The organism is Pseudomonas fluorescens (genome assembly GCF_902497875.1).
Classification (GTDB): Bacteria; Pseudomonadota; Gammaproteobacteria; order Pseudomonadales; family Pseudomonadaceae; genus Aquipseudomonas; species Aquipseudomonas fluorescens_BR.
In genome coordinates this window covers 1-51,514 of the sequence record NZ_CABVHY010000040.1, presented here as the reverse complement: position 1 = coordinate 51,514, position 51,514 = coordinate 1, and the positions used below count along the sequence as shown (strand labels likewise).

Annotated in this window: 46 protein-coding genes and 3 pseudogenes; 23 read left to right on the top strand and 26 right to left on the bottom strand. The window is 59.3% G+C overall.

Going from position 1 to position 51,514, the window contains the following annotated elements:
- Nucleotides 1-484 (top strand): transposase (locus tag F8N85_RS29650; protein ID WP_150807011.1); only part of this gene is annotated, 484 nt, incomplete at its 5' end.
- 171 nt (nucleotides 485-655) lie between these two features.
- On the opposite strand, the pseudogene F8N85_RS29645 reads toward F8N85_RS29650, so the two are convergent.
- Nucleotides 656-1,099: pseudogene (locus tag F8N85_RS29645) on the bottom strand (MFS transporter); the annotation flags it as partial.
- Nucleotides 1,100-1,204: 105 nt separating this feature from the next.
- On the opposite strand from F8N85_RS29645, the gene F8N85_RS29640 reads away from it, so the two are divergent.
- Entirely contained in the window at nucleotides 1,205-1,846 is a 642-nt protein-coding gene (locus F8N85_RS29640; protein WP_150807010.1) for a TetR/AcrR family transcriptional regulator, read from the top strand.
- A gap of 391 nt (nucleotides 1,847-2,237) precedes the next feature.
- Here the strand turns inward: F8N85_RS29640 and F8N85_RS29635 are convergent, their stop codons facing one another.
- The 6 genes from F8N85_RS29635 to F8N85_RS29610 all read right to left on the bottom strand — a co-directional run bounded on the left by F8N85_RS29635 (nucleotide 2,238) and on the right by F8N85_RS29610 (nucleotide 9,476).
- On the bottom strand, nucleotides 2,238-4,670 hold the full coding sequence (locus tag F8N85_RS29635) for an SAM-dependent methyltransferase (RefSeq protein ID WP_150807009.1): 2,433 nt from the start codon (nucleotides 4,668-4,670) through the stop codon (nucleotides 2,238-2,240).
- 2 nt (nucleotides 4,671-4,672) lie between these two features.
- Entirely contained in the window at nucleotides 4,673-5,416 is a 744-nt protein-coding gene (locus tag F8N85_RS29630; protein ID WP_224795774.1) for a protein-L-isoaspartate(D-aspartate) O-methyltransferase, read from the bottom strand.
- Nucleotides 5,417-5,956: 540 nt separating this feature from the next.
- Nucleotides 5,957-6,928, bottom strand: coding sequence for a threo-3-hydroxy-L-aspartate ammonia-lyase (locus F8N85_RS29625; protein ID WP_150807008.1), 972 nt, complete (start codon nucleotides 6,926-6,928; stop codon nucleotides 5,957-5,959).
- A 55-nt stretch (nucleotides 6,929-6,983) separates the two neighbouring features.
- Nucleotides 6,984-7,382, bottom strand: coding sequence for a RidA family protein (locus tag F8N85_RS29620; RefSeq protein WP_150807007.1), 399 nt, complete (start codon nucleotides 7,380-7,382; stop codon nucleotides 6,984-6,986).
- 89 nt (nucleotides 7,383-7,471) lie between these two features.
- Nucleotides 7,472-8,098, bottom strand: a complete 627-nt coding sequence (locus tag F8N85_RS29615; protein WP_150807006.1) for a transcriptional regulator — start codon at nucleotides 8,096-8,098, stop codon at nucleotides 7,472-7,474.
- Between the two features lie 46 nt (nucleotides 8,099-8,144).
- A complete protein-coding gene (locus F8N85_RS29610; protein WP_150807005.1) occupies nucleotides 8,145-9,476 on the bottom strand; it encodes a cation:dicarboxylate symporter family transporter in 1,332 nt (443 codons plus the stop codon).
- Between the two features lie 409 nt (nucleotides 9,477-9,885).
- On the opposite strand from F8N85_RS29610, the gene F8N85_RS29605 reads away from it, so the two are divergent.
- On the top strand, nucleotides 9,886-10,368 hold the full coding sequence (locus F8N85_RS29605) for an HIT family protein (protein ID WP_150807004.1): 483 nt from the start codon (nucleotides 9,886-9,888) through the stop codon (nucleotides 10,366-10,368).
- 30 nt (nucleotides 10,369-10,398) lie between these two features.
- On the opposite strand, the pseudogene F8N85_RS35260 reads toward F8N85_RS29605, so the two are convergent.
- Nucleotides 10,399-10,533 (bottom strand): annotated as a pseudogene (locus F8N85_RS35260) (hypothetical protein); the annotation flags it as partial.
- 270 nt (nucleotides 10,534-10,803) lie between these two features.
- Here F8N85_RS35260 and F8N85_RS29595 point away from each other — a divergent pair.
- The 8 genes from F8N85_RS29595 (at nucleotide 10,804) to proC (ending at nucleotide 20,421) form a co-directional block, all read left to right on the top strand.
- On the top strand, nucleotides 10,804-12,228 hold the full coding sequence (locus tag F8N85_RS29595) for an FAD-binding oxidoreductase (RefSeq protein WP_150807002.1): 1,425 nt from the start codon (nucleotides 10,804-10,806) through the stop codon (nucleotides 12,226-12,228).
- A 67-nt stretch (nucleotides 12,229-12,295) separates the two neighbouring features.
- Nucleotides 12,296-13,378 carry an ABC transporter substrate-binding protein gene (locus F8N85_RS29590; protein ID WP_150807001.1) on the top strand — a complete coding sequence of 361 codons (1,083 nt, stop codon included), beginning with the start codon at nucleotides 12,296-12,298 and terminating at the stop codon, nucleotides 13,376-13,378.
- Between the two features lie 120 nt (nucleotides 13,379-13,498).
- Nucleotides 13,499-14,554 (top strand): ABC transporter ATP-binding protein, encoded by a 1,056-nt coding sequence (locus F8N85_RS29585; RefSeq protein ID WP_224795773.1) that lies wholly within the window; start codon nucleotides 13,499-13,501, stop codon nucleotides 14,552-14,554.
- Nucleotides 14,551-16,320, top strand: a complete 1,770-nt coding sequence (locus F8N85_RS29580; RefSeq protein ID WP_150806999.1) for an ABC transporter permease subunit — start codon at nucleotides 14,551-14,553, stop codon at nucleotides 16,318-16,320. Before F8N85_RS29585 ends, F8N85_RS29580 begins: the two co-directional genes overlap by 4 nt.
- A gap of 11 nt (nucleotides 16,321-16,331) precedes the next feature.
- Nucleotides 16,332-17,270: a 4-hydroxy-tetrahydrodipicolinate synthase gene (gene dapA, locus F8N85_RS29575; protein WP_224795772.1), complete on the top strand. Its 939-nt coding sequence runs from the start codon at nucleotides 16,332-16,334 to the stop codon at nucleotides 17,268-17,270.
- A gap of 99 nt (nucleotides 17,271-17,369) precedes the next feature.
- Nucleotides 17,370-18,200, top strand: coding sequence for an IclR family transcriptional regulator (locus F8N85_RS29570; RefSeq protein ID WP_150806998.1), 831 nt, complete (start codon nucleotides 17,370-17,372; stop codon nucleotides 18,198-18,200).
- Nucleotides 18,201-18,304: 104 nt separating this feature from the next.
- Entirely contained in the window at nucleotides 18,305-19,465 is a 1,161-nt protein-coding gene (locus tag F8N85_RS29565; protein WP_150806997.1) for an alpha-hydroxy acid oxidase, read from the top strand.
- A 152-nt stretch (nucleotides 19,466-19,617) separates the two neighbouring features.
- Nucleotides 19,618-20,421, top strand: coding sequence for a pyrroline-5-carboxylate reductase (gene proC / locus F8N85_RS29560; RefSeq protein WP_150806996.1), 804 nt, complete (start codon nucleotides 19,618-19,620; stop codon nucleotides 20,419-20,421).
- Nucleotides 20,422-20,499: 78 nt separating this feature from the next.
- On the opposite strand, the gene F8N85_RS29555 is transcribed toward proC, so the two are convergent.
- The 6 genes from F8N85_RS29555 to F8N85_RS29530 all read right to left on the bottom strand — a co-directional run bounded on the left by F8N85_RS29555 (nucleotide 20,500) and on the right by F8N85_RS29530 (nucleotide 27,757).
- Nucleotides 20,500-21,303 (bottom strand): IclR family transcriptional regulator, encoded by an 804-nt coding sequence (locus F8N85_RS29555; protein WP_263596393.1) that lies wholly within the window; start codon nucleotides 21,301-21,303, stop codon nucleotides 20,500-20,502.
- 131 nt (nucleotides 21,304-21,434) lie between these two features.
- Nucleotides 21,435-22,988, bottom strand: a complete 1,554-nt coding sequence (locus tag F8N85_RS29550; protein WP_150806994.1) for an AMP-binding protein — start codon at nucleotides 22,986-22,988, stop codon at nucleotides 21,435-21,437.
- Between the two features lie 3 nt (nucleotides 22,989-22,991).
- On the bottom strand, nucleotides 22,992-24,695 hold the full coding sequence (locus tag F8N85_RS29545) for an ABC transporter permease subunit (RefSeq protein ID WP_150806993.1): 1,704 nt from the start codon (nucleotides 24,693-24,695) through the stop codon (nucleotides 22,992-22,994).
- On the bottom strand, nucleotides 24,692-25,762 hold the full coding sequence (locus F8N85_RS29540) for an ABC transporter ATP-binding protein (RefSeq protein ID WP_150806992.1): 1,071 nt from the start codon (nucleotides 25,760-25,762) through the stop codon (nucleotides 24,692-24,694). Before F8N85_RS29540 ends, F8N85_RS29545 begins: the two co-directional genes overlap by 4 nt.
- A 12-nt stretch (nucleotides 25,763-25,774) precedes the next feature.
- On the bottom strand, nucleotides 25,775-26,836 hold the full coding sequence (locus F8N85_RS29535; protein WP_150806991.1) for an ABC transporter substrate-binding protein: 1,062 nt from the start codon (nucleotides 26,834-26,836) through the stop codon (nucleotides 25,775-25,777).
- Between the two features lie 156 nt (nucleotides 26,837-26,992).
- Nucleotides 26,993-27,757 carry an enoyl-CoA hydratase/isomerase family protein gene (locus tag F8N85_RS29530; RefSeq protein WP_150806990.1) on the bottom strand — a complete coding sequence of 255 codons (765 nt, stop codon included), beginning with the start codon at nucleotides 27,755-27,757 and terminating at the stop codon, nucleotides 26,993-26,995.
- 630 nt (nucleotides 27,758-28,387) lie between these two features.
- Here F8N85_RS29530 and F8N85_RS29525 point away from each other — a divergent pair.
- Nucleotides 28,388-28,525: pseudogene (locus F8N85_RS29525) on the top strand (LysR family transcriptional regulator); the annotation flags it as partial.
- A gap of 42 nt (nucleotides 28,526-28,567) precedes the next feature.
- Here F8N85_RS29525 and F8N85_RS29520 read toward each other — a convergent pair.
- Complete coding sequence (locus F8N85_RS29520; RefSeq protein ID WP_150806989.1) at nucleotides 28,568-29,101, bottom strand: DUF3087 domain-containing protein; 534 nt, start codon at nucleotides 29,099-29,101, stop codon at nucleotides 28,568-28,570.
- Nucleotides 29,102-29,562: 461 nt separating this feature from the next.
- Between F8N85_RS29520 and ppnN the strand changes: the two genes are divergently transcribed.
- Both ppnN and F8N85_RS29510 read left to right on the top strand, forming a co-directional pair.
- Entirely contained in the window at nucleotides 29,563-30,936 is a 1,374-nt protein-coding gene (ppnN, locus tag F8N85_RS29515) for a nucleotide 5'-monophosphate nucleosidase PpnN (RefSeq protein WP_150806988.1), read from the top strand.
- Between the two features lie 531 nt (nucleotides 30,937-31,467).
- A complete protein-coding gene (locus tag F8N85_RS29510) occupies nucleotides 31,468-32,514 on the top strand; it encodes a class I SAM-dependent methyltransferase (RefSeq protein WP_150806987.1) in 1,047 nt (348 codons plus the stop codon).
- 74 nt (nucleotides 32,515-32,588) lie between these two features.
- On the opposite strand, the gene F8N85_RS29505 is transcribed toward F8N85_RS29510, so the two are convergent.
- From F8N85_RS29505 to F8N85_RS29475, 7 genes are all read right to left on the bottom strand, one after another.
- Nucleotides 32,589-33,500 (bottom strand): transporter, encoded by a 912-nt coding sequence (locus F8N85_RS29505; protein ID WP_150806986.1) that lies wholly within the window; start codon nucleotides 33,498-33,500, stop codon nucleotides 32,589-32,591.
- Between the two features lie 82 nt (nucleotides 33,501-33,582).
- Complete coding sequence (locus F8N85_RS29500; protein ID WP_150806985.1) at nucleotides 33,583-34,641, bottom strand: NADH:ubiquinone reductase (Na(+)-transporting) subunit F; 1,059 nt, start codon at nucleotides 34,639-34,641, stop codon at nucleotides 33,583-33,585.
- Nucleotides 34,642-34,651: 10 nt separating this feature from the next.
- A complete protein-coding gene (locus F8N85_RS29495; RefSeq protein WP_150806984.1) occupies nucleotides 34,652-35,011 on the bottom strand; it encodes a phenol hydroxylase subunit P4 in 360 nt (119 codons plus the stop codon).
- 84 nt (nucleotides 35,012-35,095) lie between these two features.
- Entirely contained in the window at nucleotides 35,096-36,652 is a 1,557-nt protein-coding gene (locus tag F8N85_RS29490) for an aromatic/alkene/methane monooxygenase hydroxylase/oxygenase subunit alpha (RefSeq protein ID WP_150806983.1), read from the bottom strand.
- A gap of 43 nt (nucleotides 36,653-36,695) precedes the next feature.
- On the bottom strand, nucleotides 36,696-36,968 hold the full coding sequence (locus F8N85_RS29485) for an MmoB/DmpM family protein (RefSeq protein ID WP_150806982.1): 273 nt from the start codon (nucleotides 36,966-36,968) through the stop codon (nucleotides 36,696-36,698).
- Entirely contained in the window at nucleotides 36,965-37,960 is a 996-nt protein-coding gene (locus F8N85_RS29480) for an aromatic/alkene monooxygenase hydroxylase subunit beta (protein ID WP_150806981.1), read from the bottom strand. The genes F8N85_RS29485 and F8N85_RS29480 overlap by 4 nt, the downstream gene beginning before the upstream one ends.
- A 48-nt stretch (nucleotides 37,961-38,008) precedes the next feature.
- The gene (locus F8N85_RS29475; protein WP_150806980.1) at nucleotides 38,009-38,284 is read right to left on the bottom strand and encodes a phenol hydroxylase subunit; all 276 of its coding nucleotides are present in this window, start codon (nucleotides 38,282-38,284) and stop codon (nucleotides 38,009-38,011) included.
- 407 nt (nucleotides 38,285-38,691) lie between these two features.
- On the opposite strand from F8N85_RS29475, the gene F8N85_RS29470 reads away from it, so the two are divergent.
- From F8N85_RS29470 to F8N85_RS29460, 3 genes are all read left to right on the top strand, one after another.
- Nucleotides 38,692-40,407 carry a sigma-54-dependent Fis family transcriptional regulator gene (locus F8N85_RS29470; protein WP_150806979.1) on the top strand — a complete coding sequence of 572 codons (1,716 nt, stop codon included), beginning with the start codon at nucleotides 38,692-38,694 and terminating at the stop codon, nucleotides 40,405-40,407.
- Between the two features lie 183 nt (nucleotides 40,408-40,590).
- Nucleotides 40,591-41,031: a CBS domain-containing protein gene (locus tag F8N85_RS29465; RefSeq protein WP_150806978.1), complete on the top strand. Its 441-nt coding sequence runs from the start codon at nucleotides 40,591-40,593 to the stop codon at nucleotides 41,029-41,031.
- Nucleotides 41,032-41,077: 46 nt separating this feature from the next.
- Nucleotides 41,078-41,917, top strand: coding sequence for an NAD-dependent protein deacetylase (locus F8N85_RS29460; RefSeq protein ID WP_150806977.1), 840 nt, complete (start codon nucleotides 41,078-41,080; stop codon nucleotides 41,915-41,917).
- Nucleotides 41,918-41,923: 6 nt separating this feature from the next.
- Here F8N85_RS29460 and F8N85_RS29455 read toward each other — a convergent pair whose 3' ends face one another.
- Nucleotides 41,924-42,826: a LysR family transcriptional regulator gene (locus tag F8N85_RS29455; RefSeq protein WP_150806976.1), complete on the bottom strand. Its 903-nt coding sequence runs from the start codon at nucleotides 42,824-42,826 to the stop codon at nucleotides 41,924-41,926.
- Nucleotides 42,827-42,969: 143 nt separating this feature from the next.
- Here F8N85_RS29455 and F8N85_RS29450 point away from each other — a divergent pair, with 143 nt between their 5' ends.
- Genes F8N85_RS29450 through F8N85_RS29440 form a run of 3 tightly spaced genes read left to right on the top strand, consistent with a single transcriptional unit; the run spans nucleotide 42,970 to nucleotide 45,578 of the window.
- On the top strand, nucleotides 42,970-43,668 hold the full coding sequence (locus tag F8N85_RS29450) for a CoA transferase subunit A (protein ID WP_150806975.1): 699 nt from the start codon (nucleotides 42,970-42,972) through the stop codon (nucleotides 43,666-43,668).
- 51 nt (nucleotides 43,669-43,719) lie between these two features.
- Complete coding sequence (locus F8N85_RS29445; RefSeq protein WP_150806974.1) at nucleotides 43,720-44,382, top strand: CoA transferase subunit B; 663 nt, start codon at nucleotides 43,720-43,722, stop codon at nucleotides 44,380-44,382.
- Between the two features lie 14 nt (nucleotides 44,383-44,396).
- On the top strand, nucleotides 44,397-45,578 hold the full coding sequence (locus F8N85_RS29440) for an acetyl-CoA C-acetyltransferase (RefSeq protein ID WP_150806973.1): 1,182 nt from the start codon (nucleotides 44,397-44,399) through the stop codon (nucleotides 45,576-45,578).
- Nucleotides 45,579-45,685: 107 nt separating this feature from the next.
- Here the strand turns inward: F8N85_RS29440 and F8N85_RS29435 are convergent, their stop codons facing one another.
- Complete coding sequence (locus tag F8N85_RS29435; RefSeq protein WP_150806972.1) at nucleotides 45,686-46,621, bottom strand: LysR family transcriptional regulator; 936 nt, start codon at nucleotides 46,619-46,621, stop codon at nucleotides 45,686-45,688.
- A 152-nt stretch (nucleotides 46,622-46,773) separates the two neighbouring features.
- Here F8N85_RS29435 and F8N85_RS29430 point away from each other — a divergent pair, with 152 nt between their 5' ends.
- Complete coding sequence (locus F8N85_RS29430) at nucleotides 46,774-47,670, top strand: DMT family transporter (RefSeq protein ID WP_150806971.1); 897 nt, start codon at nucleotides 46,774-46,776, stop codon at nucleotides 47,668-47,670.
- Nucleotides 47,671-47,781: 111 nt separating this feature from the next.
- A complete protein-coding gene (locus F8N85_RS29425) occupies nucleotides 47,782-48,558 on the top strand; it encodes an APH(3') family aminoglycoside O-phosphotransferase (protein WP_150806970.1) in 777 nt (258 codons plus the stop codon).
- A 172-nt stretch (nucleotides 48,559-48,730) separates the two neighbouring features.
- On the opposite strand, the gene F8N85_RS29415 is transcribed toward F8N85_RS29425, so the two are convergent.
- A complete protein-coding gene (locus F8N85_RS29415; RefSeq protein ID WP_150806969.1) occupies nucleotides 48,731-49,156 on the bottom strand; it encodes a PaaI family thioesterase in 426 nt (141 codons plus the stop codon).
- A 488-nt stretch (nucleotides 49,157-49,644) separates the two neighbouring features.
- On the opposite strand from F8N85_RS29415, the gene F8N85_RS29410 reads away from it, so the two are divergent.
- A complete protein-coding gene (locus tag F8N85_RS29410) occupies nucleotides 49,645-50,127 on the top strand; it encodes a phage infection protein (RefSeq protein ID WP_150806968.1) in 483 nt (160 codons plus the stop codon).
- 77 nt (nucleotides 50,128-50,204) lie between these two features.
- Here the strand turns inward: F8N85_RS29410 and F8N85_RS29405 are convergent, their stop codons facing one another.
- Nucleotides 50,205-51,299, bottom strand: a complete 1,095-nt coding sequence (locus F8N85_RS29405; RefSeq protein ID WP_150804438.1) for a DUF1615 domain-containing protein — start codon at nucleotides 51,297-51,299, stop codon at nucleotides 50,205-50,207.
- Nucleotides 51,300-51,514 lie beyond the last annotated feature (215 nt).

Below are 51,514 nucleotides of genomic sequence, written 5' to 3'. Positions count from 1 at the left end.
GTTACGCACCTTGCAGGCAGGGCAAACGGGTGAATGGCCAGCGGTGATGCAAGGTTCGAAAGGGGATATTGCGGTACGCGTGTGTGCATACCGCAAGACGGATGAACAAAGGATGGAAAGCGAGCGCAAGTTACAGAGAACTGCACAAAAAAAGCAAAAACAGAAGCAGCTTCAATCACAGACAGTGGAGGCAGCAGGCTACGTTGTGGTGGTCACGACCTTGGACTGCCTGAGTGCGCAAGAGGTCTTGGCCCTTTATCGGCACCGCTGGCAGGTGGAGTTGGCGTTCAAGCGGATGAAGTCATTGCTAGGGTTATCGCGCTTGAGAAAGAAAAACCCGGAAGGCGCGAAAGCCTGGCTGCAAGGGAAATTATTAGTGGCTTGCCTTATTGAGCGGTTGATCGCCACAGGCGAGAATTTTTCCCCTGTCGAGAGCGAGGGGCATTCAAGAAAACGTGGCTCAGAGGCGTTGTCGCTGGCGTGAAATGGCCTTTATCCATTGGTTGCTTTGTAGCGTGATCAGTCCCCGCTTGTCGTTGTTTACGTGTCTTGAGAAATGGGATTACTTCAGTCGTGCACTGCGCGAATCCCCGCGAAAAAAGCGGGGATACCAGCAAGATGAGCTATGGAGCGAGAGATTTGGTTAGCGCCTATGGGGCGTACCCACCATCGCCACCGCCAATGCGCGCCCCTGCATATGCGGGGTGACCATGCGCCGTGCATAGCCCGCGATAAGGCTCCAGGCCAGCCCCGCTGAAACCCCAGCGAAAAACCGTGCAATCAGCGTCAGCCAGTAATCGGAAGACAGCGCCGTGAGGGAGTTGAATGCCAGGAAGCCGACAATGGTCACCAGCAGTACCGTTCTGCGGCGCCAGCTTTGCGTGGCAATGGTCAGCGGGATTGCCGCCAGCAACGACCCCAACGCATAGACTGTCACCATCTGTCCGGCCAGAGACGCAGAGACACCCAGGCCACTGCCAATTTCGGGCAGCAAGCCCGCTGGCAAGGTCTCGGTGACAATGCAAATGAAACCCGTCATGGCCAGTGCAAGTAATGCCCCAAGCGGAAGCTTTCCGCTCTGTCGCTCATCTGTAGTCATTTGTCACCTCACATATATACCGATCGGTATAATATGGAGGTGTGCCGCCATCTAGTCAACGACTTATATATCGATTAGTATTTAATTGATCGAGAGGAGGTTCACATGGCACAGATGGGACGTCCACGCACCTTTGACCGTGGCGTGGCGATTACTCAGGCGATGCATTTGTTCTGGGAGCACGGCTATGACGCAACATCACTCAGCCAGCTCAAGGCAAATATCGGCGGCGGCATCACCGCACCCAGCTTCTACGCTGCATTCGGCTCAAAGCAGGCGCTGTTCAATGAGGTGATGGAACGTTATCTGAACACCCACGGCCGGGTGACCGATAGCCTGTTTGACACCACGCTCTCCCCGAGAGAGTCGATCGAACTCACGCTGCGGCGCTCCGCGAAAATGCAGTGTGAGCCCGACCACCCCGCAGGGTGCTTGGTGGCGCTGGGTCTGTTGAGTGCCTGCACGGATGAGAGCAAAGCCATCTCGCAGCCGCTGGCTGACGCCAGATCCTTGAACCGTGCCAGGATGGTGGAGTGTGTCGAACGCGCTATCGCATCCGGGGAGCTGCCAACCACGGTCGTGCCCGAGGCATTGGCCACGGTGTTTGACAGCTTTCTGTTGGGGATTTCGGTACTGGCCCGAGACGGTGTGCCCCTCAAACAGATAGATGACGCGGTGACGCAAATCATGACGTTATGGGATGCGTCGTGTATCGGTCGTCCGGCTATTGGTTCAGGCAAATCTTAAACGGCAGTAAACAGCGAAACCTCGTTCCCAGCAAACGCATCGGTATCGAGCCAATCAGACTGAAAGGCGCTCTTGGGCTGTTGATGAGCGTGTTGTACCTGAAGAATGTCCGCTTTGGGTCGGTTTCTGCCGGTCACCACCGGCAGCTATGGGTTGAAAACCACCTCTGACGACTCGACTGCGTCGGCCAAAACCAATTGCTTGCGGCGCGCAACCTCTCATCTTTGGCATGACGCACCCGTCCACATTTTCAAATATCAAGCTTCGAAGCAGGAAACGCGTCACCCTCGCTGATCGACACGGCGAGACGTGTGAACTGCGGTAAGCGGCGTTGCAACAGGCCACTCGTCTCACCAGGGTCTGTTGACGTTTTCGCTCCGAACCACCGCGATCAGGGAAACGCGACCGCCGCCGCGAGATACAGCAGTAACGCCAGCAGCAACACCACGGTGAAGCCCAGGTGGATCGCCAGCAGGGTCGCCAGCACGGCCGCCACCACCGATACGCTGGCATTGACGCCCCAGGCGATCGGCACCAGTGCTTCGGCGCGCGCGGAGACGCGCCCGAGTCCGAGCGGAAACGGCATGCCCATGGCAAACGCCAGCGGCGCTACCAGCGCGGCGCAGATGCCGAACCTGGCGAGGGTCCGCACCGGCGCCAGCAGATGGAACAACGGGGGCAGGACGATCAGGTAGATCAGGGCGATCGCGCAGATCGCCAGGACTGGCCGCGCGAGCGGATGACGGGACCCCACACCAGTTCCAATGTCCCCCCGCCGCCGGCCAGAGTAACGGCTGCCGAGGCCAGCGAAGATCAGGAACGCGCTGAGCGTTACCGCCACCGAATACAACGGGTGGCTGAGGAAAAGGGTGAACTTCTGGATGAAGGCGATTTCCACGAACATGAAGGCGAAGCCGATGGCGGCGAAGTAGGACACGACCCGAAGTTCGAACCTGGCCAAAGCCGCATTCCGAGAGCGCCGCTGGCGCCACCGCGCCACCCATAGCGGCGCCAGGATCAGCAGCACGGCGGCCACGCTGGACTGCAGCAGCGTGGCGATCAGCACCGGATAGCCCCACTCCAGCATTGACAGGCCGCCCTGCGCCTTCAGCGCCAGCAGTTCCGGCAGCGAGCGCCATTTGAAGAAGTGGAAGAAATACGGCCGGTCATCCCTGGTCGGACGCACGTCGAACTTGTAGCGTGCCAGGAACTCCGCGCGCTCGCCGGACAGCAGGGCCTGCGCCGCTTCGAAGAACCAGGGCCGGTCGAGCAGGTTGTAGCGGTTCGCCTCGGCCACGGTCATCCCGGGGTAGTAGGCCTGGTCGAAGGAGCGCGCCCGGCAGAACTCCCGCAGCACGGCGATGCCGGCGTCGTCGAAATCCCTGTTGCTGACCAGCAGCGTCGCGGTCTTCCAGCCGCGGATCATGACGATGCGCCGCGCCGCGCTGGCCTGCCCGTCGCGCTCGATGGCCGCAGCCGCGGTGGCCAGCAGCCTGGGAACATCGCGCGGCGGCAGGGTGACCCAGCGGGTGATGGCCAACAGGCCGCCGGGCGCGAGATGGCGCAGGTACTCGGCGAAGGCATCCACCGTGTACAGGTAGTTCTCGGACAGCGCATGCAGGCCGCCCGAGGCGGCGCCGAAGGAGTCCAGCAGGGCGATCTGGATCAGGTCGTAAGGCTCGCCGCGCGAAGCCACCAGGCCGCGCGCCTCGCCGATCAGCACACGGACGTTGGGCGCGCTGTACGGCTTGCCGGAGAAGTCGGCGAAGCGGCGCTGGACCAGATCGATTATCTGCGGGTTCAGTTCGATGGCATCCACCGCGCTGGCGCCGTGGTAGATCGCCTGCAGCACATCGGCGCCGGCGCCGCTGCCCAGCACCAGCACGCGGGGTTGCCGCAGCAGGTGATAGGGCAGAGCCGAGGTCAGGTAGTCCAGGTAGGCGAGCGGCTCGCGGCGCCCGTCATAACGGTTCAGCACGGAAAGGCCGTCGCCGTCGGTGAAGATGGCCAGTTGTGCGGGCGGTTCCTGCGTCGCGTTGAGGCTTAGGCCCGGCGCGTGGCGCAGGGGAATGGTCGGGCTGTCGACGACCGTGAGCAGGCCCAGCGGACTCCAGGTCTGGGCGATTGCGCGCGCATCCTTGATACGCAGCGTCTGGCTCAGTTCCTTGTACTCGGAGGGCGACAGGGCGATCCAGCGCCCGGGCACGCCGGCCGGCACCGCGACCGCCGCCGCCAGCAGCAACGGCACGAGCCAGTGCCTATGCCCCGTGCAAGCCATGCCGGCCAGCGCCCCGGCGGCGATGCCGGTGCCGCCCAGCAGCCGCAGCGCATCGACGGGCGTCAGGGCGAACAGCGCGGCGACGATCGCCAGGCTGCCCACGCCGGCGCCGAGAATGTCGAAGGCGTAGATCCGGTGAATCTGTTCCTGAAAGCAGGTGAAGGTCAGGCAGATGCACACCGCCGCGCAGAAGAACGGCACGAACAGCAGCAGGTAGATCAGCAGCAGGCGCGCCGACTGCCGCGCGTCCCAGAGGATCTCGAGGGGATTGAACGGAACCTGCTGGGCCAGGCTGAAGCAGGCGATGGCGCTCAGCCCGAACAGCACCGCGCCGCCGATGAACACGCCGTGGAAGCGCGGCGCCAGCACCGGCCGCGCCAGCGCCACGGCGGTGCCGGCAGCGCCGTAGCCGAGCAGCGCGACGCTGATCATCATGTAGGCGAAATGGTGCCACTGGATGATCGAAAGCAGTCGCAGCAGCAGCACCTCATAGCCGAGCGCGGAGGCAGACAGCAGCGCCAGGGCGAGCAACGGTGGCGAATGCATGCTTAACCGCCTCCGACCAGCGGCACGAAGCGCACAGGCAGCACCTGCCGGGTGGACACACTGCCATCGCCGGCCTTCTCGATCAGCAGCAGGTACTGGATCATGAACGGCGCGCCGACCGGGATTACCATCCGCCCGCCTGCCTTGAGCTGGGCGATCAGTGGCGGCGGCACATGACTGGCGGCGGCGGTGACGAGGATGGCGTCGTAAGGCCCGTGCTCGGGCCAGCCGTGGTAGCCATCGCCCAGCCGGGCCTGCACCTTCGCATATCCCAGCCGGCCCAGGCGCTCCCCGGCCTGCACTGCCAACGGCTCGATGATCTCCATCGTGTAGACCGCCTGCGCCAGCTCGGCGAGGATCGCCGCCTGGTAGCCCGAGCCAGTGCCGATTTCGAGTACCACGTCGCCGGGCCCGACCTGCGTCAGGTCGGTCATCAGGGCGACGATGTAGGGCTGGGAGATGGTCTGGCCGTAGCCGATCGGCAGCGGGCGGTTCTCGTAGGCGTAGGGCACCTCGTCGGGCGGGACGAACTTATGGCGTGGCACCCTGGCCATCGCGGCTATCACCGGCGCGGCAAACTCGGCCCTGCCGGTTTCGTCGCGGGTGACGGACGACATGTCGGCGATCTCCCGCACCATGGCGTCGCGCAACGGCGCGAACGGGTCGTCGGCATGCAGGCCGGCGGATGCCAGCGCCAGAGCGATGGCAGGCGCCAGGATGCGCGTCAGGAGCATCACCGGCTTCACAATGACTCCTCCGCCTGAGGAATAGTCGAATCGTATGGCTGGCGGGCTGGCTCGGCAAGCCCGGGGGTGCCGGCGACCAAACCAGGCTGCGGCGAACTGCCTGAGAAAATATCGCAACCTGTAATACTACTTTGCTCATGCTCCGTGGCTCCAACTGCTCATGGAGCCAGGATGGTTGCTCATTTCTGTACATCCAAGTTTCGCTTTCAAACGCCTTTATCGTCGGAATTCAGGCGCGGTTAAACCTGCCAGCTAATCCCGTCGCTCTTGGGGGGTAGTGGCGACAGATGGTCGGCACATGACGACGTCGCAGGCGCGTGAAACAGTACGTGCACCGGACGTACAACAGGTGACGACGGGGCCCTTGGTGCAACGGAATTGACCAGTACGCGCTAAATTGACGACAGGCGGAAAGCGGCCAAGAGCGGTCACTCAAACCTATGCGCATCTAGATTGCAGCGGTCGCTAACAGAAGCCACAGATCGCACAGGATCTCTTCGGGTCCGCCCCGAAGAGATCGACTAGCGTCAGCGTTAAAGGCTACGCCAGCAACCGGGCATACCGATCTAGGTCAATATTGCCTCCGCTCACGATCACACCGACGCGTTTACCCTCCAGTACCTTGCCCATTTCACGTACAGCGGCCAACCCCAGGCATCCGGTAGGCTCCACGACCATCTTCATGCGCTCGGCAAAAAAACGCATACCCTCGACCAGCTGTATGTCTGTGACAGTCAGGATGTCATCAACGTCGCGGCGAATGATTGGGAATGTATAGTGCCCCAGATGCTGGGTCTGGGCGCCGTCGGCCAAGGTATCCGGTGTGTCGATATGTACAATTTCTCCCCTGCGAAACGACTGTTGACCGTCATTCCCCGCCTGCGGCTCTACACCGTAAAGTTTGCAGTCAGGCGACAGTGCACGGGTTGCCAAGGCACCGCCCGCCAACAGTCCGCCGCCACCGAGGCAAACGAATAGTGCGTCCAGCGGGCCGGTCTCTTGCAATAACTCCATGGTCGCCGTCCCTTGTCCAGCGATGACATCCGGGTGGTCATAGGATGGAATCAAGGTGTAACCATGCTCCTCAGCCAGTTTTCGACCAATGGCTTCGCGGTCCTCGCTGTAACGATCATAGAGCACCACACTGGCTCCGTATTCGCGTGTCGCTGCCATTTTCGAGGCCGGAGCGTCATGGGGCATCACGATGGTCGCGGGAATACCCAGGATACGTGCAGACAATGCGATGCCTTGGGCGTGGTTACCGGAAGAAAATGCCACAACCCCGGCCTTGCGTTGGCGCTCGTCGAAGCGAGCCACTGCGTTGAACGCACCGCGGAACTTGAAAGCGCCCATGCGCTGATAGTTCTCGCACTTGAAGAACACCTCGGCACCCAGCTGTCCGTTCAGCGTACGGGAGGTCAGCACCGGGGTGCGATGAGCGTGGCCCTGGATACGTTCGGCGGCGTCAAGGACGTCTTGATAGGTAGGGAGCGTCAGTTGCGTCGTGGTCATGGGGTCCTCGCTTTTTGATAATGAAAAATTTCAGAAGTGTGCGCAATAAATACGCTCAGGCAGTCGCCGCAAGTGCCATAGCTTCCACCTCGACGGCTGAGCCAAAATGCAATTGAGCCACTCCTGCAACAGCTCGGGCGGGCCGGTGATCACCCAACCATTGTTCGTAAAGGCGATTGAAAACTGGCCATTGATAAATATCGGTGACATAGACACGCACTTGCACCAGGCTGTATTTGTCGACGCCTGCCTGGGCAAGACAATGCTCAAGATTGGTCAGGACCTGCCGAGTTTGTTCCTCGAAACTCTGGTCTGCCAATGCCTGCCCCTCGGAATTGATAGGCAACTGACCGGAAATCATCACAAATCCGCCGACGATACAGACATGAGAATAGTGCCCCGCAGGAGGACTGATGGAGCTACTGTTGGCGCACTGGATAGCGGGATTAAGCATGGCGATACCTTTATTCAGGGCGAGGAGAACTAGCCCCTCACGTGGGGGAAAAATTTGCCGGAGTAATGCCGGTACGAGACCGGCCAGTGTTATTTCACGTAGCTATAGGCAGCCGCGCGGGACACGCCCAAATGCTGGGCGATGACCTCCATCGACTTGCGAACTTCCAGATAACCGCTGCCCTTCAGTTCGCGAAGCAGCAAACGTTTGTCTTCGGTCTTCAGAGCGCGTGGTGTCGTGGCCTGACGCGCGGCGAACTCGTCGATACGCTGGCGAATGGCGTCAGCATTGCTGGTATCCAGGTTTTCCGTAACACCATTCTTGACCACGTTGGTGAATTGCCCCATCGCGCTTTGCAGGCTCTGGAACAGACTCAAGTCCAGGTTCATGCACAGTGCCGCGACATACCGGCCGTTCGAATCCTTGATCCCTATCGAGGTGCTCTTGGCCTGTCGACCATCAGGAAAGCGGTTGGCGTAATTGGCGATCACTTCCGGATACTGCGTATCAGCAATGCGAGCCAGGCCGAGTTCGGTTGCCGGATCGCCTACCTGACGCCCCGAAAGGTTGTTGTGAATCGCATGAATGGCGTGATTGGGGTCTTGCAGGTCATGCACCACCACTTCGCAAAAAGGCGCGAATGTTTCACCCAGCCCCCGCGCAATCAGCCCCAATTGGTTGAGGATGTTAGTGGCTTCGTCGTTTTTTGCGCTCATGGTGCAAGCTCATGCCAGTGGTGAATTGATAGGTTGAGAGAACTATTCAGGCGACCGGGTTGGACGTTGGGATGGGCTCCAGCACCGACTTACAAATTTGACCTGATTCTGTCAGCGCGGCGTACGCCTGGTCATCGCCGCTGCGTTGCCCCATCCATCGGGCAATAGCCATGGTCGCGACCCCGTTACCCAGAACGTTGGTGAGTGTACGCATTGTGTCCATCAAGCGGTCGACACCCAGAATCAAGGCAAGGCCAGCCAATGGGATGTCTGGGAACATCGTCAGGGAAGCCGCCAGTGTTATGAAGGCCCCTCCGCTCACACCAGCAACCCCCTTGGAGGTCAGCAGAAACACCAACAATAACGACAACTGCTCGGACCAACCAAGATCAAGTCCAGCTGCCTGAGCAATGAACAGCACAGCCACTGTGAGATAGATGGATGACCCGTCCAGGTTGAATGAATATCCCGCAGGCACTACAAATCCGGTAACGCTCTTGCTGCAACCCGCTTCCTGGAGTTTGGTCATTAAACCCGGTAGCGCCGCTTCCGATGAGGTCGTTGTAAAGGCGATAATCAACTCCTTGCGGATAAGCTTGATGAACCACCACAGACTGAATCCGGTGAGCCGCGCAATACTGGCGAACACCAGCACAATCATCAACGCACACCCCAGATACACCAGACCGATCATCTTGATCAGTGGCAGTAGTGCCGCTAGTCCGAATTTTCCTATCGTAAATGCCACAGCAGCGAAGACGCCGATAGGTGCCAAACGCAGAATAACACCGACCACCTTGAAGCTGACTTCAGTCCACAAACGAAGATTTTGTGCCAAGGGCTCGGCACGTTCACCCAGTGCAAATAATGCATAACCAAACAGCAGCGCGACCAACAGGATCTGCAACATCGCTCCACCAGCCAGAGCATCAAGCACGGTTTTGGGAATGACATTGAGCAAAAAGTCGACCGTAGACAACGCTTGGCCGGCTTGAGCAAACGATGCCACGGTTGCAACACCATCCGCAGGAATCGACAGACCTGCGCCCGGTTTAAAGAGGTTGCCCAGCAACAATCCCAACACCAGCGCTACGGTACTGATGACCTCAAAATATATCAGCGTAACGGCGCTCAGCCGCCCAAGACCTGTGCCTTTCCTGATCTGAGAAAACCCGCTGGCCACGGTAAGAAATACGATCAGGCCTGCAACCATTTTAATCAGTTTGACAAAAGCTCCAGCCAGCGGATTGAGCTGTGCGGCGAAATGCGGCCAGAGAAGTCCAACGAGGGTGCCAAGCAGCAACCCAATGAATAACTGAAAGGTCAGCGAGTAAATCAGTGGCGAACCTGTGTTTGCAGCGGATGAAGATGTTGACATTTACGGCACTCCAATCAGGGTGGCAGAAGTCAGAAATGCGTCGATACGGCGCTGTTTATTGTTATGAGCAGCCTCTCTCAGGGCCGCGATGACAAAGTATCCACAAATAATCAATATGTCCAGATACTGGACGTTATGTCTTGAAAAAAATGGCTTGCCGGGCGGGGGGACGGCTACGCGGGCGCGTCACGGGCTGACTGCTGGTATCGCGCAGAGTTCGGCCCTGCTGGTTCGGGCGATAACCCTATGAGACCTCGATTTCCATTGTCAGCTTCGGGATAGCAGTCGACGACGAATGACTGCAATGGGTCGTTTTCAGCCGGTCGCGATAGGCAGAAATCGGCCAAAACCTGACGATGCTCTGATGCCTTGATAGTCTGTATGACCAATCGATCATGGACACCCGCGCATGGAATTAGCACCACACTTCATTATCCATGAAACCGCAAATTGGATTCTCAATCATCACCTGTCGTCCGCCCTCCCCGGCTACCTGATGCTGGGGTCGAGGACTCACGTCAACTCACTGGCTGAACTCTCCGACGGTGCGCTGGCAGAACTGGGTGGGCTGCTCGCAACCATTCAGAAAACCATTGAGTCGCAGTTAAAGCCGAAGTGGCTCTACATCAGTCGATTCGGCCACGACCCTGGCTACCCCATCCATTTTCACTTCATTCCGGTATACCACTGGGTCGAAGATCTGTTCTGGAAGGATGGGAGATACAGAATTCTGGAAACCTTCGCAACAAACGAGAACGCGCAGTCGCTGACTGACGGAGCGGAACTGACGCTGTTCATCTGGCGCGAATTTGGCGAGAACCCGGAACCACCGGCAACTCAAGGCCCCACGATCAATCAGGTCATCGATGAGTTACGCAGGTCATTCAAATAGAAAGGCCAGTCGGTCCGACCCCGGTCGTTTCCGCCCGTCAGCCTTGGCTCCAGAGGTCATCGGCTTGGGCACATAGTTGGTGATATCTGCATCGTGACAAGCCAGGATTTCTTCGCTTTTGAAGTAACCTCGGTCAGCCACTACCGACAGCGTTTCTCCTCCGACAGTCACAGACTATGGAAGCGCTTTGCTGCAAGGCAGACGATTCCGTCGTGCGACCACACCGCCCCCCTTTTCACGTCCATTCACGTCAGCCTTCTTGATGAGCCCCCGTCCCGAGCGAGCGCCTCGCCGCGGTTCCTGCGGTCTCCCTTTTAGTCATTGGGAGATATCTAAAAACGACATGCCTGTGATTTGGCTATTGCCAACTGGGGGAGAAGAGCTTTACTATTTTTTCAATTACTTTAATTGCATTGCGATCACTGGAGTAAACGGATGTCATTGGTCGACGAGCTCATTGCCCTGCTTGGTGCAAAAAACCTCATTACCGACGCCGCCGAAATGGCCTCGTCACTTGAAGACTGGCGAGGGCGTTACAGTGGCGAGGCGCTTTGTATCGCCCGTCCGGCCAGTACTGAAGAAGTGTCAGCGGTCGTGGCCTGCTGTCACCGTCACAAGGTGCCCGTACTCCCCCAAGGTGGCAATACGGGGTTGGTCGGCGGCTCGGTCCCTTCTTCCTCGGGACCAGCGCCGGTCATTGTGAATCTGCAGCGCATGCGGCGGATCAGCGTCGTCGACCCCATCAACAACTCCATGGAAGTGCAAGCAGGCTGCGTACTGGCTGCCGTCCAGGACGCGGCACAGACCGTAGACCGTTTGTATCCCGTCAGTCTGGGGGCGGAAGGTTCTTGCCAGATTGGCGGCACCATTGCGACCAATGCCGGTGGCATCTCCGTACTACGTTATGGCAATACCCGCGATAACGTACTGGGCCTGGAAGTCGTGCTGGCGGATGGAACCATCTGGTCGGAACTTCGGGCCCTGCGTAAAGACAATACCGGCTACGACCTCAAACATCTGTTCATCGGTTCCGAAGGCACGCTGGGGATCATTACCGCCGCCGTCCTCAAGTTGCATCCACTGCCGACAAGAGCAGCAGTGGCCTGGGTGGGTGTCAGCAGCCCGAGCAAAGCGATCGAACTGCTGGTGCTCACGCGACAGTTGTCTGGATCATCGTTGTCGGCATTTGAACTGATGAATCAGCTGCAACTCGACCTGGTCGTGGAGCATGTTCCGCAACGCCGCTCGCCACTTGAAACGGAGCATCCGTGGTATGTCCTGATCGAACTGGCGGATACCGGTGGCAGTGCCGATCCTGATACCGCCCTCACGGGCATCCTGGAACAGGCATTCGAAAACGCAATCGTCGACAACGCCGCCATCGCTTCCAACGAAACACAACGGGCTGCCATGTGGGAGGTGCGTCACAGTGTTTCCGAGGCGAACAAGAAAGGCGGCGTCGGGCTCACCACCGATTGCGCCGTTCCCGTTTCAACCATAGATACCTTCATCGAACGGGCCAACGCCGCTGTTTCCAAGATCACGCCGCAAGCTTCGATCGTCATTGTCGGGCACATGGGCGATGGCAACATTCACTACATTCCGTTCTTCCCATTCGCTGTCTGGAACGCGCTGGAACAGCGAGAAACGCTCGGGCATGCACTGCGTCGCGCGGTCAATGATGTGGCCGCAGCGTTATCCGGAACCTTCAGCGCCGAGCACGGTGTCGGGCAAACTTCTCTAGATGAAATGAATAACTATAAATCTTCGGCCTCACTCGCACTGATGCGGGCGATCAAACAGGCCGTCGACCCTCTTGGCCTGTTTAACCCAGGCCGACTTATACCGCCTGAAAAATAAAATCCACAACAAACATCCCTAGTGACGATAGCGAATATCGACAATATCGCGAAGAGAGGTCAGGAGTATGGGCAACAACATTAATAACTGGTCACGCCGAAGTGTGCTCAAGGCAGGTGTCGCAGGTGCCGTCGCGCTCTCGACTACCAGCATGTGGTCTTCCTTGCGCGCGCAAACAAAACGCATCGTGGTTCGCGATGATGGCGGTGTCTATACCAAGGCGTACACCGAGGTCTTCTATCGGCCTTTCCAGGAGGCGACGGGGATTGAGGTCATCGGCGTCCAGGCCAACGCCGAACCTACCGCGCAGATCCTGTCGATGGTCGACGCCGGCGCCTACACCTGGGACATGGCCAAGATCAGCCAACCGGCCATTAGAATGCTCACCCAGGGCCAGAAGAAATACCTCGAGCCCCACGGTCTGGGCAACGACCCTATCGTGTCGGTCATGCCCGAGCACTTCATGTCCGAATACGGCGTCGGCACCAACGTCTACAGCACGGTTTTAGCGTATCGCAAGGATGCGTTCGAAGGGCGTCAGGCACCCACCTCCTGGAAAGACTTCTATGATGTGGAAGGTTTCCCGGGCCGTCGCGCCTTGCGCAGACACCCATTCGACACCATCGAACAAGCCCTTCTGGCAGATGGTGTGGCCATTGCCAATGTGTATCCCTGCGATCTTGAGCGGGCGTTCTCGGCACTCGACAGAATCAAAAATGACGTCTCGGTATTCTGGACAAGTGGCGCACAAGTCGAGCAACTTCTAGTCTCCGGCGAAGTAGACATGGTGCCGGTCTGGGTGTCGCGCGCGCAATCGGCGCGCAGTTCCAATGCCCCGGTTGGAATCGTCTGGGATCAAAACATCTGGGGCCTGGACAGCTGGGCCATCCTGGCAGGCACACCCAATGCCGAGGCGTGCCGCGAGTTCATCAAATTCACCTGTGATCCCAAACGCCAGGCTGAACTGACCAAGTATTTCCCCGCCGGTGTTACCCACCCACAGGCATTTGACTTCATTGACCCGAAAGTGGCCGTCGATTGCCCCTCCTACCCCGATCACATCGCCAAGGGGTTACCGATCGACGCCCAGTATTGGACAGAAAAACAGAGCGCGGCGCTGGAACGCTATAACGCATGGCTCCTTAGCTGATCCCGCTAGCGTGTCCGCCGTGCGGCGGACACGCCATTTCTTGTCCCTTGTTTTCAGGTCTTCGTCATGTCCTCTTCAAGCTTAACCGTAAAGAAACTAGCAAAAAATTATGGCCAGTTCGTGGCCCTTGCAGAAACCGATTTAACTGTCGCCGATGGGGAGTTCCTGACATTGCTCGGCCCTTCCGGCTCCGGGAAAACCACCTTGCTGAGCCTGGTCGCCGGTCTCACGCACCCGGACGGCGGTGAAGTATCAATCGGCGAAAACGATGTGACGTACCTGGCCCCGCACCATCGCGACATTGGCGTGGTGTTCCAGAACTACGCGCTGTTTCCGCATATGACGATTCTCGAGAACATTGCCTTCCCACTGAAGATGCGCAAGGTTCCGGCCACTGAAGCCCGTGAACGTGCCCTGGCTGTACTTGAAATGATCAAGTTGCCGCATATTTCCCAGCGCTATCCCAAAGAACTTTCCGGCGGACAGCAACAGCGGGTCGCGTTGGCACGCTGCATGGTGTATCGCCCGTCCATCATTTTGATGGACGAGCCCTTGGGCGCGCTGGACAAGAAACTGCGTGAACACATGCAGCTGGAGATCAAGCGCATTCACCGGGAACTGGGGACCACCATTATTTATGTGACCCACGACCAGGAAGAGGCGATGACCATGTCTGATCGAATCTGCCTGATGAACGCCGGAAAAATCGAGCAACTCGGCACCCCGGACGACCTCTACTTCCGCCCTCGCACGCTCTTCGTCGCCGACTTCCTCGGCGAGTCCAACCTGCTACCGGCGAAGATCGTCGCCTCGCAAGGCAATGAGATCGACGTCCTGGTTGGCTCACGCGGCGTTAAAGCGAGCGCCACCAAAAACGGCGACATCCCGCAGGACGCGAGCATCCACATCATGGTGCGACCACAGAATATGCTGATCGAAAAAGCCATTGCCGGGGACGTGCGCAATCTTCAGGCGACCGTCACCGATGTCATGGTCACCGGCAGCCTGACCAAGGTCTACATGAGCACTGATGAAGAAGGGATTCCAGCGCTGGTGTCTGCCTTCCCGACCCGCATCAATGGCGAGGCCTTCCATCTCGGCGACAAGGTCGCCTTGTCATGGCATGCATCGGATGCCGTTGCCATCACCGAACAACCCAAGGCGTCGTTCCCATGAGCCTTTCCACTACTCGCACCGCCTCTGCGCCGATGCCGGTCTGGGCCAAAAACACCCTGATGATCGCGCCGCTGCTGGTCCTGCTGTCAGCCTTCCTGGCGTATCCGGTGGGTCGGCTGCTGTCGTTAAGCGTCCTGGGACCGGACGGTTTCTCGCTCGACGCCTACCGACACCTGTTCGCCTCGAGCCTCTACGTCAACGTTCTGTGGATCACCTTCAAAATCTCGCTGGCCACCACAGTGCTCTCGGTCGTACTGGGGTACCCCGTGGCCTACCTCATCTCCACGGCACCGGCCAAGTTGAAGAGCCGGCTGGTGTTCCTGGTGCTCCTCTCGTTCTGGACGAGCTTTCTGGTCAGGGCGTTCGCGTGGGTGGTGATCCTGGGGCGCAACGGCGTTGCCAATAACTTTTTGCTGTCGCTTGGACTGATCGATCGGCCGATCAACTTGCTCTACGGCACAGGCGCCACCCTGACCGGCATGGTGCACGCCATGTTGCCGCTCGCGGTGATGACCATGCTGGCGGTCATGGAGAACATCGATCGCAGCCTGCCCCGCGCCGCCTCCACGCTGGGGGCTCGCCCGGGCACGGCCTTCTGGACAATCTACTTCCCGCTGTCGATGCCCGGTGTGGCCGCCGCCACGATCATGGTGTTTGTCACCGCCATCGGCTTCTTCATCGTGCCGGCCCTGCTGGGCGGTCGGCGGGAAACGATGATTTCGCAACTGATCATCGATCAGGTCCAACAGACCCTGAACTGGGAGCTTGCCGGGTCGATTTCCGTCCTGTTGCTGGTCGTCGTGCTCGTGGTCTTCGTCATCTATGACCGGATATTCGGCTTCGCCACCCTCACCGGCGAAGACCCTTCATCCCAGGCCAGGCGCGACACCCTGGCGCGGCGTGCAGGCAGTGCCGTGCTGGCGGCCATTGGCGCAGTCAGTGACTGGCTCATTGCGCGCCTGTCCTTCAAGGGACGGCGCAAGAGCGTTGAACGCTATCCGTGGGTCCTCAGTGTCTTTGTCTGGACAGTCCTGATCCTGATCAGTCTGCCGGCCCTGTTGATGATCCCGATCTCCTTCAGCAGTGCGGGCCTGCAGTGGCCACCGTCAGGCATGACGCTGCAGTGGTACGAGCAAATGCTCAACACGCCGGTTTGGACTCAGGCGCTGATCCGCTCCCTGACGGTCGCAACAGGCGCGGGCATCCTGTCGATGCTGATCGGCGTTCCCGCCGCGTTTCTCCTGGCCCGGGGCAGGATCCGCGGCAAGGCGATACTGCTCGCGTTCCTGCTGTCACCGATCATCGCGCCGCGGGTGATCATTGCCCTTGGCCTGTTCTACATGTTCGCCGAATTGAAGCTGGTCGGTACCTCGATTGGCCTGATCATTGGCCACACCGTGGTGTGCGTCCCTTATGTGGTCATGACCATGGTCGCGGTGCTGCGCAACTACGACGTGCGCCTGGACCTGGCCGCGCAGAGCCTGGGGGCCAGCCCGATCAAGACCCTTAGACATGTGACTTTCCCGCTGCTGGGCGCCGGGATGTTTTCCGCATTCCTGTTCGCTTTCGCGACCTCTTTCGATGAGCTGACGATCGCCCTGTTCTCATCCGGTGGCCTGAACGCGACCTTGCCCAAGCAGTTCTGGGACGAAGTGACGTTGCAGGTTTCGCCGGTCATTGCCGCAGTGTCCACCTTTCTGCTGGTTTTCATCACGCTGCTCATTTTCGGCGCCGATCGCCTGCGTCAGCGCAGCCTGGCGCGCTGAGCCCGTACCCCATGATTAAAGGAGAAACATCCATGCTCGATTCTGAACGCCTCAAAGGCATTTTCCCGGCCATTACCACGCCGGTGCAGAGTGATGACACGATTGACGTAAAAGCCACTGAAGCGCTGTTCACCTGGTTGACGGGGCAAGGCGTGGACGGTGTTGTGCCGCTGGGTGGCACCGGCGAGTACGGGGCCCTGTCAAAACATGAACGGATCCGCTTCGTCGAACTGTGCGCCAAGCATGCAGACCAACGCATGCCAGTGATCTGCGGGGTACTGGACACCGGCTATCACGACGCGATGGCGGCGGCAGAGGACTTTGCCACCGCAGGCGCCGATGGCCTGCTGGTCATCACGCCCTACTACACCAACCCGACTCAGGTCGGCATCCGCGATTACTTTTTGCGGTACGCCGATGAGTCGCCGCTGCCCATCCTCATTTACGAGATCCCCTATCGCACACGAATCTCGATCGACCCCGAGGTGCTTCACGAGCTGTCCCGGCATGAACGCATCATCGGCATGAAGGCCTGCAACACGGACATGTACCACTTCCTGCAGGTCATCGCCGGCGTGGACAAATCGTTCGCGGTGCTCAGCGGCGAAGACACGCTTTTCCCATTGCAGGTGGCGGCGGGTGCAACAGGCGGGATTGTAGTCACCGCGAACCTGCTGCCGAAAACCTGGCGCCGGGTGTTCGACCTTGCTAGCGCGGGTAAAACCAGCGAGGCACTGGCGCTGCACCGGCAACTGATTCCACTGATGAACCTGGCATTTTCAGAAACCAATCCAGGGCCCATGAAGTCAGTCATGGACTTGATCGGGGTCAATGCCCCTGCCCTTCTGGCGCCCCTGCGTGAACCAAAGGAAGATTTACGTAATGCGCTCAGAGTCGAGTACAGCAAACTTCTGGATATGTTCGAGAAGGTATCCACGGAGGCTCGTTAGTTCAAAATAACCGGCGCCGCACCCGTGCCCCAGCGCTATGCAAGGGCACGGGTGAATGCCACAATATAATTTCATAACATTTTATGGACCGCTCAAAAAATGCCGAACTCTCGCCCTCCCAGAGCCACCAAAAAAACCGATATAGAGGTCGCTGGGGATCCTCGTAATTCGTCATTATATGTTGGGTCAACTGAAAAAACCTTTCAAATACTTCATGCCTTTGACCATCCCAAACGGCAGATGCCGCTCTCGGAGATCGCGAAGTTGTCCGGGCTTGATCGAAGTGCGGCTCAACGCCTGGTATTCACATTGGAAGCACTGGGCTATCTTCGCCGTGTCCATGACAGCCGGGATTACGCACTGACCTCCAAGGTACTGCAGTTTTCCTACAACTTTCTTTGCGCTCATGAGTTACTGCATAAAGCCGCGCCTTACTTGGTCGACCTGAGCAGTACCCTTGGCGAAACCACTAACCTGCAAGAACTCGATGGGCATGAGGTCGTCTACGTGGGCCGCTACCCGGGTCGGCACTTGATCAATGTCGACATCATGGTCGGCAGCCGCTTGCCCGCGGTGTTTACGGCGTCAGGTACGGCCATCCTATCTCACTGCACCGCCCAGGAGCAGGAAGCCGCGATTGAAGCAACCCATCTTCGGGCACTGACGCCTTATACCATCACCGACAAAGGTTTATTACGCGAGCGTATGCAGCGCGCCGCTGAAACAGGCTACGCCATTATCTCCAATGAAACCGTTCTGGGAGACATCGCCGTGGCCTCGGCCATATTGGATGAACATGGCCATGCGGTGGCGGCCATTACTATCGCGGTACCGACAACTCGCTGGACGAAAGAACGCGTCGAAGAAGAACTCACGCAGCATGTCCAAGTGGTAGCCACGTCGCTATCCGCCAAGAAGTTTTTCTCGTAAGCCAAACACCCTATAACAAAACTTACCGCGTGCATGGGAAATGAAAAGGCAGCCAGGATCCAACAATCCACGTTGCATTTCCCTTTATATACGGACGAGGGCTTATGTCATCCTTATTGAACTTTATTGATTACAGGGCCCGGGCCAGACAACGTTTGCCAAACGCGCTATTTCAATATATCGATCGAGGCAGCGAGGATGAACGCGCTCTTTCGCGAATCCGTTCAAGTCTGGATCACATCACGCTGACGCCCTCCATATTGACCGGCATCGACCGTCCTGATCTCAGGACAACGTTATTGGGTCAATCGCTGGACATGCCGGTGGTCATAGCCCCCACGGCACTGGCGGGACTGGTTTCCTACCAGGGTGAAATCAAACTGGCGAAAACCGCTCGGGACCTGGGTATTCCCTTCTGCGTTTCTACACAGTCGGTCACCACGGTGGAAGCGATCAGACAGAGCGTGCCTGATGCCAAGCTCTGGTTTCAGCTCTACGTGTGGAAAGACCGAAACCTGACCCGCCAATTGCTGGAACGCGCCCAGGCATCAACCGTGGATTGCCTGGTCATCACCGCCGACACACCCGTCAGTCCAAAGCGCGAATACAACGTCAGAAATGGCTTTTCGATCCCGTTGAAACCGACCCTCGGGCTCATGCTGGATGTGCTTTGCCACCCTTCCTGGCTGGCTTCGGTATGGCTGCGGCAGATGCTGTCATCCGGGATGCCCTCGTATGGGCATTATCCTGCGCAGTTCCGTAGCGCTGTCACCCAACAGACTGTCCACGAGGCCGTGAGGCTGGAAAACCGCCTGACCTGGAAAGACATTCGACAGATCCGCACCTGGTGGCACGGGCGTATCGTCATCAAGGGCGTGTTAAGCACCCAGGACGCGCTTATCGCCCGGGATGAAGGTGCGGATGCCATCGTCGTTTCGGCCCATGGTGGACGTAACCTCGATATCGCCCCGGCGCCCATCGATGTACTCCCGGCCATAGCGGATGCGGTCCGCGGCGATATGCAGATCATTGCCGACAGCGGTGTGACCCGCGGCAGTGACATTTTGAAGTATCTCGCGCTGGGCGCTGATGCCGTCATGGTCGGGCGTTTACCCTTATGGGGATTGGCAGCCGCCGGCCAGGAAGGCGCAAACGACATCATGCACATGTTAAGGGAGGAAATGGATCTGACCTTAAAGATGTTAGGTACTCACTCGGTTGGAGAGTGCAGGAACTTAAGTTACTTAACGTCATCGGCACGCTAACCAAGTCACTCCGGGGCGGCAATCCTCCCTGAGCAAAACACTGTTTTTATCACGAGAATCCGACAGCTATCGGCGGCACGCTGACACCTGAACATTTCAACACGCTGTATCTTTTTTAAAACAAGTCATGCGACTTATCGGGAGATCAAACCATGAACGTTCTATTTATTGGTTACGGGCGCATGGGCAGCGCCATCGGAGAGGCCTGGCTGGCAACGGGCCTGGTTGACGCCATCAGCGCCGTCGACCCGCATCAGCATCCTGGCCTTCGGGCAACCTTGTACCCGGATCTGCAAGCCGTTACGCAACAGCCCTTCGACCTGATAGTCATCGCGGTCAAACCCGACAAGGTGTGTAGCGTCGCGGCGTCCCTGCCCGACGCGATCTGCAAGGGCGCGGTGGTTATTTCAGTCGCGGCAGGTATCACCACCGAAGCCCTGGATCATGCCCTTTCCCGACGCTGCCCGGTGATCCGGGCCATGCCCAATACCCCGGTGCTGGTCAACGCCGGCTGCACAGGGCTCTACGCAGACGCGAGACTGGATGACGCACGCCGTGCCTTGGTCAGCCAATTATTCGACAGTGTGGGGCGCAGCTACTGGCTTGAGCAGGAACGCCTGCTTGATGCAGTCACCGCGATTTCAGGCAGTGGCCCGGCCTACTACCACTTGTTCAGTGAAGCCCTGGCCCAGGCCGGAGTCCTTCTGGGACTGGCGCCCCAACTGGCGCTGGACCTGGCCAGCCAGACCGCACTGGGCGCCGCTCGCCAGCAGACCCGGGAAGACGCAAACATTGTCGATTTGCGCACCGCCGTCACCTCGCCCAACGGCACGACTGCAGCGGCCATTGGCGTCTTCGAACAGGATCAAGCGCTTCGCCACTTGATTGAAGCGGCGACACAAGCGGCTTATCGACGCTCGCAGGAGTTATCGGCAGACGCAAACACTGGCGGTTAGTGAACTCAAAACAAGGCAGTGCCTTGAGCTGCCTTGTTCACCGAACATCCATAAACGCGACGGCTTGCTATCCTCGGCTCAGGATTTGCGCTTCGCTGAAATCGAAGAGGCGGTGGAAATCAGCAGGTCGGCGTAGCGTCGCATGTCCCGTTCCGCGACCCAGCGCGAACGCGACACCGCCACGTTAACCGCGCCAATCCCGCGCCCCGAACCGTCCAGAATGGCGGCGGCGGTGGACACATCGCCGTAGAAGAACTGGTCCTCGACGTGGGCAAAGCGTTGCTGGCGGACCTGCTCCACGTTCGCCCAGATCTGCCCACGGTCGGTGATGGTGGCCGGGGTGTGCTGGACGAACTGGCTGCGGTCGAAGATGTCGTTGACTTCGTCATCCGGGTAGGTGGCCAGCAGCGCCAAGCCGGGTGCGGTGCACCAGGCAGGCAAGCGGGTACCGACAATGACGTTGGCGTTGAAGACGTGACGGCTGACGATCCGCTGGACGAAGACAATGTCTGTGTCGTCCATCACCGTGAGGTTGGTCGCTTCCTCGGTTTCCGCGCTCAACTGCTGCAGATAAGGTGCGGCGCGGTTAACCAGATCGCTGGAGCTGAGGTAGTGGAAGGTGAAATCGAGCAGCTTGGGGGACAACTCATACTTCTTGCTCTGGTCCTTGTTCAGGTAGCCCAGGGTAGCGAGTGTGTAAGTGAAGCGTTGCGCCGCGCTGAGGTCCATGCCGGTCAGCCCGGCGATTTCCGACAACGACAGTTGCCGTTGGCTGCCATCGAAGGCCATGAGTACTTTCATGGCTTTCTCCACGGATTGCACATACAGCGAGGAAGCGGTGGGATCAGTTACCGTTTTTTTCGGCGAGCGGGGGTTGGCCATGGGTGCATTACATCGCGTCGTGAAATGGAATAGTGCGGTTTGCTGGATATAGTCTATCGCTATTCACTGACTGTCTGTCACATTGCGCGAAATCATAGTGAAATCCTTGGCGCCCCCGCCTGAGCTTTTAGCTACGCGCGTTGCGTCCGCCCGTCCCACGCACCTTCGAGGGTTCGCGCCAACAGGTGTTTCTTGATCCGCTCGCTGGGCGTCATCTCGAAGCTGTCGATCCGCCGGTAGTAACGCGGCTGCTGGTAAGACGCCAATCGTTGCGTAGCCCACTGAGCGACGGCGGGCCAATCAGCGACCGCGTTATCCTCGAATTGGACATAGAGCAGGATCTCCTGCTCACCAATCGTCGATTGCACACCCACAGCCGCACAGGCACGCACTGCAGGGTGACTGCTGAATACGCGTTCCACCTCCCACGCTGACACGTTCTCACCGCGTACCCGCATGCTGTCGGTACGTCGTCCGACGAAAAACAGATCGCCGTCGGCGTCGAAGCGCGCCATGTCGCCGGTATGCAACCGCCCGTTGCGCAGCGCTTGTCCGGTGGCCGTGGGGTTATCCAGGTAGCCGGGCAGAAACACACCCTCTACGGGGCTGGACAGGACGATCTCGCCCAACTGTCCAACGGCTACCGGCCGGTGCTCGGCATCCAGCAGTTCGACCGTCAACCACGGCAATGCCTTGCCCACGGAGCCCGGTTTATTGTTGGCGTTGAGGGTGGCGAAACTGGCGCACTCGGTCATGCCGTAGCACTCGCGCAATTGGCAGCCGAAACGTTTTTCGATATCCGCCCAGTTGTTCAGGGAGACCCCTGCCCCCCATAGCGTGCGCAGGCTATGGCGCGTCGGCCAGGTGGAGGCATCCTGTTGCATGAGGATATCGAGCACCCCGCCCAGATAATGCAATTGAGTCGCCCCTACCGCTTCGCATTGGGCCCAGAAACGGCTCGCGGAAAAGCGTTGCACCACGTTCAGTTGTACGTCGGCCAGAAACGGTAGCAGTAACATCTGCGCGCCACCGATATGACACAAGGGTTCCCACAGCAGCAGACGGTCGCCCGCTTGCACATCGGCCACTAACAGCACGGCCTCGCCGGCGATCCGCATCATGCGGTGGGTGAAGATCACGCCCTTGGGTGCACCGGTCGTGCCCGAGGTGTAGATCAGGCACAGCGCGGCATCACTGGCGCTGTCCACCCACTGCAACGGCGCATCCGCGTAGGCCTGGGCGGCACCGTGCAGGGCATTGATCGACTGGTATGGCAGAGCGGCGGCCACACCTTGTTGCAGCAGCGGCTCGAATTCATCGTCAGCCACCACCAAATCGGGCCTGGCGTGTTCGAACGGGTAATCCAGGCCAGGACCGCGCAGCCGTGTATTGATCGGAATCCACACCAGCCCGGACAGGATCAACGCATAGATCAGCACAATCTGCTCGTCGCTGTTGCCCAGCATCACCGCCACCCGCTGCCCGGGTTTCAGCCCTCGCGCGGCCAACACTGCCTGCAGCGCCGCGACCCTTGCGCGCAGTTCGCCAGTCTGCAGCGAACGCCCCTCGAAGGTGATGCGTACACGGGTGTCATCGTTCATCAGGCCGGCATGAATCAGCGGCGCGGCAGTCAAATGGTCGTCCGCAATGCGCTGGGGGAAAAATTCGCTAGGGAAGTTATGCATCGTTCAGGAGCCTTGACGTTTGGAAAGGGAGCGGCGCGCGACCCATTGGGCGACCACAACGAACAGCACAATGAAGCCCAACAACGTAGTGGATACCGCGGCCAGAGTCGGTGTGAGCGCCAACTGAATGCTGTCCCACATTTGCTTGGGCAACGTGGTGTTGATACCGCCACTGACGAAGATGGCGATGGTCAGGTCGTCGAACGAGGTAATGAACGCCAGCAGGAAAGCCGACATCAGGCTGCCCGCCATCAGCGGCAGGGTCACTGTGCGCAATCGGGTGAAGGTGCCGGCGCCAAGAATGCGTGCAGCATCGTCAAGGCGCATGTCGTACTGTCGAAAGGCTGCCGCCAGGGTCACCACCACGTAAGGCAACGCCAGCACCGTATGACCGAGTACCAACCCCAGGTCCTTGCCCGCCAGGCCCACGCGCGAGAACAGGTAAAGCAGCCCCAGGGCGATAACAATACGCGGCACGATAAGGGGTGCGATGAATAGCGCGAAAAGACCCTTGCGCCAGCGTGCCGACATGCGGGTCATGGCCATGGTCGCACCGAACCCGAGCACCAGTGCCAGCAGCGCCGTCGCCACACCCACGCCGAAGGAGCGCAGCAATGCCGCCTGCCACACCGGGGACGTAAAGAACTCGGCGAACCATTTGAAACTGTAGAGCTTGGGCGGGAAAGCGATAAATGGACTGCTGGTAAAGGCCAGGGGAATCACCACCAATACCGGCAAAATCAAGAGCAATACCAGCAGCAAACTGTAGCCGGGCAGCATCACTCCATCACCACCCCGCTGGCGCCCGGAACTGAACCGCGAGCAGAAGTGACCGATGGCGAATAACAGTCGCAGACCAAGGCCCGACTGGCGGCCCTTGGGCGCCTCTCCGCCGAGGGAGGACAGCCCCGCGACCCGGTCGTAGACCACAAACACGAGCAACGAACAGATCAGCAGCACCACCGACAGTGCGCCTGCAAAGTGCATGTCGAACAGGTCGAGCACCGAAGAGATCACCAACTGCGCAACCATCATTTCCCGCGGCGAGCCCAGCAGCGCGGGTACGATGAAGAAGCCCAGGCTGGTAATGAACACCAGCAGCGCCGCGGCGGCGATGCCCGGCGCCGACAGTGGCAGGAAGATACTGAAGAAGCTCATCGGTCCGCTGGCGCCGAGGGTTTGCGCGGCGGGCGCGAGACGCTGATCAATGCTGCGCATGATCGGCAGCAATGTGATGACCGCCAGCGGCAGCATCGAGTGAACCATGCCGATCAGCACGCCGGACAACGCCGGAACCATTCCGGAGGGATTGTCGATGAACTGCGCCACCATCGTGGTGACCAAACCCTTGCGCGACAGTAGCAGCATCCAGGCGTAGGTCTTGACCAGATAGCTCGTCCAGAACGGCAGCATGATCCAGATCATCCAGCGCTCGCGTCCCTTGGGCGACAAGCGCGTCAGGAGGTAGGTCACCGGGTAGGCCAACAGCACCGAGAGCAACGCGGTAAGTGCCGATATCCAGAAGGTGATGCCAAGCACCCGGCCGTAAATCGGCGTCGAAGCGATGCGTTCGAAATTACTCAGGCTCAGCTCGCCGCTGGTGTTCTGAAAACTGCCCATCAGCATTTCTGCTACCGGCAACAGAAAGAACACACCCAGGAACAAGAGCGCCGGGATGGCCGGCAACAGGCGTTTAGGCAGGCTCATGAGCGGACCTGCGCGGGCAACAAGGTGGCTCGATGGGCGTCCCAGGTGATCCCTACGTCATCACCGACGCGCGGGTTGATATGGCGTGCGCAGCGCACGCTGAACCGGGCACCCGAGGGCAGGCGGACCAGGGCACGCGTATCACTGCCCAGGAACACGCATTCGTCGACACTGCCCACCAACAGCCCGGCGCCTGGCTCGGTCAGGCGCGCCGCTTCCGGGCGCACCAACACGAAGGTGTCAGTGCTGTCGACCTTGGACGAAACTTCGTGCCCAATGCAGCCGCTGAGTTCAAGCAGGCGCCCTTCGACATGCAATTGAGTGGCGTTGGCGCGCTTGCCCTGCAGCACGTTGGAGTGACCGATGAACTCGGCGGCGAACAGACTGGCCGGACGGTCGTAAAGTTCTTGGGGCGTGGCCAGTTGTTCAATGCGCGCCTTGTTCATCAGGCAAATGCGATCAGACAGGGTCAGTGCTTCTTCCTGATCGTGCGTCACGTAGATGAAGGTCGCCCCCAGCTCCTTGTGCATTCGGCGAATTTCCAGTTGCATATGCTCACGCAGATTCTTGTCCAGTGCGCCGAGGGGTTCGTCGAGCAGAATGACCGATGGCCGATAAGCGAAGCAGCGCGCCAGGGCAATACGCTGCTGTTGCCCGCCGGACAGCTCGCTGGGATAGCGATGGGCGAACTCGTGCATGCGCACCATGTTCAGCGCATCGTCGACTGCGCTTTCGAGCTTGCGCTTTTCGTACTTGCGCATGCGCAGACCGTAAGCGACGTTGTCTCGCACGCTCATGTGCGGAAATAACGCATAGCTCTGGAACACCAGGCCGATGCCGCGTTTGCCCGGTGCGATATGGGTGGCCTCCTGGCCGTCGATCAGCAACTGTCCGCTGCTCGGCGGCACCAGCCCTGAAATCATCTGCAGCAGGGTCGATTTGCCTGAGCCCGAAGGTCCCAACAGGGTGAGAAACTCCCCTTCGCGCACCTGGATATCAGTGGGCTGCAGCGCGACGAACTGGCCATAGGTCTTGCCCAGCCCACGTGTTTCAAGTTTTACGCTCATGCAACGACTCCCTTACGACAAGATCCAGGCGTTGAAACGTTCAGTCACCTGAGTACGGTTCGCTTCCCACCATTGGGGACTGGGCAGGCGCATGTTCTTCAGATTCTGCGGCGCGGTCGGCAACAGTGCAGCGCGATCGGCGGGGATCTGTTCGAAGGACTTGCGATTGGTCGGGCCGTAGGCCAGGTCATCGGTGAACGCGGCCTGGCGTTTCGCATCAGCGCAAAAACGCACGAATTGCTTGGCCATGTCAGCGCGCGGGGTACCCTTCGGAATGGCCCACCCTTCAATGGAATACAACCCCTGGTTCCAGACGATCTGCACCGGAGCACCGTTCTCCAGCGCAGCCTGGGCGCGACCGTTCCAGATCGATATCAAGTCCACCTCACCACTCTGTATGGCTTGCATGGCCTGGGCCCCGGAGGTCCACCACAGGTCGATGTGTGGCTTGATCTTGTCCAGGCTTTTGAAGGCCCGGTCGACGTCCAGCGGATACAGCGCGTCCAGCTCTACGCCGTCTGCCAGCAATGCCTGTTCCAGGGTGTCCAGCGGACTACGGCGCAGGCAGCGGCGGCCCGGGAATTTCTCGACGTTCCAGAAATCTGCCCAGGACTGCGGGCTATTGTTGGCGAAGGTATCGGTGCGATAGGCCAGAACAGTGGAGTACACATCGACGCCAAGGAAGTTCGGGGTGATGGCCTCGGGCAGCAAGTCCGGAAATTCCGCACTGCTCAGACCGATAGGCTCGAGGTAGCCCTGGCTTTCCAGGTAGGGAATGTCCGCCGAAATCGTCAGGGTCGTCACATCCCATACGAAGTTGCGGGTCTTGACCATGGCCGAGAACTGCGCAACCGGCTGCGACTCGCGGGCGACGCTGATCACCTTGATGCCGGTGGCCTGTTCAAAGGGGTCGTAGAACGCTTTGCGGTAGGCCTTGGTATAGGGGCCACCGGGGTCGGAAACAATAATCTGGCGGTCGGAAGCACGCACCACGCTCGGCAGGCTGCAGGCCAGTGCGAGGGTCATGCCGGCCTTGAGCAGATTTCGACGGTCAGGGCTTTCTGGGTTGCTCATGAAGGACTCCTGCGAAAAACGAAAGCATCGATAAACGGCGAAGACATCGGCAGTTCACAAGGTCGTGGGAGTTGCCGGTGAGGGTACATTGCCGCCGCCGTGCGCATTGTTGTAGCCACCGGCCCTGTAGGCCGGCGGCGAATTGCGAGTTGTTAATCAGGCCTGCTTGGCACGCTGTTTGAAAAACGCTTCCATCATGCGCGCTGGCTCACCGGAGTCGTACGCCTCTTTCTGCAAGCGCCGGCCGGCTTCGATGGCGCTCTTGAAATCGGGGTCGCTCATCTCGCGAAAACGCTGCTTGTCCAGGCGCATGGCGACCGGTGGCTTGTTCGCCAGCTCGTTGGCCACCTGCATGGCTTTGGCGAACACTTCGTTGGCCGGCACCAGGTAGTGGATCAGGCCGATTCGATGGCACTCCTCGGCGTCCATCAGGCGTCCGGTCAAGGTCAGCTCGATGGTGCGCGACATACCCAGCATGCTGTTCATGATCCATGGACCGGTAGTACTCGGAATGCCGGAGTTGATCTCGGGTTGACCCATGCGCACACCCGGATGACCGACGCTAATATCGCCCAGCAACGCGACCTGGAACGCAGAGCCTGCGGCAGTGCCGTTAAGCGCGATGACCAGCGGCTTGGACAGGCCGCGCAGGGTGTCGTAGTAGCGCTCCCATTCACCCACCCATTGCACCGCACGCTCACCATCAAAATCATGGGCTTCGGAGAGGTCCTGCCCCGCCGAAAAGGCACGGTCCCCAGCGCCGGTCATGATCACCGCCTTGATAGACGCGTCGGCGTCGTAAGCAAGCAAGGCATCGATGATTTCGTTACGCATGGACGTAGTCCAGGCGTTGAGGACTGCAGGACGATTGAGGGTGATAACTGCCACGGAACCTTGAGTTTCTAGCACAATGCTTGACATGGTTATCTCTATGCAATAGTTGATGTCTAATTACGATATAACCATATTGATTTACCCGCAAGCGGAAAGATCGCGCTCGAGGTTGATCATCAGAAGTGCTCGTGTGGGTTGTGCACCTTGGGAGCAGTCCGGGCGACTGGCAGGGTTTCGATGCAGGCTTGTGCAATGCGTGGGCGTCAGCGGTTCGTGACACCCGAAGGTGAAATCCGCATCGCTTTGCGCTCTGGTACCATGGCAATAAGGGCCGCTTGCAGGCCCTGTTGTTCGACGATGTGAAGGGTGTTCAGGATTGGCGCGGGGGTCCGCGAGAAGGCATCGAATTTTTGCGCCCGCTACGATGCAGCTACAGAGGTTTGTGCGCACCCACCACATTGCAGGTGTACCCGGTCGGTGTAGGAGCTGCCGATAGGCTGCGATCTTTTCTATGGCCACCACATAGCGAAGATCAAAAGATCGCAGCCTGCGGCAGCTCCTACAGAGGTTTGTGCGCACCCAGCATATTGCAGGTGTACGCGGTCGGCGTAGGAGCTGCCGATAGGCTGCGATCTTTTCTATGTCCACCACATGGCGAAGATCAAAAGATCGCAGCCTGCGGCAGCTCCTACAGAGGTTTGTGCGCACCCACCACATGTCACTCGGCGCAATGGCGCATTGAGCAATGCGGCGATCTGTTTCACCGAATGCCTGTTGCAGGTCATTCGGCGCCATGCCCGTTCCGCCAAAAAGGAAGATCGACAACTCCTTGAAACGCTGCGGCTGCTGGTTTGAGCCCGATCGGGATCAGCGCGAGCAGCCGCTGTATCGCGGTGTTTAGCGGGTTGCAGGAATCTTCTTCACCGTCTCAAGCCAGGCCGGATCCAGTCGAGACTGCTCGGTATCGATGGCCAGCGCCTCCATGCGCGCCTTGTGCTGGTCAATCTCGTGCACCATCTGGCTGTGGGAGCTGGAGTTGGCATCCAGTTGGTGCATCTGCGTGAGGCCCAGATGATAAAAGCGCAGCAGTTTCATGGCCGTCGGATCATCGACCAGCACGCCGGCGGTGACGTGATGCATGACGTTGGTGATACGCATCAGGCTACGCTTGAGTTGCCAGCCATAGACCGCCGCCGCCATCCACGGCTGCGCCCAGAATTTGACCCGCATCAGCACTACACCCAGCAGCAGCGCGGCAATCACGCCAGCCAGGTTCAACCGGAAATTATCGCCGCCGGGTTCGCCGAACAGCGTCACTGCCAGGGTCGACAACAGCATTGCCAGCAGCACAAAGCCCAGGGCTATGTACAAACTGCTGCGTCGGGTCTGGCGTCGATAGGTTTCAGGATTCCACTGTTTGATCTCGAACATCACGCCTGCTGGACCCCTTTGTCGAGTTGATAATACGATTGCCGGGCATTATCCCCCGTAGAGACGCACATAGACACGCTTAATGATTTGGCATAGTTTTCAAAGACCTTGCCCTGGGTGCTGAAGTGCTCAGTCAACGTTTTTTTGCCATGACGACGGCTTGCCAACGCCAAAGCCTGGAGCGTTACCGTAGGATGATCCATGCAGAGCGAAGTAGCAGGCGCCATCAGGATCAGCTATAGAATGAGGGACACTGCGCGAATTGGGGACAGTCCATATGCAACCCGCCAATCGAACGGCACCCTCCGGCTAACAGTGACCACCGGAACTCATCACGTTTTTGGCTTTCCCATCCTGTCGTCGAAAAGAATATCTCGCTACGCGCGACCGCGTTTGCTGCCCACTATCTTCATGTCACTGAGCTGCACTGGCTCAATGGCATTGTTCACAGGGAATCTAGAATGCCCCAAAGACAAGTAATCAATGCATCGGTAAGCCCTAAAGGCAGCCTGGAAACGCTGTCCCAACGTGAAGTCCAACAACTGAGCGAAGCCGGCTCAGGCAGTATCTACAAGCTGTTTCGCCAGTGCGCCCTGGCCATCCTCAACACTGGCACCCACATCGACAACGCCAAGACTATTCTCGAGGCCTATGAGGACTTCGAGGTTCGCATTCACCAGCAGGATCGTGGAGTCCGCCTGGAACTGCTCAACGCACCAGCGGATGCCTTCGTCGACGGCGAGATGATCGCCAGCACCCGGGAAATGCTGTTCAGCGCCCTGCGCGATATCGTCTATACCGAGAACGAACTGGACAGCCCGCGCATTGACCTGAGCAGCTCCCAGGGCATCACCGACTACGTTTTCCACCTGCTGCGCAACGCCCGTACCCTGCGTCCCGGTGTCGAGCCGAAAATGGTGGTGTGCTGGGGTGGGCACTCGATCAACACCGAGGAGTACAAATACACCAAGAAGGTCGGTCACGAACTCGGCCTGCGCCGTCTGGATGTCTGCACCGGTTGCGGGCCTGGCGTGATGAAGGGGCCGATGAAAGGCGCCACCATCGCCCACGCCAAGCAGCGCATGACCGGCGGCCGTTACCTGGGTTTGACCGAACCAGGGATCATCGCCGCCGAGGCGCCGAATCCGATCGTCAACGAACTTGTCATCCTTCCGGATATCGAGAAGCGCCTTGAGGCATTCGTTCGAGTGGGTCACGGCGTCATCATTTTTCCCGGTGGTGCCGGCACCGCCGAAGAATTTCTTTACCTGCTCGGCATCCTGATGCATCCGGACAACCGCGACCTGCCCTTCCCCGTGATCCTGACCGGGCCGAAGAGCGCGGCGCCCTATCTCGAGCAATTGCACGCGTTCGTCGGCGCTACCCTGGGGGAAGAAGCACAGAGTCACTACCAGGTCATCATCGACGACCCGGCTGAAGTTGCCCGGCAAATGACCGAAGGGCTGAAGGCAGTCAAACAATTCCGCCGGGAGCGCAACGACGCCTTCCATTTCAACTGGCTGTTGAAGATCGAGGAAGGCTTCCAGCGCCCGTTCGACCCGACCCACGCCAACATGGCCAACCTTGCGCTCAAACGCGACCTGCCACCTCACGAACTGGCGGCCAACCTGCGACGGGCCTTTTCCGGGATCGTTGCCGGCAATGTGAAAGACAAGGGCATCCGCCTCATCGAGCAGCATGGCCCCTACAAGATCCATGGCGATGCGGCTGTCCTGCAGCCTCTGGACCACTTGCTGCAGGCCTTCGTGCGACAGCACCGGATGAAGCTGCCAGGCGGCGCGGCGTATGTGCCCTGCTATCGAGTGGTTGCCTGATAAACGGCCGGGGGGGGGGATTGGCTTGGCCCCGTAGCAGCTGCCGAGCCCCGCGAGGCTGCGTTCGAGCCGGGGTCGCGCTCGTCCGCAGTCCTCGCAAAATCCTCCGCCCCCAGTTTCCTTAGGAAGACCCCATCGCCCGATTTAACGCCTGCTTCGTCCGAACGCGGCCCGAGTCGAACGCAGCCTCGCAGGCTTGGCAGCTGCTACACGAGCCTGATATCCGGCACGGCACAGACAAGCTCTCGCTACTACACTGAACAATTGCCCTACACAAGAAGTGCTCAGGAGCTTATCGCCGTTCGCAATGGACCTGTGAGGGTTTGCATTCACAGTGATATCGGACAGGACGACGCTATGGCGTCCCACTGGTCCCGGACCGGCATTAGCTCCGGGAACTCACGCAGCAGACGGCTTCCCGGCATTGCGTCTGCGCTGTCGCCCTGATCATCTATCCAGCCACCGCCGAGCAGGTTGTCAGTTGATCAAACAACTCCAGTGGACTGTGGCGCTCTGCAGGAGGACAGGCAAATGGACGAGGCCAAACTTAATGACTTCATGGGCAAGCTAGTCTCCGACATGGGCGGAGCGGCGATGCTCGCCAGCATGATCCTCGGCGAAGAGCTCGGTCTGTACCGGGCCATGGCCGACAGCCAGCCCGTCACCCCCGAAGTACTCGCCGACCGGACCGGTTGCAACCCGCGACTACTTCGTGAGTGGCTCAGCGCTCATGCGGCTTCGGGTTACATGGAGCACAAAGACGGGCAGTTCCGCCTGCCAGAGGAGCAAGCCCAGGCATTGGCGATCGAGGATTCTCCGGTCTATGTAGCGGGTGGCGCCTCGGTGGTCGCCGCGTTGTTCCATGACAAGGACAAACTGGTCACTGCCATGCGCGGCAATGGCGCCCTGTCCTGGGGTGATCACCATCCGTGCATGTTCAACGGTACGGAACGCTTCTTCCGGCCTGGCTATCGGGCGCACCTGATTGCCGAGTGGTTGCCGGCCCTGGACGGGGTGGTCGAGAAGCTCAAGGTCGGGGCCAAGGTGGCAGACATCGGCTGCGGACACGGCGCATCGACCGTGATCATGGCCCAGGCCTTCCCGGCATCACGTTTCGTTGGCGTCGACTTCCACGCACCGTCCATCAGCACCGCCAAGCAACGCGCGCAAGAAGGTGGCGTGGCGGATCGCACCAGTTTCATTCAGGGCACCGCCAAGGACTACCCTGACAACGATTACGACCTGATCTGCTACTTCGATTGCCTGCACGACATGGGCGACCCGGTCGGCGCCGCCCAGCATGCGGCGAGAGCGCTCAAGCCGGACGGTACGGTACTGCTGGTGGAACCTTTCGCCAACGATACCCTCGACGAAAACATGACCCCGGTGGGGCGTTTGTTCTACGCCGCGTCGACCTTCATCTGCACGCCGAACTCGCTGTCCCAGGAAGTCGGTCTTGGATTGGGTGCGCAAGCCGGAGAGGCGCGCTTGCGTGAGGTATTCACCAAGGCCGGGTTCAAGCATTTCCGCCGGGCCACGCAAACCCCGTTCAACCTGATCCTCGAGGCGCGCAAGTAACCGGTAGTTGCATATCGTTGGCATGGCGCCGATGGCGGGCGGCGCCATGCCAGGGTGTCCCTAGCGGACCAGGCTCAAAAGGGTATGGTCAATTTCATCCAGTAGGCATCGCCTTCGGCACGATTTCGCACCGCGGTTTCCTGTTCCCATTTCGCCGTCAGGAACCAGCCTTTGTCGCTGGTGTACTTCACCGATGGACCCACGGCAAACGAGCGCCCCTTGTTGTCTTCGATCCGTTCGCCGTTTTGTCGGTCATCGGTGGTCTGGCGATAGGCGTAGCCTCCCACGCCAACCACCCAACCGTTACCCAGGCCCCAACCCAGCGCATAGTCCACGTGCAGTTCCTGGCCGGAACGGTAATCGGTGGCGGGGTTTTCCAGGTTGAAGTCGTACATGATTTTCGCGTCGATATTCAATCCCGCGGGATCGATGTACGACAGTGCGAAGACCGGTTGGATGCCCCAGTAGTTGCGACCGATGTTGGCCAGGTCATGGCGATCGTAGTCACCGCTGGGTGCCAGAAAATCGAGGGCGACCAGGGTGTGCAACTTTTCGCTCAGGTGATACCCCAGCGCTGGCCCGAAAATGATATCGCCCAAGCCCTGCTTGCTTTGCGACTGGTCATTGACCTCGACCTTGAGGTCGACCAGCGGCACGATGGCATGGAAGGCCAGGCTGCCGCCCAACACTTGCTGTTCGGTCACCCAGATCAACCGGGGGGCGATCGAGTTGGCCCGGACCCGGAAATCCACCGGCAGTTTTTTCCCGTCATTGCCGCGCAGTGAATCCGCTTCGTAATGGCCAATGTAAAACTGCGCATAGAACCCTGGCGGCGGCACGGCCCCGGACAGGTAATTTTCCGCGCCCATCGGATAGGTGGAGCCCCCGCCTTCGGTGGCCTGAGCGTTGCCCGCAAGCCCCGCCAAAAGACTCAAACCGGCACAGTGCAGAAGTCTGCGGGCATTGATCGCTGATTCTTGCTTCATCGTTGATGACCTTTATTGTTTTTATGATCGGACAAGGCGTTGCCGCCCGGGCGGCGAGATGGGCAACGCCAAAGCAGTAAGCTCAGATACGTTTGAAGAGTGCTGAACGGGTGTTCTGCGTAGCGCCATCCGCTGCGCTGTAGAAGCGCTCCATGAAAATGTCGCGTTCAAACAGACGCCCTTGCATCAAGCAGCTGATCGCCGCATCAATCATCGGTGGCGGGCCGCACAGGTAGGCTTTGTTGGAACTGAAGCGACCGTCGAAGTGGACCTTTGCCGCTTCGTGCACGTAGCCGTTGAAACCGCCCCACTCGGCATCGTCGGCCTGGCTGAGCGCCGGAACATAGATGAAGTTAGGGTGGCGCCGCGCCAGTTCCTCGAACAGCTCGCGGTTATACAGTTCGGCGAGATTGCGCGCGCCCTGAAACAGCACGATGCGCCGCGTGTCATTGGCTTCGAGCAGGTCGAGGATCATTGACTGCGGGCTGGACAGGCCGGAACCACCGGCAATGAAAATCAAATCACCAGCCTGTGAGGTGCGAACAAAGAACTGCCCATAGGGCCCCGACAATTCAACGGCATCACCGACTTTCAGTTCCTTATGGATGCTCCCGGTGGCCTTGCCCCCGTCCACCAGCCGCACATGCAGCTCGACTTCATCGGCACGGCTCGGCGGATTCGCCAGGGAGAACGCCCGCGTGCCTTCGATGCCCGGCAGTTGCAGGTTGATGTACTGCCCGGACTGGAATGCCATCGGCCGATCCAGTTTCAGGTGCAGGCCCTTGATGGTCGGCGACAGATCGATCAGTGCCGTCACCACCGCCCGGTAATCCTCGACCGGGTGACCGGCGAAATCCGGATCGACGTCGATGTCAGCCTCGATGACCATGTCGCTTTGCGGTATGGCGCAACAGGCAAGGATCTTGCCCTCGTCACGCTCCATGTCCATCAGCGCGAAGGACGAAGCAGCGCCAAGGTCCGCATCGCCTTCGAGGACCTGGACCTTGCAGGTGGCGCACGTGCCATGGCCACAGGCGAAGGGCAGCCAGACACCCTGGCGCAGGGCGGCCTGCAGAATGGTCTGGCCTTCTTCCACGTCTATTTGCTCGCCCGTGGGTTCGATGGTGACTTGATAGCTCATGCTCGTTTCCTCAGTTGAACGTGCCGGCGATGCCGTTCAAGCCCGGGGTTGCCAGATGCAACAGGCTCTTATGGCCGATACCGTTTTCAATCAGACTGGCCGCGCCATTCGGGATAAAGGCCTGATCGTCCAGGCGCCACTGGGCTTGGCCGAAGTCCACCCGGGGCGCATCCGGATGCTGGGAAATCGACGGCTTGACCACCTGTTCGATGAAGTCTGCAAAGCTCATCTCAGGCGCTAGCGGGAAAGTGAATGGCGCGCAAAACATCAGGTGTTTTTCCCAGCACAGGTACACCAGTTGCAGGCCGTGGAAATTTTCCTGGCGATCCAGGGCGTGGGCCTCATACGGGCCGATGGCAGTCACGGGCATGATCTTGTCCTTTCTTGTTATGACGCAGTGTTCTTGTGGTGCAGGCGCTCGCCTGGGCGTGCGCCTGGATCGAGGCGGCCCGGTTCAACCGGTCTTGAGCAGATCGGGGTCGGGCGGGGTGGCCGGCGTGCTGTGCTTGTCGTTCGGATGCCAGTCCTGCCAGCGGCGATGTTCCATCGAGCCCAGGTACTCGAGGTTGTCTTCCCCGGAATTGATGTTGTAGTAATCGCGGACCACCGATTCGACGTCGGCACCGCCGCAGTTGCCTTGCAGAATCTGATGCACCGGCAGCCAGGCCTGGATGTACTTCTCGGGCTCGTGCTGGAAGATGTCGCAGCAACCATCGGAGCAGAAGTGGTAGCGATCGCCGGCGTGTTCGGCGCTGCGGTGGCTGAGGGTGGTCGGGTCATCCGGTTCGCTGAAGCCCAGCGGGATCTGGCAGATCTGGCACAGCATCGGCAGGGTCGGGTTGTAGAACCGCTCGCCCTTCTCCTGCAAGGCTCGCCAGTGTTCGAAGCGCGGGCGATAGATCGCGTCGAAGGTGTCCGGGTATTTTTCCGAAAGCCAGTCCAGCTCTTCGTCGGTGGGCATCCAGGTATGGAAGTTGGTCGCCTGGCTGTACTGGTAGAAAATCGACCAGGCCTGATGGGTGATGTGCTCCTTGCCGATGTTCGCCTCTTCGACGTACTTCGGTGGACGGATGCCGTAGCGCTCCAGGTCCTTGAACAGTGCACCGCCGGCCTCTTCGAAATACACGCCCCAGGCTTCGGACCAGGACATGACTTTGTTCGGCAGCATGTAGTCCATCATCATCCCGACCAGGGTCAGCAGGCGGTAGCCGCGCCAGAACCACTTGTCGATCCAGCGCTGGATGATCGGCACGTTGTCTTCGTGCTGCTCGAGGAGGAACTTGATCACCTCAAGGCCGAGGGTCATGTGCCGCGCTTCGTCCGATTGCGCGGAGAAGCCAAAGGTCACGGTGGCCATGTCGCCGTTGAACGCCGCGCCGGACATGAACGGCACGAACAACAGGTTGGTCAGCACGTATTCGAACGAGAAGGAAATCGCCGTGAGGAATTCGAACGGCCCGGCGGTGCGCGCATCTTCGAAGAATGATTTAGGTACCGAGAGAAACCACACCCGGTCATGCATGTGAGCGAAATCATGCAGGCCGTTGAAGTGCTTATTGTAGTGACTCATGGCGTGAATCTGGGTCTGCACGTGGCGCAGTTCGTCGATGGCCTGCATCTGGCAAGCGACCCGTGCACCGGCTCCGCTGAACTGCCGGCCGACCCGGGCGAACCCCTGGTACGCCTGGTATTCAAGCGGCGTGACGCCAGATAAAAACAGCTTCAAGGCGTTGACATATCGCGCGTCGGACAAGGTGGTGTGGCCGTTGTTCTGCGAGAACGCGTCGAAGATCGCGTAGAGCTTCTTCTCTTTCTCGGCCTGGTACTTCCAGTAGGTGTCCATGGTCAGGCGGAAGGGGTCTTCCCACTTGTCCCAATCGGTAATCTTGATCCCCTCGAAACGCTCGTGAGGAAAAATGTCTTCGTGGCTCTGGTAGCTCGGCTCCCAGTCCAGATCTCGGGTCATGCAACGGTATTTCTCTTTGGCATTCAGGCGTTTTTTCGCGGCCATGATGACTCTCCCGGCTCTTGTATTTGTCTAAAGGAAAAGCTGATCAGTTGTTCCAGTGCAGGGAAAAGCTGTCGTCCTCTTCCTCGACGTTGCCGCCCAGGGTGATGACGTACATCAGCATTTCCTGGATGTCCCATGGACTACCGGTGATGCTCTCCACCGTTTCGCGGCGGATCTCCAGGCGCCCTTCGGCTTCGATGCGGATCATCGAAGGCTGGTGCTGGACCTCGGCACCCGGGTTGTCCTGAACGATGGCGTCGACGATGGAACGCGAGTAGTCGGTGTCCTGCAGGTTGATATACACACGCGATTTCATGGGGCTACTCCGGTCAGGCCGATCTTCTTCAAGCGGGCGGCAAATTCGCTGCAGACCTCATCCAGCGCGGCATCGCCCGGGACCCTCGCCGCCAGTGGACGCAAGGCGTGCACCGCGCGCAGGCTCCAGTAGTCGATCCAGCCCTCGACGCGGGTCTTGTTTTCCGGGCTTTCATTGATCACGGTCTTGACCAGGGCATCGACCCAGCGCTGGCTTTCGGCGAACCACAGGCGCATGAACTCGGTGAGCATGCCCACCTGCCCCGCGCCGCTGGCACTGAGTTGGTCGTCGAATTTGTGGAACAGCAGCGGATACACCAGGCCATCGCTGATCAGGTTCTGGGCCAGGGTCAGCTCGAACCAGTCGCGCACCACCAGGGTGTCTTCCACATAACGGCGCAGCCCTTGCCAGGCCGGGTCGTTCAGCCACTGCTGCTTGGCCTTGGCGAGCAGCAGGACGTCACCGTCATCGAGCATCAGGCCGATGCGCGACAGGTATTGGGCGATGCCCAGACGGTCCATGGCATGGAACATGTGCATCTGGGTCAGGCTGGTGCCGAAGCCATCGGCGGCGATGTTGCTGTTGTTCATGTTCGCGCCCAGCTCCGCATGGCGCAGCGGCAGCAACAGCGAACTGATGTGTTCGAGGCTCTGGGCGTCGAGGCCGGCGAGCATGTTGCGCTTCTCGCAGAAGGCGTAATCGTGCTCGGCGTTTTCCTGCATTTTTGCCCGGGCCTGGACATAGGCGCCGTAGTAATACTGGCGAGGGTCGGTGACTGTGCCCCAGTCGGCCATGACCACGCTGGTGCGGGTCTGGTCGTTAAGCAATTTGTCCGGCTGCCACAGGGGGCGGTAATGGAAGTTGGTCGCCGACTCGAGGTCGAAACTGGCCTCTTGATAACGCGTGGCGACTTTGTCACCGAAGCGCCGACGGGTATGACTGAAGGTATTGCGCAGGGTCTCTACCGTCGTCGTCTTGATTTCTACACTCATGGCTTTGGGTCCTGTCATTGTTGTTGTAGTCAGGCAATACACAGCGGCTCAGTTGCTCGAATCCTCGTTGCCGGGATCTGCCGCGGACTCGCCGTAACGCCACTTCTGCATGTCCGCATCGATTGCCTCGGACATCTGCGCATCCATGTGCTGCACCCGGTTGGTCACGCAGAACTGCTCGAAGGCCGGACGCGGCATGACCAACTCGACGTACAGGTCCGGCGTGCCAATGGCGAAGTCGAATTCGACGAAGGTGTCCTCCAGCGAACTGCGCACCCGGACGTAACGGGGCAAACGATCAAAGGGGTTGGTTTGGCACTTCATGTTCTGCTCCTCGGTCGGGCTGAACAGAGCAGAGCAATGCCTGTGCCAAGGCTTTTAAAATGAATGGATTTAGCTATTAACTAATTGATTAAAAACAGATAAATAGGACAGAAGCAGAATAAGCGGGAAGCGTTAGGAAGGTAGATTCAGACTTGAATCCCCAGGGGATTTGATCATTTGATCAATTGAAAAAAGCCTTTTGAGCAAATGGATCAAAGGCGCCCGGAATTGACTTTCTCGACAAATTCAGGCCGTTTATTAAATAGTTTTTGTGGCAGGACTTGAGCCGAACTCAATCCTGAAAACCCTGCAGACCCAATGCGAGAGATCGTCATCCGCCTGAAAAGCGATCAAGGCCTGCAACACAAAAAAAGTCCCTACTATAAAAAAAACCGGGGTTAGCGTGCATGAGCATGAAATACAGAGCTTCGGAGCATTCTCCGTTACTCAAGGACTTGGCCGATCGCATTCGCTTTCTCGGCGGCGAAGGCAAGATCTGGCTCGACGAGCAACGCATGTTGCTGATGCAGGTGTCAGCCATGGCGTCCTGTCGTCGTGAGCTGATCGAAATGGTCGGCGAAGAGCGCGCCAAAGGATTTTTCCTGCGCCTGGGTTATCAGTCAGGGCTGAAGGACGCCGAACTTGCGCGCAAACTTCGGCCCAATGGCAGCGACATCGAGATGTTTCTCACCGGCCCGCAATTGCATTCGCTCAAGGGCATGGTCAACGTTCGGCCGCTGAAAATGGACATCGACCTGGAGACCGGACACTTCTACGCCGACATCGAATGGGTCGATTCCTTTGAAGTTGAAAACCACCAGAGCGAGCACCTGGAGTCAAAACAACCGGTGTGCTGGATGCTGTTGGGTTATGCGATCAGTTACACCTCGTTTTTCGTCGGCCGGCAGATCATCTACAAGGAAGTGAGTTGCCGTGGCTGTGGCGATACCCAGTGCCGGATCATCGGCAAGCCGGCCCAGGAATGGGAGGATGCAGAAGCGTTCATGCATTACTTCCAGAGTGACCCGATCATCGAGGAACTGCGCACCTTGCAGATCCAGGTCGAGAGTCTGGGCGAGCGCCTCGACCTGCGCGCCGGACAGTTCTATGGCATCGGCCAGTCCGCGGTGTATCGCAAGACCTGTGCGCTGATCGACAAGGCCGCTCCCGGCAAGACCTCCGTGTTGTTGACCGGCGAGACCGGCGTCGGCAAGGAAATCATCGCCCGCAGCGTGCACCTGCGCAGCGAACGGGCCGACGGGCCATTCATTGCGCTGAACTGCGCGGCCATTCCCCCGGATCTGATCGAGTCCGAGTTGTTCGGCGTCGAAAAAGGTGCCTACACCGGCGCCAATCAATCGCGAATGGGCCGTTTTGAACGGGCCCATGGCGGGACGCTGTTTCTCGACGAAATCGTCGAACTGACGCCCCGGGCCCAGGCCAGTCTGTTACGCGTTTTGCAGGAGGGTGAACTGGAGCGCGTGGGTGACAGCCAGATCCGCCGCGTCGATGTACGCGTCATCGCCGCGACCCATGAGGACCTCGCCCAGGCAGTCAAGTCCGGGCGGTTTCGCGCCGATCTTTATTACCGGCTGAATGTCTATCCAGTGAAAATCCCGGCCCTGCGTGAGCGCCGCGAGGATATTCCACTGCTCATCGAGCACTTCCTCGACAAACTCCGCGCGAGCTACCCGAAGAAAATCCTTGGGCTCTCCGATCGTGCGCTCGAAGCCTGCATGCGTTATGACTGGCCGGGGAATATCCGTGAGCTGGAAAACCTCATCGAGCGCGGCGTGATCATCACCGATAACAACCAGAGCATTTCTGTCGACGCGCTGTTCCCCCACCTGTCGGACGAAGCGCAGAGCATCGGGCTGACCAGCGAGGGCAACCTGATAAGCCAGGAAATAGACGCCGGCAGCGACTGGGCCGAACAATTGATCGATCTCGGCCTGAGCCTGGAAACGGTGGAGCAGGCCCTGATGCAAGGGGCGTTGAAACGCACCGGGCAAAACGTTTCGCAAGCCGCGCGGTTACTCGGCATGACCCGCCCTGCCCTGGCCTATCGGCTGAAGAAAGACCCGGATGAAAGCGAACTGGATCCCGGCTCGGTGACAAAATGACTGGCGGATTGGAACACCTGTCCTGACAGCACTTTACGCTCGACAAAAAAACCGCTCGATGACGTTTTTCCCGCGTATGTGTGCCGCTTTGGTCCTTGCCCTGCCGGCTCATCTCTAGGATTCTGTACAGACCCCATCAGGGCGGTTAGCGGCCGCCCCAAGTACCGCACTGGAGAGGCCCGCATGAAGACCGTAGCCGAATTGCTGAAGTTGAAGGTCAAGCACAACCAGCAAGTCCATACCATCCCCAAGGATCACACGGTGCTGGAAGCGCTGATGGTCATGGCCGAGAAAAACGTCGGTGCTTTACCGGTGGTGGAAAATGGCCTGGTGGTCGGCATGATCAGCGAGCGCGACTATGCCCGCAAGCTGGTCCTGCATGGACTGTCTTCGGTCCGCACGCCGGTCAGCGCCATCATGAGCGCGCCCGTCATCACGGTGGATTCCCACCAGACCGTCGAGAGCTGCATGGGCATCATGACCGACAGCCACCTGCGCCACTTACCGGTGGTGGAGAACGGCCAACTGCTCGGCTTGCTGTCCATCGGCGACCTGGTCAAGGAAGCCATCGCCGAACAGGCCGACCTGATCCGGCAGCTGGAGCAGTACATTCGCGGGGAGTAGGCCGAGCGAAAGTGCTTCAACTCCGGCATTGGCAGCGGTGCTCGACATGACCGATGGACTTGACTGCGAGCCTCTCGAAAAACTTTGCCACTGGATGGCGGAGCGACCCTTTTTGATCCTTACCGGCGCCGGCATCAGCACGCCTTCCGGAATTCCCGATTACCGCGACACCGAGGGCGTACGTCGCGGCAAGGCGCCGATGATGTATCAGGAGTTCCTCAGCGCCCCCGCGGCGCGTCGGCGGTATTGGGCGCGGGCGATGCTCGGTTGGCCGCGGATCCGCCAGGCTCGGCCGAATGCCGCCCATCAGGCACTGGCCAGCTTGCAATCGCGGCAGCGGATCGCCGGGCTGATCACGCAAAACGTCGACACCCTGCATGATCAAGCCGGCAGCCAGGATGTGATCGAGCTGCACGGCAGTCTGCATAGGGTGCTGTGCCTGGATTGCGCGCAGCGCTCTGATCGCCATGCCATCCAGATCCTCATGGAAGCACAGAACCCTTATCTGGCTGGAGTCGACGCCGTTCAGGCGCCGGACGGCGATACCCTGCTCGATCCGGCTTTCGAAGCCCGCTTCCAGGTCCCCCGCTGCCCCCACTGCGACGGCGAACGGCTGAAGCCGGACGTGGTGTTCTTTGGCGAGAACGTCGCCCAGGCAACTGCCGCCAAGGCCATAGGCTGTGTCGAACAGGCTGCCGGGTTGCTGGTGATCGGGTCATCACTGATGGCCTATTCGGCGTTTCGCCTGTGCCGGGCGATCGCCGAGCAACACAAGCCGCTGATCGCCATCAACCTGGGCAAGACCCGCGCCGACGATCTGCTGGATCTGAAAATCGAAGCGTCCTGCGAACAGCTGTTACCGCTGATCGCTGAACGCCTGGCGTGACCCGTCTCAAACCAGACCGGAAAAGCGTTCTCCCAACTGTTCATCCTGCAAGATGTCAAATAACGCCTGGGCCGCCGCCGACAACTCATGCCCCGAATTGGTCAGCACGCCAATAGCTCTGGTCAGTGGGTCGCGCAGGGTGATGCAGCGCGCGCCCAGTTCGTGCATCTGCCCGGCACACAAGGCCGGCACCACGCTCACCCCCAGTCCGCTGGCAACCATCCGCCCGACCGTCGCCAACTGGTGACTCTCCAGCTCCACCGGCAGTTTCATGTTGCGCGCCTGCAGATGCTCCTCGAGCATGACGCGCACGGTCGAGGGCCTTTGCAAGGTAATGAACGGCAGCTTCAACAAGGATTGCCAGTCAGTTTCACCGCGACCGGCCAACGGCGAATCACTGGGTACCACGGCCACGAAGCGGTCGATGTACAAGGGCGTGAACTGCAGCGAAGAACTCTGCTGCGGCTCGAAGGCCACGCCCAATTCCACCTGGCGGTCGCGGACCATTTCCAGCACCTGCTCGTTGATCACGTCGTTGACCGTAACGTTGACGTGGGGGTAGCGCGAGCGAAAGGTTTTCAGAATCGACGGCAATAGATTGCCGGCAAAGGAAGGCATCGCCGCGAGGGTCACGCGGCCACGCTGCAGGGTAAAGCGTTGACGCAGCTCGTCCTCGGCATTGTCCCAGTCGGCAATCAACCGCCGCGCCAGTGGCAGCAGCGCGTCACCTTCCGGGGTCAGTGCAACATTGCGCGTGGTGCGGCTGAACAGGCGCCCACCCAGCCCTTCCTCCAGGGCCTTGATCGTCAGACTCAGGGCCGACTGGGACAAGTGCAGGCGCTCGCAGGCCACGGCAAAGCTGAGGCTGTGGGCCACAGCAAGAAATGCTCGGATCTGTTTGACGGTCATCTGTGATGCCTTTGCAGGTCGATTATGCTGTTTTATCTATTAATCAAACTTAAAAATCAACTTAACAAATGAATTTCACAACGCAACACTCTTTGCCATACGGCTAGCCAGCCGCCCACAAAGAATAAAAGAGGATGGTGCATATGGCAGGTTTCGATAAGCGCGTGGCTTCCTACGAGGAAGCATTGGCTGGTCTGGAAGACGGCATGACCGTGATTGCCGGTGGCTTCGGTCTGTGTGGTATCCCGGAAAACCTGATCGCCGAGATCAAGCGCAAAGGCACTCGTGAACTCACCGTGGTCTCGAACAACTGCGGCGTCGACGGTTTCGGCCTTGGCGTGCTGCTGGAAGACCGGCAGATCCGCAAAGTAGTCGCCTCCTATGTCGGTGAAAACGCCCTGTTCGAGAAGCAACTGCTCAGCGGCGAAATCGAAGTCGTACTGACCCCCCAAGGCACCCTGGCGGAAAAAATGCGCGCTGGCGGCGCTGGCATCCCGGCGTTCTTTACCGCCACCGGCTACGGCACTCCGGTTGCAGACGGCAAGGAAACCCGCGAGTTCAAGGGTCGTCCGTACCTGATGGAAGAATCCATTACCGGCGACTTCGCCATCGTCAAAGGCTGGAAAGCCGATCACTTCGGCAACGTCATCTATCGCCACACCGCACAGAACTTCAACCCGCTGGCTGCCACCGCCGGCAAGATCACCGTGGTCGAAGTCGAGGAAATCGTCGAACCGGGCGAGCTGGACCCAACGCAGATCCACACCCCTGGCATCTACGTGGACCGGGTCATTTGCGGAACCTTCGAGAAGCGCATCGAACAGCGCACCGTACGTTCCTGATCCCAGCCCATCCAGCCCGCAGCTCTTGATTACAGAGCATGGAGAACAACAATGGCACTAACCCGCGAACAAATGGCTCAGCGCGTCGCCCGCGAAATGCAGGACGGCTACTACGTGAACCTCGGCATCGGCATCCCGACCCTGGTCGCCAACTACATCCCCGAAGGCATGGAAGTCATGCTGCAATCGGAAAACGGCCTGCTCGGCATGGGTTCATTCCCTCGCGAAAATGAAGTCGACGCCGACATGATCAACGCTGGCAAACAGACTGTTACCGCGCGCATCGGCGCGTCGATTTTCTCTTCCGCCGAGTCCTTCGCGATGATTCGCGGCGGCCATATCGACCTCACCGTGCTCGGTGCCTTTGAAGTCGACGTGCAAGGCAACATCGCTTCATGGATGATCCCCGGCAAACTGGTCAAGGGCATGGGCGGCGCGATGGACCTGGTGGCCGGTGCCGATAACATCATCGTCACCATGACCCACGCCTCCAAGGACGGTGAGTCGAAACTGCTGTCGCGCTGCAGCCTGCCGCTGACTGGCGCCAACTGCATCAAACGCGTGCTGACCGACCTGGCCTATCTGGAAATCCGTGACGGCGCGTTCATCCTCAAGGAACGCGCGCCCGGCGTCAGCGTCGAGGAAATCATCAGCAAGACCGCCGGTAAACTGATCGTGCCTGAGCACGTTCCAGAAATGCAGTTCAGCGCTTGATGAGGAGTGATTCGATGCAAGAAGTCGTGATTGTTGCCGCAACCCGTACTGCCATCGGCAGCTTCCAGGGTTCGCTGGCCAGCATCCCCGCGCCGGAACTCGGTGCTGCGGTGATCCGCCGTCTGCTGGAGCAGACCGGCTTGAACCCCACCGACGTGGATGAAGTCATCCTCGGCCAGGTCCTCACCGCCGGCAGCGGCCAGAACCCGGCACGCCAGGCCTCGATCCTCGCCGGCCTGCCCCACGCGGTCCCGGCACTGACCCTGAACAAAGTCTGCGGCTCGGGCCTCAAGGCCCTGCACTTGGGCGCGCAAGCGATTCGTTGCGGCGATGCGCAAGTGATCATCGCCGGCGGCATGGAAAACATGAGCCTGGCGCCGTACGTCCTGCCGGCTGCCCGCACCGGCCTGCGCATGGGCCATGCCAAGATGATCGACAGCATGATCACTGATGGCCTGTGGGACGCGTTCAACGACTACCACATGGGCATCACCGCCGAGAACATCGTCGACAAGTACAGCCTTACCCGCGAGCAACAGGATGCCTTCGCCGCCGCCTCGCAGCAAAAGGCTACGGCGGCCATCGAGGCCGGTCGCTTCGCTGACGAAATCACCCCGATCCTGATCCCGCAGCGCAAAGGCGATCCACTGTCCTTCGCGGTCGACGAACAACCCCGCGCCGAGACCACCGCAGCCTCCCTGGCCAAGCTCAAACCGGCCTTCAAGAAAGACGGCAGCGTCACCGCCGGCAACGCCTCCAGCCTCAACGACGGTGCCGCTGCCGTACTGCTGATGAGCGCCGACAAAGCCAAGGAACTCGGCCTGCCGGTTCTGGCGCGCATCGCCAGCTACGCCAACGCCGGCGTCGACCCGGCGATCATGGGCATCGGCCCGGTATCGGCGACCCGTTTGTGCCTGAAAAAAGCCGGCTGGAGCCTCGGCGAGCTGGACCTGATCGAAGCCAACGAAGCCTTCGCCGCCCAGTCACTGGCAGTCGGCAAAGAGCTGGAATGGGATGCGAGCAAGGTCAACGTCAACGGCGGTGCGATTGCTTTGGGTCACCCGATCGGCGCATCGGGATGCCGGGTGCTGGTGTCCCTGCTCCACGAAATGATCAAGCGTGACGCCAAGAAAGGCCTCGCCACCTTGTGCATCGGTGGCGGCCAGGGTGTAGCGCTGGCGATCGAGCGGACGTAAGTCCGCAAGCGTTCAACAGGTAGAGCCAGGATCCACGAAAATCCGGTTTTAACTGGCAAGAAACCAGGCGCGACTCCGGTCGCGCCTGGCCTGGATTCCCTTCGAGCCTATGGGCTCAATGACAGCCCTCCAGGATCCCGGTCCGCAGGGTTCTGCTCAGCCATTTCCCGATCGCCTTCGAGTTCAAATTCAGCCTGCAGCATCGCCACGAACGCATCGCGAGCAGGATGGTGCGTGGAATGCTCGTGCCAATAGAACAGGTTATCGATGGCCGTGAGCTCCGGAAATTCATAACCTGCCCAGCCGGAACTCGGTCCGTATTGCTCAAAGATTCCCCGGGGAACCAAGGCGACACCAGCGCCCGCGCTGACGCATCCGGCGATGGCCCCATAGCTGGCAATGCTGACGATGGACTGATCTTGACCCTGCCGGGCCAGCCAGCGCTCCAGCGCCGCCCGATAGGGACATCCCGTTGGCCACATGAAGATGGCCTTGCCCTGCAAGTCTGCCGCATCGCGCAACGGTCCCAGGGAAGGCGAAGCAATCAGCACCAGATCTTCTCGATAGATGAAGGTTCGCTTGAGCAGTGGGCGTTCGACATCGACCGCAACGATCACCCCATCGAGCTTGTGGCTCAAGGTGTCATCCAGCAACTGCGACCAGGTGCCGGTGCTCAGTTCAAGTGAGACAGACGGAAAACGTGCGTGGAATTTCGCCAACAGCCGAGGTAATCGGCCTGTCGCAGAGGACTCGATCGCCCCGATTCTCAACGGGCCAGTCGGTGTTGCCAGGGGATCGACTGCGCGCTTGGCCTCGTCGGACAGGGCCAGAATTTTAGCGGCATAGCTCAGGAACACCTCGCCTGCCGGGCTAATGCGCAACCCCCTGCCTTGGCGATAGAACAAGGCGACGCCCAGTTCAGCTTCCAGTGACTTGATGCGTGCGGTGATGTTCGACGGCACGCAGTGCAATACCTCAGCCGCGCGCGCAATGCTGCCGGTATCCGCGACCGTTTTGAACATCCGAATCTGTGCCAGCTCCATAAGTCACCCAAAGTGAATGGTTGGCTCATTATAAGTCGGTTGTAGTGAATGAATAGACTTCTGATACTCAGCCTGCAAGGTCAGAAAGTGCGTCGTGAAGCGATAGCCGCTTTGACCTTTTCGCTTAATGGTTGAGTGGCTGGAGCAGCAAAATGTCAGGTTGTCCACCTGTGAAAGTCGTCGTGGCGGCGATGTTCGTCATCCTCTGCTGGGCCTATTCGCCGATCGGGATCCGTATCGGTTTACAGGCCTACGAACCCGGCCACCTGGCATTGCTACGGTTTCTGATCGCCTCGGCCTTCATGGCAATCGTCGCCCTGTTCATGGGTATTTCGTTGCCCAGGCTCAGGGACCTTACGCTGCTGGTGATCCTTGGCTTTTTTGCCGTCAGCCTGCATCACCTTGCCTTGAACTTCGGCCAGCGCGGGGTAAGCGCCGGAGCGGCCAGCGTGCTGGCGCAGTCCACGCCTTTATTCAGTACGCTGTTGGCTCATTTCATTTTCAAGGATCGGGTCAGTCCCTGGCGTTGGGCCTGTGTGTTGCTCGGCATGCTCGGAGCGATAGTCGTGGTCACGGGTGACCATGGTTTTGGCAGCGTTGACGCCCACGGCTTGTTGATCCTGCTTGCGGCGTTGTCCTGGAGCATTTACTTCACCCTGCAAAAGCGCCACTCCCACCGCTACAACGGTTTGACGCTGGTCTGCTACACGGTCTGGTCAGGAACCGCGCTGCTGCTGATTTATTTGCCCGGGCTGGCCAGCGAGATTGCGCGAGCACCGATGAAGGTTGATCTTGCAGTGGTGATTCTGGGCATTTTTCCGAGCGCACTGGCTTATCTCGCATGGGCCTATGTCCTGACACACCTTGACCTGACTCGTGCCTCGATGATGCTTTACCTGATACCGCCCACGGCGATGCTGATGGCCGCCTTTGTTCTCGGGGAGCGACCCTCGATGCTGGTGGTACTGGGCGCAACCATTATTCTGGTCAGCGTCCTGGCGTTGAACCTGGAGCGCGAACGGCTCGCCGTTTCCGTTGGCAGAACCTAGGCTCTGCACGAAACCCCTTGAAACATCATTTCAAACAAAGGCGCTAGGGTCGCTGTAAAACTTGTTTGTGTGTCACCTTCAACCCACAGTACCGAGCACACGTAATTGCAGATGCCATTCGAAGTACCCAAGGTAATTGCTCAATTTATTGGCGATACCCCACCTGTAGCCGACGAAGTCGGTGAGTCTCCCTGCAGCGTTTACGGGTTCACCCGAGGGAATGAACGCTTCTTTCTTAAAACTTGCGCAGCGGTCTATGCACCCACTACCTACAGCGTCCTGCGTGAAGCTCGCGTGCTGGAATGGCTGGATGGCCATCTAAGTGTGCCCGAGGTTGCAGTCGTTGCCGAGAGCGCCGAAGGCGAGTTCATGATCACACGCTGTGTGCCAGGTGAACCGATACACGCGCGCAGCGACGATCAGGGCGCGGTGTTAGAGCTATTTCGCGATGCACTCCGTCAGTTACAAGCGGTACCCATCGCCGATTGCCCGTTCGACGCAAGTGCGTCGTTGCGCCTGAACGAATTGGAGTATCTGCTCGCGCGTGACCTGTGTGAGAAAGAGTACGACCTTCAACAGTGGTCGAACCTGAGCACGCCCGAGGAACTACTGGCTCGCTTATACGCCACGCTACCGAGCGAGGAATGGGGGTTCAGTCATGGCGACCTCTGTGACACTAATGTTTTCGTCGATGCACATGACCAACTGCATTTCATCGACCTGGGTCGTGGCGGTATCGCGGATCGCTGGTTGGACATCGCGTTTGTCCATCGTAACCTGCGCGAAAATCTCTCACAAAATGCAGCAGAAGACTTTCTCAAAGGGCTGGGCGAGCCTGACCACCCTGTGAAACGTGAGTTTTTCGAACAGTTGGATGAGCTGTTCTAGAAATCCCTGTCTCTATAGAATCCGCCGCCATCAGAGCCAGGAAGCCAAGATGGCAAAACGGTACGAACGCCCCGATGCAGCTTGGGATCGGGTTGCGGACATCTTCAGTGAAACCCGCCGCAGCGCACGCCCACGAGCAGATGATTGCCTGATGCTCAACGGCGTTCTCTACCTAGTCAGGCTTAGGCTCCTGCGGCACCGCAAACACCCCATTGGCCCGCGCTACCACACGCTCTCCAACCTGCAGGCTGACAGTGGCAAAGGCCATCTGGCGGCCGCGTTTGGAATGTTCGAGACGTACCTCCAGCCACTCGCCGACGTGCGCCGCGCCGAGGTAATCCAGGGTCATGCTGGCAGTAATCAGCGGCAGTGGCGGATCGCTGGAAAAAGCCATGGCATACCCCATCCCGATATCCGCCAGGGTCGCCAGTACTCCACCGTGCACGGTGCCACGCCCATTGGCATGACGCTGGTCAGCCCGCAGACCGATCTCCAGCTGCAAGCCACTGCCCCGGCAATACACCGGGCCGAGCAATTCGAGCAGAGGACTGCTGCGGGGTAAAGGGATGAAGCCTTCGGGGAGTGGGGAGTCATTCATGGGGACGTCTTCCTTTGCGACTTTCAGAGCCGTATGCCCGGCGTGAATTGATGTGTAGTGAAAATCTGTGGAGGCGGCCATCTAGATCAATGAGGCAAATCCAGGGTTATAAGTCAGGACTCGAAATACAGTGCTCTTGCTCCAATGCCGGTCAGTTAACAAAGATCTCTGACCTGATGATCAATTGTGGCGAGGGAGCTTGCTCCCGTTCGGCCGATCCGCGCCCGGGGGCAGCAGTCGTAAAGCAGACTAATGAGTTCTACCTTACATACGGTGGGTACAGGTTTTGGGAGCGCTTCGCACTCCAGCGGGAGCAAGCTCCCTCGCCACAGGTTCTGCATTCGGCGCCTCGACACTTGACTGACTGGCATTCGCCCACTCCCATCACTCACATCGATGTTCACCATCGACCCAATGAAGTTCTCATAAAAATCCTGTCGCGTAACATCAGCTCCATACCAACTTATGACACCCCGGAGCACACCACCATGAAACGCCAAATCTTCCTCAGCATCGCTTTCTCGGTACTTGCAGCCAACGCTTTTGCCGCTTCCTCGGTTCAGCCAGTCCTCGCTGAAGGAGGCTCGGATCGCTTGATCGAAAGCCGTGTTGCCGAAGGCGGTTCGGATCGTCTGATCGAAAACCGCGTTGCTGAAGGTGGCTCGGATCGTCTGATTGAAAACCGCGTCGCTGAAGGTGGTTCGGATCGTTTGATCGAAAACCGCGTCGCTGAAGGTGGCTCCGATCGCTTGATCGAAAACCGCGTCGCTGAAGGTGGTTCGGATCGCCTGATCGAGAACCGCGTCGCTGAAGGTGGTTCCGATCGTCTGATCGAGAACCGCGTCGCTGAAGGTGGTTCGGATCGTCTGATCGAGAACCGCGTTGCTGAAGGTGGTTCGGATCGTCTGATCGAGAACCGCGTCGCTGAAGGTGGTTCGGATCGTCTGACCCAGAATCAGAACCATGCATGAATAGCCTTACTGCGGCACTCAACCCAAAAGCCCGGCTTGATCAGCCGGGCTTTTTTATGGGTGATCAGTTCGCACGGTCAACGACCCGCTGCCCTTTTCATGCAGCGCTGATGGCGTTCGTCGACCCGTTTGGCGAACCAGGCGGTGGTGAGTTTTCGGGTGATTTTCGGGCTTTTCAGCACGATACCCGGCAACACCGCACGGGGCAGTGGTTTACCTTCAGCCTGCTCGGCCAAGGCGAAGACTCGCCGGAAGAGCGTGCTGTCTTCGAATTCCAGGCTGTCGCCCTGCTCCAGCTGGCGTCTGATCGTCGGGTTGCGCAGGCCAAGCTGCTTGCCCAGGGTGCGCACCGCCAGTTCCGTGGTCCCGGGCATGATTGAGCCGTGGAGAATCAGGTCGCCATCGAGGGCCAGGGGGATGCCCGAAGCGCTGCTGACGGCATTCTGGAAAGCGGCGTTGCGGCTGGCGTACCAACCGGCATTGAAATCGGCGAAGCGATACAGCGGCTTGGAGTAACTCACCGGATAACCGAGCAAATGCGCGATACCGAAGTACAGGCCACCGCGCCGGCTGAATACTTCCCGGCGAATCGAACCTTCCATGGGATAGGGATAGTCCTGCGCCTGACTTTCGGCAAAGTCGATGCTGACTTGCATCGGGCCGCCGGTATGTACCGGATTGAAACTCCCGAAAAGGGTGCGGCCCATTGGCACCATGCCGATGAAGTCGTCGAAAATGCCGCTGATTTCCTTTTCGGTGCGGGCGGCATTCAGGCGTTCGCTGTAGCTTTTACCGTTCGACGAGCGAGCCATCAGGGCACCGTTCACCAAAAGACTGGGGACATGCACCGCTGCCGCGCGGCGGTCGATCTCCTCCCGGGCGATTTTCCCCAGCCCCGGCACTGCGGGATCAACCTGGAAAGTCGACTCCTGTTCGGTCACTGCCAGTACTGAACAGAGGTTTTCCGTGGTCGGCGCAAGGCCTTGCGCGGCGAAAGCTGCATAGATGTCGGTGGCCCAGCCCTCACGGTCAACGGTCTTGGGCGGCAATAGCCGAACAAGCTTCGCCTTCACCTCGGCCGGTCGTGCCGGCGCCTCCTGGGTGCGTTGGCTGCCGCAGCCGGCCAGCACCAGCAAGGTGGCGATACCCATGATTAATCGATTTGCGCGCATGTTTCCCCGAATCAAGCTGTTGGGCCAATGGAGCGACTATGAACAAAGCCACCGCGGATATCGACCCTTGAGCCGAACGGCTGTTCAATATCAGGTGTCTGCTCCGCACCCTTGGCAATGGAAAAGGAAATGCCGTTGTACTTCAATTGAGATTCTGAGGACTGCGCATGCTATTACAGGCCATGCGCAAAACTTGTGGCGAGGGGGCTTGCCCC

Coding starts and splice junctions, on each gene's coding strand:
- F8N85_RS29460 (WP_150806977.1), top strand. CDS start 41,078: ATGACCGATGGACTTGACTGCGAGCCTCTCGAAAAACTTTGCCACTGG.
- F8N85_RS29570 (WP_150806998.1), top strand. CDS start 17,370: ATGCCGAACTCTCGCCCTCCCAGAGCCACCAAAAAAACCGATATAGAG.
- F8N85_RS29505 (WP_150806986.1), bottom strand. CDS start 33,500: ATGAAGCAAGAATCAGCGATCAATGCCCGCAGACTTCTGCACTGTGCC.
- F8N85_RS29490 (WP_150806983.1), bottom strand. CDS start 36,652: ATGGCCGCGAAAAAACGCCTGAATGCCAAAGAGAAATACCGTTGCATG.
- F8N85_RS29640 (WP_150807010.1), top strand. CDS start 1,205: ATGGCACAGATGGGACGTCCACGCACCTTTGACCGTGGCGTGGCGATT.
- proC (WP_150806996.1), top strand. CDS start 19,618: ATGAACGTTCTATTTATTGGTTACGGGCGCATGGGCAGCGCCATCGGA.
- F8N85_RS29605 (WP_150807004.1), top strand. CDS start 9,886: ATGGAATTAGCACCACACTTCATTATCCATGAAACCGCAAATTGGATT.
- F8N85_RS29620 (WP_150807007.1), bottom strand. CDS start 7,382: ATGCTTAATCCCGCTATCCAGTGCGCCAACAGTAGCTCCATCAGTCCT.
- F8N85_RS29555 (WP_263596393.1), bottom strand. CDS start 21,303: ATGGCCAACCCCCGCTCGCCGAAAAAAACGGTAACTGATCCCACCGCT.
- F8N85_RS29615 (WP_150807006.1), bottom strand. CDS start 8,098: ATGAGCGCAAAAAACGACGAAGCCACTAACATCCTCAACCAATTGGGG.
- F8N85_RS29500 (WP_150806985.1), bottom strand. CDS start 34,641: ATGAGCTATCAAGTCACCATCGAACCCACGGGCGAGCAAATAGACGTG.
- F8N85_RS29550 (WP_150806994.1), bottom strand. CDS start 22,988: ATGCATAACTTCCCTAGCGAATTTTTCCCCCAGCGCATTGCGGACGAC.
- F8N85_RS29510 (WP_150806987.1), top strand. CDS start 31,468: ATGGACGAGGCCAAACTTAATGACTTCATGGGCAAGCTAGTCTCCGAC.
- F8N85_RS29430 (WP_150806971.1), top strand. CDS start 46,774: ATGTCAGGTTGTCCACCTGTGAAAGTCGTCGTGGCGGCGATGTTCGTC.
- F8N85_RS29590 (WP_150807001.1), top strand. CDS start 12,296: ATGGGCAACAACATTAATAACTGGTCACGCCGAAGTGTGCTCAAGGCA.
- dapA (WP_224795772.1), top strand. CDS start 16,332: ATGATTAAAGGAGAAACATCCATGCTCGATTCTGAACGCCTCAAAGGC.
- F8N85_RS29480 (WP_150806981.1), bottom strand. CDS start 37,960: ATGAGTGTAGAAATCAAGACGACGACGGTAGAGACCCTGCGCAATACC.
- F8N85_RS29530 (WP_150806990.1), bottom strand. CDS start 27,757: ATGTCAAGCATTGTGCTAGAAACTCAAGGTTCCGTGGCAGTTATCACC.
- F8N85_RS29435 (WP_150806972.1), bottom strand. CDS start 46,621: ATGGAGCTGGCACAGATTCGGATGTTCAAAACGGTCGCGGATACCGGC.
- F8N85_RS29450 (WP_150806975.1), top strand. CDS start 42,970: ATGGCAGGTTTCGATAAGCGCGTGGCTTCCTACGAGGAAGCATTGGCT.
- F8N85_RS29475 (WP_150806980.1), bottom strand. CDS start 38,284: ATGAAGTGCCAAACCAACCCCTTTGATCGTTTGCCCCGTTACGTCCGG.
- F8N85_RS29580 (WP_150806999.1), top strand. CDS start 14,551: ATGAGCCTTTCCACTACTCGCACCGCCTCTGCGCCGATGCCGGTCTGG.
- F8N85_RS29565 (WP_150806997.1), top strand. CDS start 18,305: ATGTCATCCTTATTGAACTTTATTGATTACAGGGCCCGGGCCAGACAA.
- F8N85_RS29535 (WP_150806991.1), bottom strand. CDS start 26,836: ATGAGCAACCCAGAAAGCCCTGACCGTCGAAATCTGCTCAAGGCCGGC.
- F8N85_RS29465 (WP_150806978.1), top strand. CDS start 40,591: ATGAAGACCGTAGCCGAATTGCTGAAGTTGAAGGTCAAGCACAACCAG.
- F8N85_RS29495 (WP_150806984.1), bottom strand. CDS start 35,011: ATGCCCGTGACTGCCATCGGCCCGTATGAGGCCCACGCCCTGGATCGC.
- F8N85_RS29470 (WP_150806979.1), top strand. CDS start 38,692: ATGAGCATGAAATACAGAGCTTCGGAGCATTCTCCGTTACTCAAGGAC.
- F8N85_RS29545 (WP_150806993.1), bottom strand. CDS start 24,695: ATGAGCCTGCCTAAACGCCTGTTGCCGGCCATCCCGGCGCTCTTGTTC.
- F8N85_RS29635 (WP_150807009.1), bottom strand. CDS start 4,670: ATGCATTCGCCACCGTTGCTCGCCCTGGCGCTGCTGTCTGCCTCCGCG.
- F8N85_RS29540 (WP_150806992.1), bottom strand. CDS start 25,762: ATGAGCGTAAAACTTGAAACACGTGGGCTGGGCAAGACCTATGGCCAG.
- F8N85_RS29455 (WP_150806976.1), bottom strand. CDS start 42,826: ATGACCGTCAAACAGATCCGAGCATTTCTTGCTGTGGCCCACAGCCTC.
- F8N85_RS29405 (WP_150804438.1), bottom strand. CDS start 51,299: ATGCGCGCAAATCGATTAATCATGGGTATCGCCACCTTGCTGGTGCTG.
- F8N85_RS29520 (WP_150806989.1), bottom strand. CDS start 29,101: ATGTTCGAGATCAAACAGTGGAATCCTGAAACCTATCGACGCCAGACC.
- F8N85_RS29595 (WP_150807002.1), top strand. CDS start 10,804: ATGTCATTGGTCGACGAGCTCATTGCCCTGCTTGGTGCAAAAAACCTC.
- F8N85_RS29445 (WP_150806974.1), top strand. CDS start 43,720: ATGGCACTAACCCGCGAACAAATGGCTCAGCGCGTCGCCCGCGAAATG.
- F8N85_RS29625 (WP_150807008.1), bottom strand. CDS start 6,928: ATGACCACGACGCAACTGACGCTCCCTACCTATCAAGACGTCCTTGAC.
- ppnN (WP_150806988.1), top strand. CDS start 29,563: ATGCCCCAAAGACAAGTAATCAATGCATCGGTAAGCCCTAAAGGCAGC.
- F8N85_RS29415 (WP_150806969.1), bottom strand. CDS start 49,156: ATGAATGACTCCCCACTCCCCGAAGGCTTCATCCCTTTACCCCGCAGC.
- F8N85_RS29610 (WP_150807005.1), bottom strand. CDS start 9,476: ATGTCAACATCTTCATCCGCTGCAAACACAGGTTCGCCACTGATTTAC.
- F8N85_RS29410 (WP_150806968.1), top strand. CDS start 49,645: ATGAAACGCCAAATCTTCCTCAGCATCGCTTTCTCGGTACTTGCAGCC.
- F8N85_RS29485 (WP_150806982.1), bottom strand. CDS start 36,968: ATGAAATCGCGTGTGTATATCAACCTGCAGGACACCGACTACTCGCGT.
- F8N85_RS29440 (WP_150806973.1), top strand. CDS start 44,397: ATGCAAGAAGTCGTGATTGTTGCCGCAACCCGTACTGCCATCGGCAGC.
- F8N85_RS29425 (WP_150806970.1), top strand. CDS start 47,782: ATGCCATTCGAAGTACCCAAGGTAATTGCTCAATTTATTGGCGATACC.